Origin of the sequence: Thermithiobacillus tepidarius DSM 3134 (assembly GCF_000423825.1) — a bacterium.
GTDB lineage: Bacteria > Pseudomonadota > Gammaproteobacteria > Acidithiobacillales > Thermithiobacillaceae > Thermithiobacillus > Thermithiobacillus tepidarius.
In genome coordinates this window covers 168,436-224,580 of the sequence record NZ_KE384096.1, presented here as the reverse complement: position 1 = coordinate 224,580, position 56,145 = coordinate 168,436, and the positions used below count along the sequence as shown (strand labels likewise).

Below are 56,145 nucleotides of genomic sequence, written 5' to 3'. Positions count from 1 at the left end.
GACACCAGCTTCATGAGATTGCGGTAGCCGCTGTTGTCCTGGCACAGGAGCACCAGCTGGTAGGGCTTCTGCGGCTCCTCCGGATTCTGGAGCCACAGCTCGGTGCCGGCGATGGGCTTGACGCCGGCGGCCCGCGCCGCCTTGTAGAATTTGACGAAGCCGAAGAGATTGCCGTGATCGGTGAGCGCCACCGCCGGCATCCGCTGCTCGCGGCAACGCTTCACCAGCTCCGGAATCCGGACGATGCCGTCCTCCAGAGAGTATTCGGAATGCACGTGCAGATGGACGAAGGGAACACTCATGCCGAATAGCCGAATCCAATGGGTTTCATGTGTCCGCCGCGCCCGCGCGCAGCGCGGCGCGCACCGGCGCGAAGCTCAGGCGGTGGGCGGGGCAGCCGCCCCGCTGCTGCAGGGCGGCCTTGTGCAGCGGGGTGGGATAGCCCATGTGCTGCTCGAAGCCGTAGCCCGGATAGTGGGCGGCCAGCGCCAGCATCTGCCGGTCGCGGGCCACCTTGGCCAGGATGCTGGCGGCGGCGATGGCATCCACGCGCCCGTCGCCGCCGACGATCATCTCCGTAGTATAGTCCCAGGCCGGCTGCCGGTTGCCATCGACCAACACCCGCCGCGGCCGCAGCGGCAGAGCGCGCACCGCCCGCTGCATGGCCAACAGGGAGGCCTGCAGCACGTTGTAGGCATCGATCTCCCAGGCGCTGGCATAAGCCACCGCCCAGGCTTGCGCCCGCTGGCGGATCAGCGGCACCAGGGCCTCGCGCTGGCGGGCGCTCAGGCGCTTGGAATCGTCGAGTTCGGGGATGGGCCGCGCCGGGTCCAGGATGACCGCCGCCGCCACCACCGGTCCGGCCAGCGGCCCGCGGCCGACCTCGTCCACGCCGGCCGTACCCGGCCCGGCCGTTTCCAGACGCGCCACCCTACGCCTCCCCCAAGACCTGGCGCAGCACCCCGGCCACCCGCTCCGGTCCCTCCCCCTGCAGAAGCTGCCGCAGCGACTGCAACGCCTGGCGCTGCGCCGCTCCGCCGCCGTCGAGAATGGCCTGCACCGCCTCGGCCACCGCTTCGGGCCGCAGGGCCGACTGGATCAGCTCCGGGTAGACGAGGCGCTGCAGCAGGAGGTTGGGCAAGGCGATGAAGGGCACCTTCACCAACCGCCGGGCGATGGCGTAGGTGATCGGGTTGACGGCATAGACCACCACCGCCGGCCGCTCCAGCAGCGCGGTTTCCAGGGTGGCCGTGCCCGAGGCCACGACCACGGCGTCGGCGGCCCGGATGGCCCGCTGCGCCTGGCCCTCCAGCATCAGCGGCGGGGGGAAATCCGGCGTCGCCTCGCGCCACAGGCGCTCGAAGAGCTCCCGCTGTCCCGGCCGCGCCAGCGGCGCCAGGAAGCGCAAGCCGGACCGGCGCGCCTGCAGCAGCCGGGCGCTGCGCGCCAACCGGGGCGCGAGCCGCTGGATCTCGCCATTGCGGCTGCCGGGCAGCAGAGCCACGTATTCGCCTTCGACCGGCAGGCCGAGCCGTCGCCGCGCCTCGGCCTGCTCCTCGGCCCCGGCGGTCTTGGCCAGCAGCGGATGGCTGACCACCGTCACCGGCACGCCGGCCGCCTCGTAGAGCGGCGCCTCGAAGGGAAAGAGCACCATCATGTGGTCCACCAGCTGGGCGATCTTGTGAATGCGTCCGGCGCGCCAGGCCCATACCTGCGGGCTCACGTAGTAAAGCACTGGAATGCCGTAGGCCTTGGCCCGCGCCGCCACCCGCAGGTTGAAGTCGGGATGGTCGATGAGCACCACGAGATCGGGCCGCTCGCGCCGCAGGTAGTCGTCGATGTCGTGCAGCAGGGCCCGGATGCGGCGGAAGCTGTCCAGCACCTCCACCAGCCCCACCACCGCCAGCACGTGGCCGTCGAAGAGACTGCGCACGCCCAGGTCCTGCAGGCGCGGTCCCACCACCCCGGCGAAGTCGAGCGCAAGACCCGCCGCCCTGCTCGCCTCGATCAGCGCGGCCCCGAGCTGTTCCCCGGAGGCCTCGCTGGCCACCATGAAAACCCGCCTGCTCACCCGCGAATGCTGGCGCTCAGCGCTTCCGCAATGCGCGCGACCTGCGCCTCCTGCAGCTCGGGATACATGGGCAGGGACAGGACCCGGCCGGCCAGCTGATCCGCCGCCGGGCAGTCCGCCGCGGGCGCGGGCGCGAACATGCGCTGGCGGTGGCACGGCACCGGATAGTAGACGGCGCTGGCGATGCCCTGGGCGGCCAGCTCGGCGCGCACACGGTCGCGCTCCTCCAGCTGGATGGTGAACTGGTGATAGACGTGATAGAAGCCGCTGCGCTCCTGCGGCAGGACCAGATCCAGGTTGCCCAGATAGCGCCGGTACAGGGCGGCGGCGTTGCGGCGGCCGGCGGTGTAGTCGTTGATGCGGGCCAGCTTCAGCCGCAGGACCAGCGCCTGGATTTCATCCAGCCGGCTGTTGTAGCCCAGCTCGTCGTGGTAGTACTGCTGGCTGGAGCCGTGGTTGCGCAGCACGCGCAGGCGCGCGGCCAGCTTTTCGTCGTTGGTGACCACCATGCCGCCGTCGCCGGCGCCACCCAGGTTCTTGCTGGGAAAGAAGGAAAAGGCGCCGATGCGGCCGAAGCTGCCGGCCATGCGGCCGTCGATGTGGGCGCCGAAAGCCTGGGCGCAATCCTCGATGATCGGCACGCCATGCTGGTCCGCCAGGGCCATGAGCGGCAGCATGTCCGCCGGCTGGCCATAGAGATGCACGGGGATGATGGCCTTGGTGCGCGGCGTGATGGCGGCCGCGACGGCGGCGACATCGATGTTGAAGCTGTGCGGGTTGACGTCCACGAAGACCGGAGTGGCGCCCACGTACAGCACCGCCTCGGCGGTGGCGATGAAGGTGAAGGTGGGCACGATCACCTCGTCGCCCGGGCCGATGTCCAGGGCTCGCAGGGCCAGCAGCAGGGCATCCGTGCCGGAAGCGCAACCGATGGCGTGGTTGACGCCGAGCTGGGCGGCGGCGGACTCTTCGAGGGCCCGACCATGGGGCCCCAGGATGAATTGGCCGGTGTCCAGGATCTCCGCCACGCCGGCGAGGATCTCCTCGCGCAGCGGGGCGAAGTTGGCCCGAAGATCGACCATGGGAATCGGCTCGTGAGCGGCCATGCAAAAAACTCCTTGGGAAGAGGCGTGAAACTCGGGTCCAGACCTCGATGACGGGTCCGCGGTCAAAGCGCAGGCGGCGCGACACCCCGCTGGATCGCCGCGCGCACGTCCTGCGCCAGCGCCAGCGCCCGCCGTCCGGCCTGGGCATCGCAAAAGACCGGGGCGCCCCGGACGGCTTGCAGGAAGGCGTCCACCTCGCGCGCCAGCACGTCGGTATCGGACAATTCGACTTGCTCGGCCAGCACCCCGGGGATGGGACCGGCCGCCGCTTGGCCGTGGCGCTGGTAGATGCTCAGGTTGTTGCCCAGGAAGTCGATGGAGGCATAACGGTCGGTCCAAAAAAGACGCATCTTGCGCACCGGCTCGCGCACCACCCGCGAAGCCGCGATGCGGGCCACGGTACCGTTGGCGAAGGTGAGCCAGGCGTTGGCCATGTCGAGCTTGTCGGTCACCACCGCCACGCCCACCGCCCGCACCTCCTGCCAATCCGCCTGGGTGACGTGCAGGGCCAGGTCGAGATCGTGGATCATCAGGTCCATGATCACATCCACGTCCAGCGAGCGCGGCTTGAAGGGCGCCAGCCGCTCGGCTTCGATGTAGCGCGGCGCCCCCAGCCCCAGGCCCACGACGTGCTGCACCGCCGGATGCAGGCGCTTCAGGTGCCCGACGGCCAGCACCAGGCCCTTGGCCTGCTGCAGCGCGATCAGGGCATCCGCCTGGGCCACCGTGTCGGTGAACGGCTTCTCCACCAGCACGTGCACGCCCGCTTCCAGGCATTGGCGCACCACCTCGAAGTGGGTGATGGTGGGCGTGGCCACCGTCACCGCGCGCACCTCCCGCAGGAGCGCGGCCAAATCATCGAAGGCCCGGGTGCCCAGCTCGGCGGCCACCTGGCGGGCGCGCTCGGGATCGGCATCGAAGACCCCCACCAGGCGGGCCTGGGGATGATCCCGGTACTTCATGGCATGGAAGCGGCCCAGATGGCCCACGCCGACTACGCCAACGGGCAGGATCTCGTCGCTCATCAGCGGGTCACTCCGCGCTTGGATTGCTTCATGAAGTCGATAAGGTACTGCACGTGCGGGGAATCCAATCCTTGGGCGCGCACCTCCTCAATCGCGGTGTCCAGCTTGCGGCTGCCGCGAAAGAGCAGCTTGTAGGCGCGCTTGAGCTGGCGGATGTCCTCCGCCGAGAAGCCGCGCCGCTCCAGGCCGCGCACGTTGACGCCGTGCAGCTCGGCATGATTGCCGGCGGCCATCACGAAGGGCGGAATGTCCTGGGGCGCCATGGTGCCGCCGCCCAGGATGGCGTGCGCGCCTACGCGGGCGAACTGGTGCACGGCGCAGAGGCCGCCCAGGATGGCGTGGTCCTCCACCACCACGTGGCCGGCCAGGGTAGCGGCATTGGCCATCACCACGTGATCGCCGATGACGCAGTCGTGGGCCACGTGGGCATAGGCCATGAACAGGCAGTGGCTGCCGATCCGCGTGACGCCCGCCTCCTTGGTGGTGCCGCGGTTGATGGTCACGAACTCGCGGATGGTGTTGCCGTCGCCGATCTCGAGCCGGGTCGGCTCGCCGGCGTACTTGAGATCCTGCGGCGCCGAGCCGACGGAGGCGAACTGGAAGATGCGGTTGCCGCGCCCGATGGTCGTCGGTCCTTCGAGCACTGCGTGCGCGCCGATCTCGCAGTCGGGGCCAATTTCCACCTCCGGGCCGATCACCGCGTACGGACCGATCACCACGTTGTCGGCAATGCGCGCGGAGGAATCCACCAAGGCGCTGGGATGAATGCGTTGGGTGCTCTTCATTGGCCGGTCGCCTTCAGGGTGGCCATCAGGGTGGCGCTGGCGACCAGTTGGTCCTCGACGCGCGCCTCGGCCAGCATCTGCCAGATGCCGGGCCGGCGCCGATCCACGGCCACCCGCAGATGCAGCTGGTCGCCCGGCGTCACCGGCTTGCGAAAGCGCGCCTTGTCGATGCCGGCGAAATAAACCAGGGCATCGTCCTTGTACTTGTCCTCGGACAGAAAAGCCAGAATGCCGGCGGCCTGCGCCAAGGCCTCGATGATCAGCACGCCGGGCATCACCGGCGCGCCGGGGAAATGGCCGGGAAAGAAGGGCTCGTTAATGGTCACGTTCTTCAGGGCGGTCAGCGACTGGCCGATTTCGTAGTCGAGCACCCGGTCCACCAGCAGGAAGGGATAGCGGTGCGGCAAACGCTTGAGAATTTCAATCACATCCAAAGACTTCAAGACTCTGTTTCCTTGTTGTTCGAAGTTCGCTCGAAAGATGGTCCTGCCTCGCGCCCGGCGCCGCTCCGGACGGCCGCCTCCAGGGCGTCGACGCGCCGATAGAGCTGCTCCAGCCGATGCAGCCGCGCCACGCTGCGGCGCCAGGCGCTGTTGGGCTCGATGGGCATGCCCGAGGAATAGACGCCGGGCTCGGGGATGCTGTTGGTCACCATGCTCTTGCCTGACAGCACCACGCCATCGGCCAGCTCGATGTGCCCGGCGATGCCGACCTGGCCGCCGATCACGCAGTTGCGCCCGATGCGGGTACTGCCGGCGATGCCGGTCTGGCCGGCAATGACCGTGTGGGCGCCGATCCGCACGTTGTGCCCCACCTGCACCAGGTTGTCGAGCTTCACGCCGTCCTCGATCACGGTATCCCCCAGGGCACCGCGATCAATGGTGGTGTTGGCGCCCACCTCCACGTCGTCGCCCAAGCACACGGCCCCGATCTGCGGAATCTTCTCGTAACGCCCCTGGTCCGGCGCGAAGCCGAAGCCGTCGCCGCCGATCACCACGCCGGCATGGATGATGCAGCGGGCACCCACCCGCGTGCCGGCATAGAGCACCACATTGGCGTAGATGCGGGTATGGGGACCGATCCGGCAATTATCTCCGACAACCGCGCCAGGGCCAAGCCATACGCCCTCTTCCAGGATGGTGTCGCGGCCGACCACCGCATGGGCGTCGATGCGCACGCTCGGGTGCACGCGCGCGTCACGCTCGAGCTGGGCCGTGTGGTGGACTCCCGGCGCCGGCACGGGGGCCGGATGCAGCAGCTGGGCGGCGCGGGCGTAGGCCGCATAGGGGTTGGCGCTCACCAGCACGTTGCCGGCGAAGGCGTCGGTGTCCCGCGGCGCCAGGATCAGCGCCCCGGCCCGGCTCTGACCCAGGAGGCGGCGATACTTGCTGCTGGCCAGAAAGCTGAGCTGCCCGGGGCCGGCCTGCTCCAGGGAGGCCACCCGCTGCACCTCATAATCGGGATCGCCGCGCAGCTGCGCGCCGATGGCTTCGGCAAGCTGTCCAAGCTTCATCGGCGCTTACCTTCGCGGGCCCCGGAGCTCGGCGGCCTTGAGCTCGGCCAGGACCTGATCGGTGATATCGATCCGCCGGTTGGCATAGAGCACCGACTTGTCGTGCACGATCAGGGTATAGCCGCCGCGCTGGCCGATGCTGCCGACCACCCGCAGCAAGCGGTCCTGCAGCTCCTTCAGGGCTTGATTGCGTTTGACGTTCAGCTCCTCCTGGGCAGACTGCTGCATGCGCTGCAAATTCAGGATCATATTCTGCAACTGGCGTTCGCGTTCACGCCGCTGTGCCTCGGACAGGGTAGCGGCCTGGCGCTCCAGCTCGGCCTGCTGCTGCTGGATCTTTTCGCGCCGCTGGTCGATCTCCCGCTGACGCGCCTCCAGGTCGCGGTTCAGGCTGTCGGCGGCGGCCTTGGCCTGCGGCATCTGCTGCAGAGCGCGATCCAGGTCGACATAGCCGATCTTGATGTCGGCGAGCGCGCTGGGCTGCCAGCCCAGCATCACCGCCCAGAGCGTCACAATCAAGCCAAGCCGGCGCATGGTGTCTCCGCTAAGCCGTTAAAAGTTGGTGCCGATGGTGAACTGGAAGGGCTCCTTGCGGTCGCCCGGCTTGACCCCGATCGGGTAGGCCAGGCTGAAGCGCAGCGGCCCGAGCGGGCTGATCCAGTGGAAGCCGATGCCGGTCGACTTGCGCAGCTCGCTGAAGCTGGGCAGGTACTTGTCGTCATAGACCCAGCCGGCATCGAAGAAAATCGAGCCGCGGAAGGACTTGCTGTCGGCCATGCCCGGCACCGGGAAGAGTAGTTCGGTGTTCAGCTGCACCTTGCGCGTGCCGCCGAGGGACACGTTGTCGACCGGATCCAGCGGCCCCAGCGAGAAGGTGCGATAGCCGCGCACCGAGTTGGGGCCGCCCAGGTAGAAATTCTGGAAGAAGGGCACGCCCTTGCCCGAATAACCATTCACGAAGCCGTACTCGGCGTTGATGAAGCCGGTCAGGCTGCGGGTGATGGGCCGGTAGTACTGGCCCTGCAGTTCCACCCGGTAGTAGCGCAAGTCGCCGCCGGGCAGCGTGCCCTCAGTGATCAGCCGGTTGTTCCAGCCCTTGGTCGGATAGATGATGGAGTCGCGCGAGTCATAGACCAGGGTGTTGCTGGCCTTGACGCTTGAAACGTTGTCGCCGAAGGTGGCTACGAAATCCTTGTAACGTTGCGGACTCTCCTCGACCAACGACAGCGAAGTGTTCTCGTAGCCCAAACGCACGATGTCATTGACGTGCTCGGTGATCGGCAGGCCGACGCGCACCGCCGCGCCGGAGGTGACCTGCCGGTACTGGGCGATGATCAGGCGCTGGGTGTTGGTGTCTGTGCGATAGATGTCGCCGCCCAGGCTGATGCCGTCGGGAGTGAAATAGGGCTCGGTGAAGGACAGGTTGAAGCTCTTGACGAGGTCGCTCACGTCCACGCTGGCACTGAGGATCTGGCCCTTGCCCATGAAGTTGCGCTGGGTCACGGAGCCGTTGAAGAGCACGCCCTGAGCGTTGGAGTAGCCCACGCCGAGCATGAACTGGCCGGTGGAGCGCTCGGTCACGTTGACGTTGATGTCCACTTGATCGGACGCATCGGGCACCGCCGGCGTTTCCAGGTTCACCTCGTCGAAGTAACCCAGGCGGTTGACGCGTTCCTTGGAACGGCGGATTTTGCTGGCGTCGTACCAGGCGCCTTCCATCTGCCGGAACTCACGGCGGATCACGTAGTCCCGGGTACGGTTGTTGCCGCTGACGTTGATGCGGCGCACGTAGACCCGGCGCCCCTGGCTGACCTGGAAGTCGAAAGACACCTCATGCTTGTCCTTGTCCACCGCCGGCACCGGATTGACGTTGGCGAAGGCATAGCCCACGTCCCCCAGGCGATCGGCGATGGCATTGGCGGATTCGGTCACCTCGCGCCGGGAAAAGAGCGCACCGGGCTGCACGGTGATGAGCTTGCGCAGTTCCGTCGCCGGCACGTCGGTCTGGCCGCTCAGGCTGACCGACTTGACCCGGTAGCGGGCCCCTTCCTTAACGTTGACCGTGATGAAAACGTGGCGCCGGTCGGGCGTCACCGTCACCTGGGTGGATTCGATATCGAAGTCCAGATAGCCGCGATCCATGTAGTAGGAGCGCAGCTTCTCCAGATCACCCAGCAACTTCTGACGGGAGTACTGGTCGTTCTTGGTGAAAGTGGAAAAAGCACCGGTCTTGCCCAGGGAAAAGAGGCCGATCAGGGTCTGGCGCGGGAAGGCGCGATTGCCCACCACGTTCACCTGCTGGATCTTGGCCGGCTGGCCCTCGTCGACGTCGATGCGGATGCGCACCCGGTTGCGCTCCAGACGCTCCACCTCGACCTTGATCTTGGCCGCGTAATAACCCATGCCGTAATACTGGCGCTCCAACTCGGTCACGATCTGGTCCAGGGTGGCCGGATCGAAGACGCGCCGCTCCACCAGGCCGATGTCCTTGAGGCTCTCCTTCAGCTTGTCCTGTGGAAAGGCTTTGACGCCGTTCAGGCTGATCTCGGCGATGGTGGGCCGCTCGCGCACGGTCACCACCAGCCGATCTCCTTCCCGTCCGAGCTGTACGTCCTCGAAGAAGCCGGTGTCGTAGAGGGCCTTGATGGCGGCGCGTGCGCCCTCCTCGGTCAGCAGCGTGCCAGTCTTGATGGGCAGATAGTTGTAGACGGTGCCGGGATCCGTCTGCTCCAGCCCCCGGATCTGGATATCCGATACGGTGAAAGGTTCGAAGGCCCAGGCGGAAAGGGCCGGAAGCCCCAGGGCTGCTGCCAGAATCGCTGCGCGTAACGCGTGTTTCCGACGGGAGGACGAGGTGGTTCTTTTTATCACTGGTTCAAAAGTCTCGTTATGTCGTTATAAAAGGCAAAACTCATCAACAGCAGCAGCAGGAAGATGCCCACCTGCTGGGCGCGGGCCATCACCGCCTCGGAAACGGGCGAACCCTTGACGATCTCTATGAGATAGAAGAACAAATGCCCGCCGTCCAGCACGGGAATGGGCAAGAGATTCAGAATGCCCAGGCTGATGCTGATCATGGCCAGAAAGGCCAGAAAGGGTACCAGCCCGCCATGGGCCGACTGCCCAGCGAATTGGGCGATGGCGATGGGCCCGCCCAGGTTCTCGGCGGAGACCAGGCCCTTGGCCATCTTCCATAGCATGTCCAATGTCATGGCGGACAGGTTGATGGTCTCCTTCACGCCCTTGCCGATGGCTGCCAGCGGCCCATAGCGGTCCAGCACCTGCAGGTGCTCCGGCAGCGGTGCCGGCACCATGCCGATGCGCCCTACGGCCTTGCCGTCCTTCGACACATGGGCGGCTGGCACCACCGTGAGCGCGAGCTGCCGCTCGCCGCGTTGCACCCGGAACTCCAGCGGCTTGTTGGGACTCTGCTGGATCTGATCGATGAAGGTGGACCAGGTGTTGATGGGCTTGCCGCCGACGGCCAGGATGCGGTCGCCGGGCTGCAAGCCGGCTTTGGCCGCGGCGCTGCCGTCCTGCAACTCGCCCACCACAACCGGCATGTAGGGAGCCAACCCCACTGCCTCTTCCACCAGATTCGCATTCAGCACGTCCTTGCTCAGCCGGGCGAAGGACAGCACGTGGGTTTGCACCTGCCCGCCCTGCTCCGTACGTAGCGATACCGTCTCCCGGCCCATGGCCCGATCGACCAGCGCCATGCGCAAGTCCTGCCAGGAGCGCACCGGATTGCCGTCCACCGCCACGATACGCTCACCGGGCTGCAAGCCGGCCTGCGCCGCCAGCGACTGCGAAGCGACTTCGCCGACCACGGGCGCGAGCCCCGGTACGCCGATGCCGTACACCACCGCGTAGGCAAGCACCGCGAAAAGCAGATTGAAGATCGGGCCTGCCGCGACAATGGCGAAACGGTGGGCCACTGGCTTGCCGTCGAAGGCCCGGTGCCGCTCCTCCGGGGGGATGTCGTCGTCGCCCCGCTCGCCCAGCATCTTGACGTAGCCGCCCAGCGGAATCGCCGAAATGGCGTATTCCGTGTCGTCCCGTCCCCGCCGCCAGCTGTAGAGACTGGGGCCGAAGCCAATGCTGAATTTCAGCACCTTGACGCCCAGGCGCCGCGCCACCCAGTAGTGGCCGAACTCGTGCACCGCCACCAGGATGCCGATGGCGAGGACGAACATGAAAATGGTATAGAGAAGATCCATAGAGGTTCACCTGCTCCGCAAACAGTCAGTTCCCGGCTCATCCACCGGGCCTAAACGACGCGCTTTTCCCCTTTGAAGGCGGCTACCTCGTAAATCTTGTTCGTATCCGGACAGAACGCGGCGGCGTGCTAGGTGGCTGCCGCCCGAGACTTCCCGCCCGGCCGCGCGCGATGGCGCGCCACCCACTCGCGACCGAAGGCCCGGGCCAGGGTATCCACGGCCAGGATCTCCTCCACGGTGGCGCAAGCCGGGGCGCTGACGACACCCAGGGCATCCTCGATCAGCCGGGCGATCTGCAAAAAGGCGATTTCCCGGTCCAGGAAGGCTTGCACCGCCACCTCGTTGGCGGCATTCAATACAGTAGCCGCGGAACCGCCCGCACGCAAGGCGGCATAGGCCAGCGGGAGACACGGGAAACGCTGCGGATCCGGTGCTTCGAAGGTCAATTCGCCCTGGCGCGCCAGATCCAGATAGGACACGCCGCTGTGGATGCGTTCGGGGTAAGCCAGGGCATGAGCGATGGGTGTGCGCATGTCGGGATTGCCCAACTGGGCCAGCACCGAACCGTCCACGTACTCCACCAGGGAATGCACGATGCTCTGCGGGTGAATGAGCACCTCCACCGCATCCACGGGCAGGCCGAAGAGCCAGTAGGCCTCGATGACCTCCAGCCCCTTGTTCATCATGGTGGCCGAATCCACCGAAATCTTGCGCCCCATCTTCCACTTGGGGTGGGCGCAGGCCTCGACCGGGGTGATGGCGGCGAAGCCGTCCAGCGGCGTCTGCCGGAACGGGCCACCGGAGGCGGTCAGCAGGATGCGGCGCACGCCCTGGCGGCCGAGCATGCACTGGAAGACGGCGTTGTGCTCGCTGTCGATGGGCAGCAGAGTCACGCCATGCTGGCGCACCCGGTCCATGAACAGGGCTCCGGCCATGACCAGACATTCCTTGTTGGCCAGCAGGATGCGCTTGCCCGCCTGCACCGCGGCCAAGGTCGGCAACAGGCCGGCGGCGCCCACGATGGCGGCCATGACGTCGTCCACCTCTGGCAGGCTGGCGATCTGCGCCAACGCCGCCGGGCCGGCCAGCACGCGGATGCCGTCCAGGTCCGCCTGGCGCAGGCGTTGTTCCAACCGCGCCGCCGCGTCGTCGTGGCTCATCACCGCATAGGCGGGCCGAAAGCGCTGACAGAGACTGAACATCTCCTCGTCGCGCACATGGCCGCTCAGGGCCACCACCCGATAGCGGTCCGGATGCCGGGCAACGACATCCAGGGTGTTCTGGCCGATGGAGCCGGTCGCCCCCAGGATACAGATGCCGCGTTGCTTCACACCCATGCCATCACCATCAGCCCCAAAGTGAAGAAGGAGACCGCCGCGCTTAGACTGTCGATGCGGTCCAGGACGCCGCCGTGGCCGGGCAGCAGACTGCCGCTGTCCTTGGCGCCGGAGCGCCGCTTGAGCATGCTCTCGTTCAGGTCGCCGATGGTGGCCAGGAAGCCGGTGCCCACGCCCAACACGAAACCCGGCGCGATCACTTCGAGCTGGCCCGGCGCATAGGTCAAAGCGCCCAGTGTGCCAACAAGTCCGCTGGCAAGCAAGCCGCCCCAGAGTCCGGCCCAGGTCTTGCCTGGACTGACGTTGGGCACCAGCTTGCTGTGGCCGAAGGCGCGACCGGCGAAGTAGGCGCCCATGTCGCTGGCCGCCACCACCAGCAGGCACAGGAGCACCCATAGGCGATGCCACTCGTAGATGCTCAGGGCGAGGACGGCGAAGGGCAGTAGCGTGGGCAGGCCGGCCAGCAGGGAGGGAAGATCCAGGTGCTGCTGCGGCGTCCCGGCCCGGAAGCTCGGAATGCGGACAAGTACCAGCAGCCACCACAGGAGTGCCAGGACCGCCCACCACATCGGGCTGACGGGGAGCAGCCAGTGGGCCGCTGCCAGCGCCGCTGTCAGCAGCAGGGCGTAGGCGACGCGCAGCGGCAGGCGAATCAGGCCGGCCAGACGCCCCCATTCCCAGGCGCCCAGGAAGAGCACCAGAAAGATGAAGCCCGTGTACGCCCACGCTGGCGTCGCGAGCAGTATCCACAGGGTGCCCAGGCTCAGGACCAGGGCGGTCAGGGTTCTCGATTTCAGCACTCTTCCTTCGCTATCTGATCCCCGGTGCGGCCGAAGCGCCGCTGCCGCTTGGCGTAGGACTGCAAGGCCAGCTCAAAGGCGGCGGCATCGAAGTCCGGCCACAGGGTTTCGGTGAAGTACAGTTCGGTATAAGCCAGCTGCCACAAGAGGAAATTGCTGATGCGCTGCTCGCCGCCAGTGCGGATGAATAGATCAGGCTCTGCCATATCCGCCAGGCTCAGCGCCTGCGCCAGATCATGCTCCTCGATCTGGTCGGGCCGCAGCGCCCCGTCCGCCACCGCTGCGGCCAGGCGGCGGGTCGCCTGGACCAGATCCCAGCGCCCGCCGTAATTGGCGGCGATGGTGAGCGTGAGGGCCCCATTGCCGGCGGTCAGCGTCTCCGCGCGGCTGATCAGATCCTGCAGCTTGGGCTCGAAGGCGGCGCGGTCGCCGATGATGCGCAGACGGATGTTGTTGGCGTGGAGGCGCCGGACCTCGCGTTCCAGCATCTGCCGAAACAGCGCCATGAGCAGGCTGACTTCCGTTTCCGGACGGCGCCAGTTCTCGCTGCTGAAGGCGAACAGCGTCAGGTAGGGAATCTGGTGGTAAACGCAGGCCTCGACGATGGTGCGAACCACCTCGGCACCGCGCCGGTGGCCGGCGATGCGCGGCAGATGGCGCTGCTTTGCCCAGCGGCCGTTGCCATCCATGATGATGGCGACGTGCTGCGGTCGCTTCGCGGCTGCCGACTGCCCATTGCCGCTCACGGGCCTCAGACTTCCATCAGGTCGGATTCTTTGGCTTCCACCACCGCGTCCACCTCGTCGATGTAGCGGTTGGTCAGGATCTGGATGTCCTCTTGCACCCGGCGCTCTTCGTCCTCGGAGATGACTTTGTTTTTCTGCAGCTCCTTGAGGGAATTGTTGGCATCGCGGCGCACGTTGCGGATCGCCACCCGCGCCCCCTCGCCCTCTTGGCGCACCAGTTTGACCATTTCCTTGCGCCGCTCCTCGGACAGGGGCGGCAGGGGCACACGCAGCGAGTCGCTGGTGGACACCGGATTGAGGCCCAAGTCCGACTCGCGAATGGCCTTGTCGATCTTGCTGAGCATGTTGCGCTCCCAAGGAGTCACCTGCAACGTGCGCGCGTCCTGCACGGCGACGTTGGCCACCTGGGTCAGCGGCGTGGGCGAGCCGTAGTACTCGACCATGATATGCTCCAACAGGCTGGTGCTGGCCCGGCCGGTGCGCAAGCGGGTCAGTTCCGACTTCAGCGCCTCGATGCTTTTCTTCATGCGGGTTTCCGCATCACGCTTGATGGCATTCACGTCGTTCAACATAGGATTCACTCCCCTTTGACCAGGGTTCCTTCGTCCTCGCCGCTCACCACCCGCAACAGGGCGCCGGGCTTATTGATGGAGAACACGATGAGCGGCATCTGGTTGTCGCGGCACAGGGTGATGGCCGTGGCGTCCATGACCTTGAGATTTTTCTCCAACACTTCAGTATAGGTCAGACTGCTGTAGCGCATGGCCTGCGGGTTGGTAACGGGGTCGTCGGTATAGACCCCATCCACCTTGGTACCCTTGAGCATCACGTCGGCATTGATTTCCATGGCCCGCAGACTGGCGGCGGTATCCGTGGTGAAGAACGGATTGCCGGTGCCGGCGCCGAAGATCACCAGGCGCCCCCGTTCCAGGTGGCGGATGGCGCGGCGGCGGATATAAGGCTCGGCCACTTGGCTGATATGCAGAGCAGACTGCACGCGGGAGGCGAGCCCAAGGCTCTCCACCGCGTCCTGCAGGGCCAGGGCGTTCATGACCGTGGCCAGCATGCCCATGTAGTCGGCGGTGGCGCGATCCATGCCTTCGGCGGCCTTGGCCATGCCGCGGAAGATATTGCCGCCGCCAATGACCACTGCCACCTGCACACCGGCGTCGGCGACCTCCTTGATCTCCCCGGCCATGCGTTCGATCACGGCGCGGTCGACGCCGTAGTGGCCGTCGCCCATCAGGGCTTCGCCGCTCAACTTCAGCAGAATGCGTTGGTAGGCCGGGCGCGCCAAGTTACTGCCCTCGCACCTGGGCCATCACCTCTTCGGCGAAGCTGGCCGCTTCCGCCTTCTCGATGCCCTCGCCCACCTCGAAGCGGGCGAAACGCTCCACCCGGACGTCGCCGACCGACTTCTGAAGATCGGCCACGGTCAGGTCGGGGTTTTTGACGAAAGGCTGGCTCAGCAGGGAAATCTCCGCCAGCATCTTGTTCAGGCGGCCGCCGATCATCTTCTCGATGATGTCGGCCGGCTTGCCGCTGTCCGCCGCCTGGGCGGCGAGGATTTCCTTCTCCTTGGCCACACGCTCGGCCGGCACGTCCTCGGCGCGCACGTACTCGGGCTTGCTGGCGGCTACGTGCATGGCCACGTCGCGGGCGAACTCGGCCAAGCCGGCCGCATTGCCGGCCACCTCCACCAGCACGCCGATGCGGCCGCCGTGGATATAGGAGGCGATCACGCCCGGCTCGCTGCGGGCATAGCGGATGAAGCGGCGCACGCTGATGTTCTCGCCCAGCTTGGCCACCAGGGTCTTGCGCACCTCTTCCACCGAAGCGGCGCCCAGGGGTTGGGCGAGCAGCTCATCCAGGGTGCCCACCGCCTGGGTGGCGGCCAGTTGGGCCACGTCCTTGGCGAACTGGCGGAAATCCTCGTTCTTGGCCACGAAGTCCGTTTCGCAATTGACTTCCACCATGGCGCCGCTGCGGCCGTCGGCGGCGATCTCGATACTGATGGTGCCCTCGGCCGCCACGCGACCCGCCTTCTTGTCCGCCTTGGCCAAGCCCTTCTTGCGCAGCAGCTCGATGGCCTTGTCCATGTCGCCGCCGACCTCCGCCAGCACGCTCTTGCACTCCATCATGCCGGCGCCGGTACGTTCTCTCAGTTCCTTGACCTGTTGGGCAGTTACGCTCATAAAAGCTCCGTTAGTAGAGAGGGTTTGCAGGGGGCACCGTCATCCGGGGTCCCCTGGCTCACAAATCCGGTGGCGCGGCCATTACCGCGCCCGGCGTTCAGGCGTGGGTGTTCTCCAGCTCGATGACCTCGTCCTCGGTCACTTCCACGAACTCGTCCAGCAGGGCCTGCTCGCCGCCCTGGCGCCCGGCCAGGATCGCGTCGGCCATGGCGCCGGCGTAGAGCCGGATGGCGCGGATGGCGTCGTCATTGCCGGGAATCACGTAATCGATGCCACTGGGGTCGCAGTTGGTGTCGACCACGCCGATCACCGGGATGCCCAGCTTGTTGGCCTCGGCCACGGCGATCTTCTCGTGGCCGACGTCGATGACGAAGAGCGCGTCGGGCAGGCTCTTCATGTCCTTGATGCCGCCCAGACTGCGCTCCAGCTTTTCGAGCTCGCGCTGCAGGTTCAGGGCTTCTTTCTTGGTGATCTTGTCGAAGGTGCCGTCCGTCGCCATGGTCTGGATTTCTTCCAGGCGCCGGATGGACTGCTTGATGGTCTGGAAGTTGGTCAGCATGCCGCCCAGCCAGCGGTGATTCACGTAGTAGGTGCCGGCACGCTGCGCCTCTTCGCGGATGGCCTCGCGGGCTTGGCGTTTGGTGCCCACGAACAGGATCTTGCCATTGCGACGGGACAGATCCTCGGCAAAGCGCAGAGCCTCGCGGAACATGGGTAGGGTCTTTTCCAGATTGACGATGTGGATCTTGTTGCGCTCGCCGAAGATGTACGGCGCCATCTTGGGATGCCAGTAACGGGTCTGGTGGCCGAAGTGCGCGCCGGCCTCCAGCAACTGGCGCATGGTGATGTTGTTGCTCATGACGTTCTCCTGACTTGGGTTGAGCCGCCATATATCCCAGCCCGCCATCCGCGCCCGATCGGGCCTTGCGGTCCCGCGGCAACGGACACCCAGCGGGCTGCGCCGATATATGTGTGAATTGAAAAAACGACTGTTAGACAACAGCCAGCGCGCTTTATACCACTTTGCGGCAAACGGGGCAATTCACCCGGCGCGGCGTTTGCATCGCGCCGTCCGGGCCCGCTAACATAGTGTCTGATTCAGTCCGGATTTGAACTCAAGCCAACCGGTTGCCCAAGCGCGAGGCCCGCATGGAATTTCCCGCCCCCCTGATCGCCGGTCGCCTGCTGCGCCGTTATCAACGCTTCCTGGCCGACGTGCAGCTGGATTCGGGGGAAACGGTGACGGTCCACTGTCCCAACTCCGGCTCCATGGCCACCTGCAAGACCCCCGGCCAACGCGTCCTGCTGTCCCATCGACCGGATCCGAAGCGCAAGCTGGCCTACACCTGGGAGCTGTACGACAGTGGCAGCGGCTGGGTCTGCGTCAACACCCAGCATCCCAACGCCGTGGTGGCGGAGGGCATCGCGGCCGACCGCATCCCGGAGCTGGCCGGCTACACACAGTTGCGGCGCGAGGTGAAGTATGGAGGCGACAGCCGCATCGATATCCTACTGAAAGCCCCGGACCGCCCGGCCTGCTACGTGGAAGTGAAGAACTGTACGCTGCTGGCCGCCGACGGGCGCATCCGCTTTCCCGATGCGGTGACCGCGCGCGGACTGAAGCATCTGCACGCCCTCATGGAGGTGGTGCGCCAAGGCCAGCGGGCGGTCATGTGCTTTTTCATCGGCCGGCCCGACGGCCGCGGCTTCGGCCCCGCAGACCAGGTGGACCCGGCCTACGGCGAGGGACTGCGCACCGCCGCGGCGGCCGGCGTGGAGATCCTGGCCTACCGCGCCCATATCAGCCCTGGTAAAATCGAACTCATTGACGCCGTCGACGTGGATCTGCGTCGACCCGACGAGGTGTAAGCACTCATGGGAATCACCATCAAGACCCCGGAAGAGATCGAAAAGATGCGCATCGCCGGCCGCCTGGCCGCCGAGGTGCTGCAAATGATCGCTCCGCACGTAAAACCGGGCGTGACCACGGGCGAATTGGACCGCATTTGCCACGACTACATCGTCAACGTGCAGCAGGCCATCCCCGCGCCGCTCAACTACCAGCCGGGCCCCGGCTACCCACCCTTCCCCAAATCCATCTGCACCTCGGTGAACCACCAGGTCTGCCACGGCATTCCCGGCGACCGGGTGCTGAAGGAGGGCGACATCGTCAACATCGACGTGACCGTCATCAAGGACGGCTACCACGGCGACACCAGCAAGATGTTCTTCGTCGGCGAGCCCCCCCTGAAAGCGCGCCGGGTCAGCGAGGTGGCCCACGAAGCCATGAAGCGGGGCATCGCGGTGGTGCGGCCCGGCGCCACCCTGGGCGACATCGGCCATGCCATCCAGACCTACGCCGAGGCCCAGCACTGCTCGGTGGTGCGCGAATTCTGCGGCCATGGCATTGGCCGCCGCTTCCACGAGGAGCCGCAGGTGCTGCACTACGGCAAGCCGGGCACGGGCGTGAAGCTGGTGCCGGGCATGACCTTCACCATCGAGCCGATGATCAATGCCGGCGGCCGCGCCATCCGGCAGATGAACGACGGCTGGACCATCGTGACCAAGGACCACAGCCCGTCCGCCCAATGGGAGCACACCGTGCTGGTGACGGAAGACGGCGTGGAAGTACTGACCCAGCTGCCCGGAGACCCCCTCTAGGCCATGCGACCGACCGTGCACATGTCGGACCTGCTCCAGCGGCAGATGCTGCGGGAGCAGACCCATGCCATCTTCGCGGGGCACGCCCCCGACGCAGCGCTGCCGGCCTTTCGGCAGGTCTGCAAGGATTACCTGCAGCAAGGCCGCCTTCAGCTCCAGGACGCCTACCGGCGCGGCGCCGGCGGCCCGCAACTGGTCCACGGCCAGTGCCGCCTGGCCGATTACCTGCTCACCCAGATCTGGCGGTACCTGCCCCGCCTGCTGCAGCGCCCTGCTCCGCAGGACCTCGCCTTGGTGGCCGTGGGCGGCTACGGCCGCGGCGAGCTGCATCCCCACTCGGACGTGGACCTGCTTTTCCTGTTCGGCAGCGAGGCGCCCTCCGCCGAGGACCTGTCCTTCGTGGAAACCTTGGTCACCTTTCTGTGGGACATCCGATTGGAGGTGGGACACAGTGCCCGCACGGTAAGCGAATGCCTGGCCGAGACGGCGGGCGACATCACCATCGCCACCAGTCTCCTGGAAGCCCGCTGGCTGGCGGGCAGCAAGGACAGCTTCGCGCGCCTGCAACACAGCTTGAAGGTGGACAACCCCTGGACCAGCGCCGCCTTCTTCGAAGCCAAGGTCGCCGAGCAGCGGGCACGGCATGCCCGCTTCGGCGACACCGCCTACAACCTGGAGCCGAACGTCAAGGACGGCCCCGGCGCCCTGCGCGACCTGCAGGTCATCGAGTGGGTCGCCAAGCGCCACTCCGGCTGCCTGGACCTGCGCTGCCTGAGCATCGCGGGCATCATCACCCGCGAGGAGTACCGCACCCTCATCCGCGCCCGCAACTTCCTGTGGCGGCTGCGTGCCGGCCTGCATTACGCCGCCGGGCGCAAGGAAGAGCGCCTGCTCTTCGATTACCAGTATCGCCTGGCCGAGGAGCTGGGCTATCAGGACACGCGCGAGAGCCTGGCCGTGGAAAAGCTGATGAAGCGCTACTTCCGCACCCTGAAGGAAGTCTCGATCCTGACCGAGATGCTGCTGCAGACCCTGCGCGAGGACATCATCCCGGTACAGCACGGCGAGCCGCGCGTCCTGGATGCCGATTTCGAGGTGCGCGACGGCCGCCTGCGCGCCATCGACCTGGGCATCTTCGCCAAGCAGCCGCACAGCATCCTCACCCTCTTCCAGCACCTGCAGCGCCAGCCGGCGCACATCAGCGTCGGCGCCCGCACCATGCGGGCCCTGCGCGCCAACCTGGGCCGCATCGACCGGCGCTTTCGCGAGGACCCGCGCAACCAGGCGGCCTTCATGGCCATCCTGCGCCACGGCAGCGGCCTGACCCGCGTGCTGCGGCACATGAACGCCTATGGGGTGCTCGGGGCCTACATTCCGCCCTTCGGCCGCATCGTCGGCCAGATGCAGCACGACCTCTTCCACGTCTATACGGTGGACCAGCACACCCTCTTCCTGGTGCGCAACCTGCGCCGCTTCGCCGTGCCGGATTTCGCCGGGGAATTGCCCCTGTGCTCGCAGATCTACGGCCAGATCGACAAGCCCGAACTGCTCATCATCGCCGGACTGTTCCACGACATCGCCAAGGGCCGGGGCGGCGATCACTCCCAATTGGGCGCCGAGGACGTGCAGCGCTTCTGCCAGCGCCACGGCCTCCCCGCCGAGGACACGGCCCTGGTGACCTGGCTGGTGCGCCAGCACCTGGTCATGTCCAGCACCAGCCAGCGCCGCGACATCGAAGACCCGGAAGTGATCGGCGAATTTGCCCGCCTAATGGGCGACCAGCGGCATCTGGATTACCTGCTGCTGCTGACCGTCGCCGACATCCGCGCCACCAATCCGGGCCTGTGGAACAGCTGGAAGGGCCAACTGCTGTGGGATCTCTATCACGCCACCAGCGCCGCTCTGCGCCGGGATACGCTCGCGCCGGTCGACAGCGATGCCCTGATCCGCCACAAGCAGAGCGACGTGCTGAACCTCCTGCCCTCGCAGGCGGAAGGCTTGGCCCAACGGCATTGGGAGCGGCTCAGCTCCGCCTATTTCTTCCGCTACGACCCCCAGGAAATCGCCTGGCATACCCAGGCCATCGTGGAGAGCCACAGTCTGGATCTGCCCCTGGTGCGGGCGCGCCTGCATCCCCAGCACGCGGGCACCGAGATCCTGGTCTACGCGCCCAACGTGGAGGGGCTTTTCACGCATCTGACCGGCGCGCTGGACCGCCTGGGCCTGAACGTGGTGGATGCCCGCCTGGACGTGACCCCGGACGGCTTCGCCCTGGACACCTTCCGGGTGCTGGACGGCGACAACGGCAACATCAGCGATCCGCGCATCCTGCGCGAACTGGAGCAGCGGCTGCAGGAAGGCCTGCGCGGGCAGGCGCTCAGGAGCGCCCCCGCCTGGCGGGTGCGGCGCCGGCGCCGGCAGGCCAGCCTCTTCAACGTGCCGACCGAGGTCAGCTTCAACAACCAGGCCCTGGAGCCCTACACCCTCATGGAAGTGATCGCGCCGGATCGCCCAGGCCTGCTCTACCGGATCGCCCAGGCGCTGCAGTCCCTCGGCATCCAGGTGCACGGCGCCAAGGTGGCCACCTTCGGCGAACGGGCCGAGGACACCTTCTTCCTCGTGGACAAGCATGGAGCCAAGCTGGATGAGGCGGTGCTGCCGGAGGTGGAGACGCGGCTCATCACTGCGCTGACAGCCGCCTCTGCCGTGAACGCCTGAGCCGCGGGCCCGCCGCCGATGGAGACTCGCAGCGCCTACGCCCATTGCCGCCGCCTGGCAGCCAGCCACTACGAAAATTTCCCGGTTGCGTCGCTGCTGCTGCCGCGCCGCTTGCGTGATCCGATAGCTGCCATCTACGCCTTCGCGCGCACGGCGGACGACCTGGCCGACGAGGGCGAGGCCAGCCCGGCGCAGCGGCTGGCGGCCCTGGCAGACTGGGAAAGCCGGCTGCATGCCGCTGCCCGCGGCGAGGCCGATCACCCCATCTTCATCGCGCTGGCCGACAGCATCGCGCGCTTCCGGCTGCCGCTGGCGCCGCTGACGGACCTGCTGTCGGCCTTTCGCCAGGATGTGACCCGCACCCGCTACGGCACCTTCGCCGAACTCATCGACTACTGCCGCCGCTCCGCCAACCCCATCGGCCGCCTGCTGCTGCACCTCTACGGGGCGGACACGCCGCAGAACATCGGCCGCGCCGACGCCATCTGCAGCGCCCTGCAGCTCACCAACTTCTGGCAGGACGTCGCAGTGGACTGCCGCAAGGGCCGCATCTATCTCCCCGCCGAGGACCTGCGCCGCTTCCAGGTCGCGGAAGCGGATCTGGCGGCGGGCCGGTTGACGCCGCAATTTCAGGCGCTCATGCGCTTCCAGGTGGAGCGCACCCGTCGGCTGCTGCAGTCGGGCGCACCCCTCGGGCGGACGCTGACCGGCCGGCTGGGCTTCAACATGCGCCTGACCATTCTCGGCGGGGCGGCCATTCTGGAGGCCATCGGCAAAAACGGCTATGATGTCTTCCACCAGCGCCCGGTAATCCAGTGGACCACCTGGCTCAGCCTTCTGAAGCGCGCCGCTTTGGCCAAATAGACGCCCGTGAATCCCCAAGAATATTGCCAGGAGAAAGCCGCCAAAAGCGGCTCCAGCTTCTACTACAGCTTCCGCCTGCTGGAACCCGACCGGCGTGCCGCCATCACGGCCCTCTACGCATTTTGCCGCGAGGTGGACGACGTGGTGGATGAATGCTTGGAGCCGCAACTGGCCCGCATCAAGCTGGGCTGGTGGCGCACGGAGCTGGACGCCCTCTACGCCGGTCAGCCCAGCCATCCGGTGACCCGCGCCCTGGCACCGGCGGTGCAGCGCTACGATCTGCCGCGCGAGCAGCTGCTGGAGATCATCGACGGCATGGAGATGGACGTGGACATCAACCGCTACGCCACCTTCAAGGAGCTGTCCCTGTACTGCTACCGGGTGGCCGGCGTGGTGGGTCTGCTTTCCGCCCAGATCTTCGGCTACCAGGACCGCGCCACGCAGAAATACGCCCACGATCTCGGCATCGCCTTCCAGCTCACCAACATCATCCGCGACGTGCGCGAGGATGCCGAGCGCAACCGCATCTATCTGCCGCAGGAAGACCTGCGCCGCTTCCACGTGGACGAGGAAGAGATCCTGCATTTCCACGAGACCGACAAGTTCCGCCAGCTCATGGCCTTTCAGGCCCGGCGGGCGGAGGAATACTACGACCGCGCCCTGGCGCAGCTGCCCGAATCCGATCGCTATGCGCAGTTGCCCGGGCTGGTCATGGCCCGCATCTACCGCGAATTGCTGCGCGAGATCGGCGCCGACGGCTGGCCCGTTCTGCATCAGCGTACCGCCCTCACGCCGTTGCGCAAGCTCATGATCGCCTGGCGCACCGCCCGCGAGGAAAAGCGCCGCTACAAGGCGTGGCGCCGCTCGGAAGCCTGAGCGGCGCATGAACAGGGACGCCCCGGTCGCCGTGCTGGGAGCCGGCTGGGCCGGGCTGAGCGCGGCCTTGGCGCTGGCGGAAGCCGGGGTGGCCGTCCGTCTCTTCGAAGCCGCCGCGCAGCCCGGCGGGCGCGCTCGCGGCGTGAGTCTCCACGGCCAGCGGCTGGACAACGGCCAGCACGTGCTGATCGGCGCCTACACCGAGACCCTGGCCCTGCTCGAGCGCTTGGGCACGCGCCACCTCCTGCGGGAGCAGTCGCGCCTGCGCCTCCACTACCGCACCCTGGACGGCGAAGGTTTCGAGCTGGCGGCGCCCGCCCTGCCCGCGCCCTTGCATCTGGCCTTCGGCATTGCCACCAGCACCCTGCTGCCGGCTCGCGACCGCTGGCCGGCGCTGGCCCTGGCCCGACGCCTGCAGCAGCAGGACTTTGGCATCGATCAGGACAGGCCGCTTCTCGATTTCCTGCAGGCCGAGCGGCAAACGGATTTGGCCATCGGACGCCTGTGGACCCCGCTGTGCCTGGCTGCCCTCAACACCGCCGTCGATCAGGCCAGCACGCGCGTCTTCCTGCGCGTGCTGCGCGACAGTTTCGCCGGCAAAGCCGCCCATAGCCGCATCCTGGTGCCGCAAGCGGACTTGTCGCGCCTCTTTGCTGCCCCGGCCAGCGAGCGCATCGCCCGGGCCGGCGGGCAGTTGCACTACGGCGAACGGGTACATGAAATCCGCCTGGATCAGCCGCCGTTTGAAGTGCGTACCGTGCGCGGCCGCTATGCCGCCAGCCAGATCATCTGCGCCCTGCCGCATCAGGCCGCCGCGCGCCTGCTGGCCGGCGATGCGCGCCTGCAGGCGCTGGTCGGCCGTTTGCGGTCTCTGCGCGACAGTCCCATCACCACCGTCTATCTCGACTACCCGGCAGCCACCCGCCTGCCGCAGGACTTCTTCGCCATCCTGGACGGGGTGGGCCAGTGGGCCTTCGACCGCGGCCGGCTGCTGGGCGAGCTCGGCCGCATCGCGGTGGTGCTCAGCGCCGACGAGGCGCACCTGGGCTGGGAACAGGAGCGGCTGGGCCAAGTGCTGGCGGCGGAGCTGCACCAGTGCAGCAATGGCTTGGTTCCCGCCCAGCCGTCAAGCATCCGCGTGATCCGCGAGAAGCGCGCCACTTTCCTGGCCACCCCGGCCGTCGAGGCCGCCCGGCCCGCCACGGCCACCGCGGTGCCCGGATTCTGGCTGGCGGGGGACTACGTCGCCACCGGCCTGCCCGGCACCCTGGAAGGCGCGGTGCGCAGCGGCCGGCAAGCCGCGGCCATAGCCCGAAGCCGCGCCGCAGGTGCATAATATCCACTTTACAACAAGAGCCACGCCGAGGAACGCCTGACATGCCCAGCTACACCGCCCCCGCCGATCTCCTCTCCGGCCGCGTCGTTCTCGTCACCGGCGCCGGCGACGGCATCGGCCGCGCCGCCAGCCTCGCCTACGCCCGCGCCGGCGCCCAAGTGATCCTGCTCGGCCGGCGCACCGGCAAGCTGGAGGGCGTCTACGACGAAATCGAGAACGCCGGCGGTCCGACGCCCGCGATCTACCCTTTGGACCTGGAAGGCGCCAATGCCGACCACTACGCCGAGCTGGCGCGGCGCGTCGAGCAGGAAATGGGCCGCCTCGACGGCATCCTCCACAACGCCGCGGAGCTGGGCGTGCTCTGTCCGTTGGAGCTCTACCCGCCGCACATCTGGGCACAGGCGATGATGGTGAATCTCAACGCGCCCTTCCTGCTGACCCAGGCCTGCCTGCCGCTGCTCAAGAAAAGCCCCGACGCCGCGCTGATCTTCACCGGCGACGACGTGGGCCGGCATGGCAAGGCTTACTGGGGCGCCTACGGCATCGGCAAGGCCGCCATCGAGAACATGGCCCAGATCCTGGCCGACGAACTGGAGAACACGCCGGTGCGGGTCAACGTCATCAATCCCGGGCCAACCCGCACCAGCATGCGCGTGAAGGCCTATCCCGGCCTGAACCCGCTGGAGGTGCCCACGGCCGACCAGATCATGCCGCTGTATCTGTACCTGATGGGACCGGACAGCCGGGAGCTGCGCGGCCAATCGCTGAACGCCCGGGACTGGATGCGTCCCTGAGGACGGCCATGTTCCGGATCACCGAACTGCTGCATGTCTCCCTGCTGGTTTCCGACCTCGAGCAGGCGCGCGTCTTCTACGAGGAGGTGCTGGGTTTGGCTCCTCTCCCCGAGCGCCCGCCGCTGCCCTTCCCGGGGGTCTGGTACGCGGCGGGCCGGCAGCAGATCCACCTCATCGCCCTGCCCAATCCGGACAAGGACGTGCCGCGCCCCGAGCACGGCGGCCGCGACCGGCACGCCGCTTTTGCCGTGACCGGCCTCGACCGCCTGCGCCAGGCGCTGGAGGCGGCGCAGGTGCCCTACACCCTGAGCCGTTCGGGTCGCCGGGCCCTGTTCTGCCGTGACCCGGAGGGCAACGCCCTCGAGTTCGTGGAGGCCGGCTAAGCGGCCGCGACAAGCACCATGAGCAACGCTTTGCGAGATCGGACGCTGGCCCTGGCGGGCATTTTTCAGGCTGCCTACCAAGTGCAGCAACTCGCCCGGCATGGGACGCTCGACAACGAGCAACTGGAAATCGCCGTGCACAGCATCCTGAACCTGACGCCGACGAGCACCGAGGCGGTTTATGGCGGGGCCGACCGGCTGCGGACCGGGCTCGAGCAGCTGCAGCGGGTGTTGGTGAAGCAACAGGGACCGGCGGAGCAGGAACTGATGCGCTACGTGGTCGCCCTCCTCACCCTGGAACGGCAGTCGGCCAAGCGGCCGGCGATGCTGGAGGAGATGGGTCGGGGGATCAGGCGGGCGCAGGCGCAGGCCGAACATTTCTCGGCCACGCACGGCAATGTCATTGCCAACTTGGCCGGCATCTACAGCGACACCATCAGCACCCTCACGCCCCGCATCATGGTGAGCGGCGATCCGGCCTATCTGGGCAACCCGGACAATGCCAACCGCATCCGCGCCCTGCTGCTGGCCGGCATCCGCTCGGCGGTGCTGTGGCGCCAGCGCGGCGGCAATCACTGGCGGCTGCTCTTCGGACGCGGCACCCTCGCGCGCGAGGCGCAGCACATCCTGGACGGCGTCAGGCCTCGGCCATCTTGAACATCACCAGTTCCCAGCGCAACGCCTCGATGTCATGACGCAGGATGTACATGCCTTGATCGTCGCCCAGCACCTTGAAGTAATTGCGATCGGACGCCGGCCAGCGGTCCACCACCTCCATGACCTCGACCGGGCGCTCCCCGAGGAAAAAGCGCTGCGGGCTTTCCTCTCCCCGGTAGTCCACCTTGCACTCGACCTGGATCCGCATGCCCACCTCCCCTGGCCGGGAGAGCGCCGACATTCCGCACTGCTCACGCCACGCAACCGGATGCCGCACCCACGGCTGTGATCCGATCCATATCGGATCAGCCGTCCAATCCGTTTACAGGAAGCGCAAATCCGGTGCCCCGCACTCGGGGCACTGCAGCTCGGTCAATCGGACCCAGCCGAGGATGTCCCGGTGCTCGGGTCCGGCCGGCCACGGCCCCTGCCAGCCGGCGTAGAGCTCGCCGAAGCGATCCAGCACCAGCACGGCGGGCGTACGCTCGACGTAGCGGGCGCTAACGGCGCCAGCATGGTCCACCAGCACCGGGAAGGGCCACTCCCCCGCTGGCGGCCGCTCGCCGCCCACCGCCAGCACCTCGGCACCCAGCGCCTGATACGCCGGATAATGGCGGGCGAAGTCGTGCAGCAGAGATTCGTCGCCGTCCCAGAACAGCAGCACCACCGGCTGTCGTTGCCGGTAATCGCCCAAGGCGGTCTGGTGCTCGTGGATGTCAGGCAGGGTGAAGCTGGGAATGACGCTGCGCAGGGACGGGAAAATCATGGGCTGACCCTCCTTCCTGCCCGTTCCGGAGCGGCGCGGGCGGCAGGCGGATCCATCCGCCCAGGCGGGCTCGGCGTGCAGGGGCAACTTCTATTTTAGCCGATCCACGGCGAAAAAGGATCACGGACGCCCTGCTGCCCGTCGCGCCTCAGCCACCCCGCAGCCAGGCATCCCGCAGCGCCCGCGCTGCCGGCCCGGCGTCCTCCACCAGGGCAAAGGCGCAGGTGTCGACAGGCGGCGCCTGCAGAGTCAGGTCGAACTCCAGCAGTTCGTCGCGGCGGAAGGCGTGCACATGCACCCGGCTGCCCGGTGGGTAGCCGCCGATGAGGGCGGCCAGATTGGCGCGAGTGGCGCGCAGGCCGTCCACGGCGACGACCACGTCCTCCGCTGACAGCCCCGCCCGCTGGGCCGCGCCGCCGTCGTAGACGTGGGTCAGGCGCGCCTCCTCGCCCCGGCCGCCGATGCGCGCGCCCAGCACGGCGCGGGCGGCGAGCTCCGCCGCGCTGCGCTTAGCGGGCTTGCCGCCGCTGTCCTTGTCCGACTCGGCGGGACGCAAGGTGAACTCAATGCCGAAAGGTGCGAGGATTTCCCGAAGCGGCAGGTCAGCGGTGCCGTACACGGCCTGGGCGAAGAAATCGCTCAGGTCGAGGCCGGTCATCTCCGTCACGGTCCGTTCGATGCCGTCCTCGGGCACGCCAACGAGCTTCTTGCCATAACGCGTCCACAGGGCGCGCATGACCGCGTCCAGGGAATGGGCGCCGGCGCTGCGGCTGCGGATGAGCAGGTCCAGGGCCAGGGCCACCACGCTGCCCTTGGCGTAGTAGCTGACCACGGCATTGGGGGCGTTTTCGTCCTGCCGGTAGAACTTGATCCAGGCATCGAAACTCGACTCCGCCACCGACTGCTTGTGGCGCCCGTTGCCGCGCCAGACACGGGTGGCGGTCTCGCCGAGCATTTCAAGGTAGGTCGCGGGCGTGATGAGCCCGCTGCGCAGCAGGGCGAGATCGTCGTAATAAGAGGTGATGCCCTCGAAGGCCCAGAGCTGGCGGGTGTAGGCCTCGCGGCTCAAGTCGTAGGGCAGGAAGGCGGCGGGCTTGATGCGCTTGACGTTCCAGGTATGGAAATACTCGTGGCTGCACAGCCCGAGGAAACTGCGATAGCCCTCGTTGCAATTGGGATCGTTGGGGTCGCTGTCCAGACCGGCCGGCACCGGCCGGGGCAGGTGATCGCGCTTGCAGATGAGACTGGTGGAGGCGCGGTGCTCGAGGCCGCCGTAGCCGTCGCCCACCGCCAACACCAGAAAGACGTAGCGATCCATCGGCGCCTCGCCGAAGAGGCCGATGTGATACTCGCAGATTCGCTGCAGGTCGCGGCAGAGGCGCTCGGTGTCGGCGCGGTGCCGGCCGCTGATGACGAGATCGTGGGGCACGCCGCCGGCTTCGAAGCGCGCCAGGGTGAAATCGGCCAGCTCGACCGGATGGTCGATGAGCTCGTCGTAGTCGGCCGCCCCGTAGGTACCGAAGTCGTAGGGCTCGGCATCGATGCGCGGCATGGCGGTGCCCACCCGCCAGCCGCGATAGCCCTCGCCGTCCGGGCGCCGGATCTCCAGCCGGCAGGGCCGCGACTCGCGACCGTGGGGCATGAGGAACACGCTGGTGCCGTTGAAGTAGCCGCGGGTCTGGTCCAGGTAGGCGGCCCGCACCGACAGATCGTAGGCGTAAATCTCGCAGGTGACGGTGACCGGACCGGCGGCGGGAGCGCAGCGCCAGGTGTGCTTGTCGATCTTCTCCACCGCTAGGGGCGTGCCCGCGCTGCTGGCGGACAAGCGCACGATGTGGCGGGCGAATTCGCGGATCAGGTAGCTGCCCGGCACCCAGGCAGGCAGGGAAAACACTTGGCCCGCCGGGTCAGGGTCGGCCACGGTGCAGCTCACCTCGAAGAGGTGGGCGGCCGGGTCCTTGGGATGGATGCGGTAGCGGATCGGCGGCAGATCGGACATGGGCTTCACTCGCAGGTCGGAATCATGGGCGGACGAAGGCGGGATCAGGGTGCGACCGGCATCGGCATCGGCAGCGGACGGCGGACACTCACCGTCTGCACCAGGCTCATGCCCTCCCCGCGCGGATCGCTCGCCGCATCCAGCCGGCCGCTGCGCTTGTCCAAGTAAGCCGCCTGCATGTCGCCCCAACGGCGCGAGACCGCGTGGATGGTGTGGCCGCGCAGCTCGAGGGCCTGCAGGAGCGCCGGCGGGAAGGCGTCGGGCTCCACCTCCACGCGGTCGGGCAGATACTGATGATGGTAGCGCGGGAGCGCCACCAGACGCCTCAGATCCGGGCTCGGGCCATGCAGGTGGTCGAGGATGCCCAGCAGCACCATGCTGATGATGCGCGAGCCGCCAGGAGTGCCGAGCACCAGCACGCCGCGGGCGTCCTCCACGAAGGTCGGCGACATGCTCGACAGCGGGCGCTTGCCGGGCTGGATGGCATTGGCGGCGTTGCCCACCAAGCCGTAGGCGTTGGGCACCCCGGGCTTGATGACGAAATCATCCATCTCGTTGTTGAGCAGCACGCCGCTGCGGCCCGCCACGAAACCCGAGCCGAACATGGTGTTGAGGCTCAGGGTACCGGCCACGCGGTTGCCTTCGCCGTCGATGATGGAAAAATGGGTAGTGTGGGTGCCCTGGCGCAGCTCGGCCGCGGGCTCGCCGTCGAGCGCCAGGCTCGGGGTGGCATTGTCGGGATCGACGCCGGCAGCGCGCCGGGCCGCATAATCCCGGCTCAAGAGCCGCTGCAACGGCATGGCCACATGATCCGGATCGCCCAGATGGCGCGCGCGGTCCTGATAGGCGCGGCGCATGGCTTCGATGACGAAGTGCATGCGCTGGACCTCTTCGGCCTGCTGCAACGGCAAGCGTTCCAGGATCTGCAGGCTTTCCGCCAGGACCACGCCGCCCGAGGATGGGGGCGGCGCGGCGATGATGGTCGCGCCGCGGTAGCTGAAGCGGATGGGCTTGCGCTCCACCACCCGATAGGCGCGCAGGTCCTGCAGCGTCCAGATGCCGCCCGCCTGGCGCACGGCGGCCACCAGCTCGCGCGCCACCGGGCCGCTGTAGAAGCCGGGCCGGCCATGACGGGCGATGGCCACCAGGGTCCTGGCCAGATCGGGCTGTACCAGCCGGAAGCCGGGCCCTGGCGCCTTGCCGTCCTGCAGGAAGATGGCGGCGGCCGCCGGGCTGGCGGCCAGGGCCGCCTCGCGCTCGCGCGCCATCAAGGCATAGCGCTGCCCCACCGCAAAGCCATCGCGCGCATAGCCGATGGCCGGCGCTAGACTGGCGGCGAGCGGCAGGCGGCCGTAGCGCTGGGCCAAGTGCACCAGGCCCGCCGGCAGTCCCGGGACGCCCGCAGCCAGCGGACCGTCCAGGGAGGCGCGCGGCCGCGGCCGCCCTTGAGCGTCCAGATACATGTCGCGGGTGGCCGCGCCTGGGGCCCGCTCCCGCCCGTCCACCATCACTTCAAAGCCGTCCGCCGCGCGGTGCAGCAGCCAGAACCCGCCTCCGCCCAAGCCCGAGCCGTAGGGTTCCACCACCGCCAGGGCGGCGCTGACCGCCACGGCGGCGTCGAAGGCATTGCCGCCCATACTGAGCACCCGCAGGCCGGCCTCGGTCGCCAGCGGCTGGGCGGCGGCGACGGCCGCTGCCCGGGGGATGCCCTGCGCGTCCGCTCCCCACGGCATGAACACCAGCAGCATGGCCAGGACATACCCGGCCAGGTGCGCGTCCCGTCGCGGCACCGGCGCGCGCCACGCAAAGAGGGCTTTCAGCAACATGTGGATTCTTCCTTATTCGTCTTCGCTGTGCGGGTCGGCGCCCATGGCCCGCTTCGCCTCCCCGGCCAGGCGGTCGGCCCAGCGGGTCGGCTCGGGCAGCCGAAGCCCCTTGCCGCAGGCCAGCACCCAGTAGGCCGCGCCGGAGATGTCACAGCGGTGGCCCGGCGAGACGTAGAGCGGTTTCACGCCGTCACGGGTGCGCAGAATGCAGCCCACCAGCTCGCCGCGGTCCACCAGCGGCGCGCTCTCCCCGCGCAGGGGGCCGGGCTGGACATCCTTGCCGCACAGGCGCGACTTGGCCGCGCCGACGCTGGGCAGGTCCAGCAGCACGCCCAAGTGGGCGGCGATGCCCAGCCGGCGCGGGTGGGCGATGCCGGCGCCGTCCACCATCAAGAGATCCGGCGTCTCGGGCAGTGCGCGAATGGCGGCCAGCAGAGCCGGTCCCTCGCGGAAGGACAGCAGGCCCGGCACGTAGGGCATCTCGAGCCGGGCCCGGCGCACCTCGTGATGCAGCACCGTCAGGTCGGGGAAATCCAGCAGCACGGCCACGCCGACCACCTCCTGCCCGTCGGGCGAGAGTGCCGCGTCGCAGCCGGCAATCCGGCGCACGCGCTTGGGACAGGGTTCCAGACGCACCTGCTGTGCCAATCGGCGCTGCAGCGCGAAAGCCTTAGCCGGGTCGGTCGGAAACTCGGGTGTCAGCATGATGGCACATGCTCCGCAAGGGACAATCGCGACAGCGCGGCTGCGGGCGGCAGAACGCTTTGCCCAGTGCCACGATCAACGCGTGATATTCATTGAAGAGCGCGGCGTCCGCCGGCAAATGCGCGTGGAATTGCGCTTGAATCGCCTCGTAGGCGGCGGCGCCCGACAGCAGGCCGAGCCGCTCGAAAATCCGCCGGGTGTAGGCATCCACCACGAAGCTGGGCAGCTCCAGTCCATAGACTAGTATAGCATCGGCCGTCTCCCCGCCCACCCCGTGCACGCCGAGGAGGGCGCGGCGCAGGGCCGGCAGGCTGCCCCGCTCGCGCAAGCGCCGCGGCTCGGCCAGTGCGTCATGGGCGGCGAGGAATTCGCAGAGGGCCAGCAGACGCCGGGTCTTGACCTGATGGTAGCCGGCCGGGCGGATCAATTCGGCCAGCCGCTCCGGCGGGGTAGCCAGCAGGGTCGGCCCGTGGAGCAGGCTCGCCGCGCGCAAGCGCGCGATGGCCTGCTCCACGTTGCGCCAGGCGGTATTCTGGGTGAGCACGGCGCCCACCAGCACCTCGAAGGACGTCTGCGCCGGCCACCAGCGCTGCGGGCCGAAGACGTCGAAGAGCGCCCTATAGACCGCCAGAAAGGGGGTGCTGCTCACCGCTCACGGGCGTCCGCGCCGCCCGACGCCGAGCCGGCCCTTGCTGGCGGAACGGCGGCCGGAGGCCAGGTCGCGGCTGCCCTTGTCGCGCGGGCGGGCCGGTTGGGCCTCGCGCAGGGTCAGAACGGCGCGCTCCGGCTGCGCCTCGCGCTTGCCGCGGACTGCGGGCTTGCGGCCGTTGCTTGCCGGAGCCTGGCTGTCCGCCGCTTCGCGATGCCGCCGGAACAGCCCGCGCCGGGGACCGCGCGCTTTGGCGGCGGTCGAGGCATCCCGCTCCGGCGCACGACGCGGACCGGTACCGCGCCCGGACCGGCCGGCCTGCTCCGCCGGCGCCTCCGGCGGCAGGCCGGCCGCCTCCAGCAGGGCATCCAACTCCTCAGGAGTCAGGTCTTCCCAGCGGCCGGCGCGCACCGCCCGCGGCAACTGGATCGGGCCGTAGCGGGTGCGAATCAGGCGGCTCACGGTCAGGCCGACTGCCTCCCACAGTCGCCGCACCTCGCGGTTGCGGCCCTCCTTCAGGACTACCCGATACCAGCTGTTGGCGCCTTCGCCGCCTTCGTATTCGATGCTGTCGAAATGGGCCATGCCGTCCTCCAGCATGACGCCCTCGCGCAGCTGCTGCAGATTCTCGTCGGTGGGCCGGCCCAGCACGCGCACCGCATACTCGCGCTCGATCTCGCGGCTGGGATGCATGAGAGCATTGGCCAGCTCGCCGTCGGTGGTCAGCAGCAGCAGGCCGTCCGTGTTCAGGTCCAGGCGCCCCACGGAGATCCAGCGCCCCTGGCGCAGGCGTGGCAGACGGTCGAAGACGGTCGGCCGGCCCTCCGGGTCCTTGCGCGTGGTCACCTCGCCCACCGGCTTGTGATACATGATGACGCGCCGGCGCGGTCCCTGCCGCCGCCAGTCTGGCAGGCGCTCGCCGTCGATGCTGATCTCGTCCCGGTCCGTGATGCGATCGCCCAGCTTGGCCGGCTGGCCGTTCACGCGCACGCGCCCAGCGGTGATCCACTCCTCCATCTCCCGGCGCGAACCGAGCCCGATCCGGGCCAATACCTTTTGCAGCTTCTCATCGTGACCGTCCGCACGTCCCTCCGGCAGGGGCGGCGTCGAACGGGGTGGCCTGGGTGTTCTCGTCATGGGATTTCCCTTTGCGCGGACCGGCGACAGCGCCGGCGCCGTTTATGAGTTAGGGCAGATTTGCCGCGATTTGTTCCAGATCCTGCAGCTCGTCCAGAGGCGGCAACTGCTCCAGGCTCTCCAGGCCGAAATGGGCGAGGAAAGCCGGGGTCGTGCCCAGCAGGGCGGGCCGACCCGGCGTTTCGCGGTGGCCCAGCACGCGGATCCAGCCATAGGCCTGCAGGGTCTTGACGATGCCTTGGCTCACCGCCACGCCGCGGATGTCCTCGATCTCGGCGCGGGTGATGGGCTGGCGGTAGGCGATGATGGCCAGGGTTTCCATGAGCGCCCGCGACGGCCGCGGCGCCTGGCCGGCGTACAGGCGCGCCAGCCAGGGCGTCAGGCGCGGATTGCTCTGGAAGCGGTAACCGCCCGCCGTGCGCACCAGCACCACCGGCGCGTCGGCATAATCCTGGCGCAACTCGTCCAGCAGCTTGCGCAAGGTCTCGCTGCTGGGGCACTGCTCCGGCTCGAAAAGGCCGCGCAGGCGCTCCAGGCTCAGGGGCTCGCCGGCGCTGAGCAGCGCCGCGGCCAGGATCTCCTTGACCAGGGCCGGCGTCATGCGGCGCGCACGTAAATGGGGCCGAAGGGGGTGTCCTGGCGGAAGCGCAAGTCCTGGGAGCGGGACAGCTCCAGCACGGCCATCAGGGTCACCACCAAGCCGGCACGCCCCTCGGGCGCCCGCAGCAGTTCGATGAAAGGCCAGAAGCGCCCGGCGCGCTCCGGGGCACCGAGCCAGACCAGCACCTCGCCCATGCGGGCCCGCACCGACAGTCCTTCCTGACGCACGTGGTGCTCGGTGAAGAGCACGGCGCGCCGGCTCAAGCTTTGCAAGGCCGCCAGGAGGTCGGCGAGCGCCAACTCCGGCAGCCGGGTGAGCGGCTGCACCTCGCTGCGCTCGGCCAGCGCCGGCCAGAAATCGCGGCCGGCCTGCGGCAGATCGCCAAGGCGCTCGGCCGCCGCCTGGAATTGGGCGTAGACCTGCAAGCGGCGCACCAGCTCGGCACGCGGGTCCTCCGTCTCCTCGCTCTCGCTGCCCGCCGGGCGCGGCAACAGCATGCGCGACTTGATCTCGGCGAGGTAGGCGGCCATGACCAGGTAGTCCGCCGCCAGTTCCAGCCGCACCTCGCGCATCAGCTCCACGTAGGCCATGTACTGCCGCGTCACCTCGGCGATGGGGATGTCCAGGATGTCCATCTCGCTGCGCTTGATGAGGTAGAGCAGCAGGTCCAGGGGCCCGGCGAAGGACTCCAGGAACACCTCCAGGGCATCGGGCGGAATGTAGAGGTCCTTGGGCAGGGCGGTCAGCGGCGCCCCGCGCACGTGGGCCAGGGCCTCGGTGCCGTGGCTGTCCGTCTCCGGCTGCGCGGCGGCGCTCATGGCTGCAAACGGCTCCGCTGGCGCTCAGGCAAAATCGAGGCCCATGGACCGGCGCACCTCGGCCAGGGTTTCCTGCGCCACGATCCGTGCCCGCTGCTGGCCCGCGGCCACCACTTCCCGCAGGTATTGCGGCCGGGCGGCCAGGCTCTCGGCGCGCTCGCGCATGGGGGCCAACTCCGCCAGCACCGCGTCGATGATCGGCTGCTTGCACTCCAGGCAGCCGATGCCGGCGCTGGTGCAGCCCTGGTGCGCCCAGGCCTGGGTGGGCTCGTCCGAGTACACCTGATGGAAGGCCCAGACCGGGCATTTTTCCGGCGTGCCCGGATCGCTGCGCCGCACGCGGGCGGGATCGGTGGGCATGGTGCGCATCTTCTGGGTGACCGCGGCGGGAGCCTCGCGCAGGAAGATGGTGTTGCCGTAGGACTTGCTCATCTTGCGGCCGTCCAGGCCGGGCATCTTGGACGCCGGGGTCAGCAGCGCTTGCGGCTCGGGCAGGATCTCCTTGCCGGTACCCTCCAGGTAGCCCAACAGGCGCTCCTTTTCCTCGGCATTGACGTTGGCCTGCGCGGCCAGCAGCGCGCGCGCCGCCTCCAGGGCCGCGGCATCGCCCTGCTCCTGGTAGCGGGTGCGCAGATTGGCGTATTCCTTGGCCGCCTTCTTGCCCATGCGCTGCAGGCTCTTCTCCACCTTGTCCGCCTGATCCGGCTCGCGGCCATAGATGTGATTGAAGCGCCGCGCGATCTCGCGGGTGATCTCCACGTGCGCCACCTGATCGGCACCCACCGGCACGTGGCCGGCGCGGTAGATCAGGATGTCCGCGCTCTGCAGCAGCGGATAGCCGAGAAAGCCGTAGGTGGAGAGGTCCTTGTCCTTGAGGTTCTCGATCTGGTCCTTGTAGGTGGGCACCCGCTCCAGCCAGGACAGGGGCGTGATCATGGACAGCAGCAGGTGCAGCTCGGCGTGCTCGGGCATCTGCGACTGGAAGAACAGGGTCGCCCGCTCCGGGTCGATGCCGGCCGCCAGCCAGTCCGCCAGCATGTCCCAGGCCGCCGGGCCGATGCCGCGCGGGTCCTCGTAATGGGTTGTGAGGGCGTGCCAGTCGGCCACGAAGAAGAAGCAGTCGTAGTCCCGCTGCAGTTGCAGCCAATTCTTCAGGACTCCGTGGTAATGGCCCAGATGCAGGCGCCCCGTGGGGCGCATGCCGGACAGGATCCGGCGGTTGCCGGCGGCAAAGGCGTCGGTCATGGCAGCGGCGCTCCTCCCAGCGCAAAAAAGAAGTGACGCAGGGACAGGACGATGGGACCCATCACCTGGCCCAGGATGCCCGTGAACAAGAGCAGAATGAGAATGATGAAGCCGTAGGGCTCGAGCCGACTGAGCTGATAAGAGGCACGCCCCGGCAGCAGGCCCACCGCCACCCGGCCGCCGTCCAGCGGCGGGATGGGAATCAGGTTCAATACCATCAGCACCAGGTTGATGGTGATGCCGGCCATGCCCATCAGCTGCATCGGCTCGCTGAAATAGGCCAGGCTGGCCGGCAGGCGCGCGCCGAGCCAGAGCACCACGGTCCAGAAGAGCGCCATGGCCAGGTTGGCCGCCGGCCCGGACAGGGCCACCCACACCGAATCCCGCTTGGGATTGCGCAGGCCCTCGAAGTTCACCGGCACCGGCTTGGCCCAGCCGAAGACGAAGGGCGAGCCGATGGCGACCAGGCCGGCCGGCAGCAGCACGGTGCCGATGGGATCAATGTGCTTGAGGGGATTCAGGCTCAGGCGCCCCATCAGCATGGCCGTCGGATCGCCCAGGCGCCACGCGGTCCAGCCGTGGGCGACCTCGTGCAGGGTGATGGCGAAAAGGACCGGCAAGGCCCAGATGGAGATGATCTGAATGATTTGCGCGGGATCGGTCATGCCGGCAGTATAGCAAGCTTCGCCTAGTCGTGCAGGCCCAGGCTGGCCGGATCCCCCACGCCGCCACGCAGCACCCGCGGCGGCCACTGGGTCAGGTCGATGATGGTGGACGGCTCCAGGCCGCCGGCACCGCCATCCAGAATCAAGTCCACCCGCCGGTCGAGGCGCTCGCGGATCTCCTCCGGATCGCCCAGCGGATGCGCGTCGCCGGGCAGGATCAGGGTCGAGCTCATGAGCGGCTCGCCCAGCGCCTGCAAGAGAGCGCTGCAGATGGGATTGTCCGGGATACGCATGCCGATGGTCTTCTTCTTCGGGTCCGCCAGCTTGCGCGGCACGTCCCGGCTCGCCTGCAGGATGAAGGTGAAGGGCCCCGGCGTGGCCTGTTTCAGCAGCCGGAAGGCGGCATTGTCCACCTTGGCATACTCGGACAGACGTGAAATGTCGGGAAAAAGCAGGCTCAGATCATGCTGGACATCCAGCTGCCGGATCACGCGCAAGCGCTCCTGGGCGGCGCTGGCGTGGATCGCGCAGCCCAGGGCATAGGTGCTGTCCGTGGGATAAACCACCAGCGCCCCGTCGCGAATGGCGGATGCCGCCTGCTGGATCAGGCGCGGCTGCGGGTTTTGCGGATGGACCTGGAAGGTTTGCGTCATATCTCCGATTGATGCGCCGAGTGGCTCAACCTTCATCCGCGAGATCCCAGTCATGCCAGATGGGCGTGGTGTCCGGCGGCAGCAGGGGCAGACGGCCCAGAGACAGATAGACCTGCTCCGGGCCATGGTAGTCGGAGCCGGCGGAGGCGAGCAGCCCCAGGGTACGGGCCAGACGCGCGAAGTACGGGGCATCGCTCACCGCCTGGCTGCCGGAAATCACCTCGATGCCGTCGCCGCCCGCCGCCTTGAACTCGCGCAGCAACTGGCACAGCTTGCTGGCACTCAGCTTGTAGCGGCCGGGATGGGCGACGATGGCCTGGCCGCCGGCCCCACGGATCCAGCCGACCGCCTCTTCCAGTCCCGCCCACTGTCCCGGCACGTGGCCCGGACGGCCGCGCACCAGGAACCGCTCGAAGACGCGCCGCACATCGGGCGCGTGGCCTTCCTGCACCAGCCAGCGGGCGAAATGGGTGCGGCCGACGATCTCGCCCTTGGCGAAACGGCGCGCCCCGTCCAGGGCGCCGTGAATGCCGTGCCCGGCCAGCCGGCGGTCCATCTCCTCGGCCCGCCACTCGCGGAACTCGCGCAGGCGGGCGAGCCCCTGCTGCAGATCCGCGTTGGCGGGATCGATGTTCACGCCCACCACGTGGATCACCTGGCTGTTCCAGGTGACCGACACCTCCACCCCCGGAATGAGGCGAAGGCCGTGCCGGATCGCCGCCGTGCCCGCCTCGGCCAGGCCGGCGGTATTGTCATGGTCGGTCAGGGCCAAGCCCCGCAGTCCTGCGGCGGCGGCCATCTCGACGAGTGCGGTCGGGCTCAGGCTGCCGTCGGACGCCGTGGAGTGGCTGTGCAAATCGATGGCCAGCCGCTGCCCGACTGCCATCTGTGCGCTGGCTGCCATATCTTCCCTTTGATTGCGAAAAGCGGAGTGCGACGAATTTTACTTATCTCATTTTACCAGAGCGAAGGTACAATAGGCGAAAGCTTTTGCCCATCCCAAGAAAGGAGGATTCGCCCGTGGCGTCAACAGATCCCTTGAATGTCAGCCTGGAAGGCAGCCTGGCCCGCTTCGAGCAGGCCACGCGCAGCGTGCTCGCCGCCTTCGCCCAGGCCCAGATCCCGACGGGCAACCAGGTGACGCCGGTCATGCTGATGGACGGGGTGCGACAGATGTTCGCGGTGATGCAGAAGCTGGATGCCGCGGAAAGCTGGGATCCGGCCCTGCCCGAGGACGATCCGGAACAGCTCGGCGACTACGCGATCGGCTTTCTCATGGATCTGAGCACCTGGGCCGACCGGCTGCACGAACGCCAATCCAAGAAGGCCTTCGACGTCGCCGCCGTGGGCGCGGCGGCCTGGGTGATCCGCCACGGCGGCAGGCTGCGCACCCTGGAACCGGTGGTCAACGGCCTGGCGGCGCTGGCCAACGCCAACCAGGAGCCGGAAACCCTGTTGCGCGTGGCGCAGCTCATGGAGCAGGTGATCCGGGCGGCCCAGGACAATTTCGCCGCCGATCTGGATCAGGCGGACCCAGGTCGCCCCTGGCGCATCCTGCTGCTGAACCACGGCATCAGCGCCACCCGGGCCCAGAACCCGGCCCAGATGGAAAAGGCCTTTCAGCTCATCCTGGAGCACCTGCCCCAGGACGCTCCCACCTTCTTCGACGAGGGCTTGCGCCAAGTCAGCCAAGGCGGCTTCCCGCCGGCGCTGGTGGAGATCATGCGCACCTACCAGCAAAAGGCGGCCGGCGCCATGCACTGAGCCTGGCCGGCACCCGCGGCGGTCCGTCCCGGGCCGCCCGGCTGCGGCTCATTTCATCGGCAGGCAGTCGGCGCGCCACAGGCAATTCGCCTGGTCGCAATAGGCGGTGGTCGCCGTCGCGAAGCAGGGGAAATTGCCCTCGCGGCTCTGGATGGTCCGGATGAGCGTGGTCTTGTTCATGCGGCCGGGTTTGATGCCGAGAGCCGCGGCCATGGTCCTGATGTCAGCCATTTTCATCGTGCACTCCTCCTGCTTCACCGAGTTTCAGGCGTCCCACGTAGTCATTGACGAAATGCCGGGCCACGCGGCCGCTGCGCGAGCCGCGCGCCAAAGCCCAGCGCAGGGCTTCCGCCCGCGCCGCCTCCCAATCAACCGCCATGGCGCCGGCCTGGCGCAGGTGGCGCGCCACGATGGCCAGGTAAGTGTCCTGGTCGAAGGGGTAAAAGCCGATCCACAGGCCGAAGCGGTCCGACAGACTGAGCTTCTCCTCGGCCGTCTCGCCGGGCACGATCTCGTCCCCGGCCCGCTGGTATTCGTCGTTCTCGGCGAAGTGGCGCGGCATCAGGTGGCGGCGGTTGCTGGTGGCGTAGATGAGCACATTGGCCGGGCGCGCCTCCACGCCGCCGTCCAGCACCGACTTGAGCGCCTTGTAGGCCGGCTCGTTGTCCTCGAAGGACAGATCGTCGCAGAACAGCACGAAGCGGAAGCGCGCGTCCGGATCCGCCCGGCGCAGGGCGGCAAGCACGTCGGGCAGATGCAGCAGGCCGTCCCTGTCCAACTCGACGAGACGCAGGCCCTCGGGGCCGTAGCGAGTCAGCATGGCCTTGACCAGAGAGGATTTGCCGGTGCCGCGGCCGCCCCAGAGCAACACGTCGTTGGCGGGCAGTCCATGCACGAATTGCCGGGTGTTGCGGTCCAGGAGTTGGCCGGCGCGATCGATGCCGAGCAGATCCTCGGCGCGCACCGTCTGCACCTGCTCGATGCCCTGCAGATAAGCGCCGCCCGGCCCGGCGCGCCAGCGGGCGGCCAGGCAGCGGCCGAAGTCGACCGAGCCGCTGTCCGCCGGCGACTGGAGCGAAGCGAGCAATTGCTGCAGATGGGCGAGAAACTCGACGTGCTGCATGGGCTGTACTAACCTTCAGAATGCGACCTAGCGCGTGACTTTATGGTATTTTCCCCGGATCGTGACGTCAAAGCATGCGCTCCGTCCCTGACCGGCGCCGGGCGTGATTCCCGTATTCAGCAAAGTGATTGCCCATGAAACAGCTCGCAGATTTTCTGCCCGTACTGATTTTCTTCATCGTCTACAAAGCGCAAGGCATTTACGAGGCCACCGCCGTCGCCATCGTCGCCTCTGTGCTGCTCATCTTCGGCCAGTATCTCTGGTACCGGCGGGTGGAACCGATGGCGCTGGTCTCCGCGGCGCTGGTGGTGGTTTTCGGCGGCGCCACCATCTGGCTGCACGACGAGCTTTTCATCAAGCTCAAGCCGAGCCTGCTCTACGCCCTTTTCGCCGGCGTCTTCCTGGTGGCCCAGCTGCGCGGCACCTTGATCGTGGAAAAACTGGTGGGCAAGCAACTGGACCGCGAGATCCCGCGCCCCTTCTGGCAGCGCCTGAACAGCTACTGGGTGATCTTCTTCGCCTTTCTGGCCGTGCTCAACCTCTACGTGGCCTTTTACTTTCCCACGGATATCTGGGTCAATTTCAAGCTCTTCGGCCTCCTGGGCATCACGCTCGCCTTCATGCTCTTCCAGGGCGTGCTGATCGCCCGCGCGGCGGAAGCCCACGAGCACGTCAAGCTCGGCGCCGACGCCGACCACCAGACCAAGCAGAGGGAGCCCTGACATGTACTATGCCATCATCGCCAAGGACAATGCCGATTCCCTGCCCTTGCGCCAGGCGGCGCGACCCGATCACCTGGCGCGCCTGCATCAGCTGAACGAAGCCGGCCGTCTGCTGCTGGCCGGCCCCCTGCCGGCCGTCGACGCCGAGGACCCCGGCAGCGCCGGCTTCCGCGGCAGCCTGATCGTGGCGGAGTTCGACAGCCTGGATGACGCCCAGGCCTGGGCCGCCGCCGATCCCTACCTGGCCCGCGGCGTCTACGCCGAGGTCAGCGTGCAGCCCTTCAAGAAGGTGCTGCCATGAGCAGCGCCGGTCTGTCGGCCACGGCGCGCATGGAACAACTGCTCCGTGAGACGCTGCAGCCGCTGGAGCTGAGCATCGTGGACGAGAGCCACAAGCATGCCGGCCATGCCGGCGTGCGTGAACGCGGCGGCGGCCACTATCAGCTGCACCTCGTCTCCGCCCGCTTCGAAGGGCTCAACCCGGTGGCGCGCCACCGGCTGGTCTACCAGGCCCTGGCGCCCATGCAGCAGGAGATCCATGCCCTGGCCATGACCACCCTGACCCCCGCCGAGGCGGAGGCGCGGCGTGGCGACTAGCCTGCCTGCCCTGTCCGTGGGCGAGATGCTGGCGGCCCTGGTCGCCAGCCCTTCGGTCAGCAGTCCGGAGCCCCACTGGGACCAGTCCAACGCCGGGGTCATCGAGCTGCTGGCCGCCTGGTTCGAGGATCTGGGCTTCGCCGTGGAGCAGGTGCCCTGCACCGGACAGCCGGACAAGCTCAACCTGATCGCCACCCTGGGCAGCGGGCCCGGCGGCCTCGTGCTGGCCGGACACACGGACACGGTGCCCTTTGACGTGGATCGCTGGCGCACGGACCCGCTGCGCCTGACCGAGGCCGACGGCCGCTGGTACGGCATGGGCGTGGCCGACATGAAGGGTTTTTTTCCCCTGGTGATCGAGGCGGTCCGCGACCTGCGCGCCGCCGACCTGCGTCAGCCCCTCATCGTCCTGGCCACCGCCGACGAGGAATCCAGCATGGCTGGCGCCCGCACCCTGCAGGCCCTGGGCCGGCCCCGGGCACGCCATGCGGTGATCGGCGAGCCCACCGGCTTGCGGCCGGTGCGCCTGCACAAGGGCATCATGATGGAATCCCTGCGCCTGATCGGCCGCAGCGGCCATTCCAGCAATCCGGCGCTCGGCAACAATGCCCTGGACGGCATGCAGCGGCTGATGGGCGCCCTGATGGCATGGCGCGCGGAGCTGGCTCAGCGCCACCGGAATCCGCTTTTCGAAGTGGCCCACCCCACCCTGAACCTGGGCCACATCCACGGCGGCGACAGCCCCAACCGCATCTGCGGCGAGTGCGAGCTGCACATCGACCTGCGCCCGTTGCCGGGCATGGACATGGACGCCCTGCGCGAGGAGCTCTACGCCACGGCGCGCCAAGCCGTGGCGGACAGCGGCCTGACCCTGCTCTGCCAGCCGCTCTTCGCCGGCAATCCGCCGCTGGATACCCCGGCCGCCGCGCCCATCGTGCAGGCGGCGGAGCGCCTCACGGGCCACGCCGCCGAGGCGGTGGCCTTCGGCACCGAAGGGCCCTATCTGCAGCGATTGGGCATGGACACCGTGATCCTGGGGCCGGGCGACATCGCCTGCGCCCATCAGCCCGACGAGTATCTGGAGCTGGCGCGGGTGCGGCCCACCGTCGCGCTGCTGCAGGCGCTGATTCGCCGCTTTTGCCTGAACAACGACAACGACACAGGTGAGACCCGCTAGATGCCCACCAAGGATCTTCACAACTTCGTTCACTGGTTCCGGGAATCCTCTCCCTACATCCACCGCTTCCGCCGCCAGACCTTCGTCATCGCCTTCGGCGGCGAGGTAGTGGCGGACGGCCACATGCACCGGCTGGCCCACGACCTGGCTCTGCTGAACAGCCTGGGCATCAACGTGGTGCTGGTGCACGGCGCCGCCGGCCAGATCGATGCCCTGCTGGCCCAGGCGGGGCTGAGCAGCCAGCGCGTGGGCGGTCGCCGGATCACGGAATTGGCCGTCCTGCCGCACGTCAAGGCGGCGGTGGGCCAAGTGCGCCTGGAGGTGGAGGCGGCCCTGTCCCAGGGCCTGGCTAACTCGCCCATGGAAGGCGCACGGGTGCGCATCAGCGGCGGCAACTTCGTGCTCGCTCAGCCGCTGGGCGTGCTGGACGGCGTGGATTTCCAGCACACCGGCAGGGTGCGGCGCGTGGACGCGCCGGCGGTGCAGCATCACCTGGACCTGGACGAGATCGTGCTGCTCTCTCCCATCGGCTACTCTCCGACCGGCGAGATCTTCAACATCAACGCCGAGGAGCTGGCGACCGAGGCGGCGCTGGCGCTGAACGCGGCCAAGCTCATCTTCCTCACCGAGCACAGCGGCCTGCCCGACGATGCCGGCGGCATCCTGCGCCAGCTCACCATCTCCGAAACCCAGGGCTATCTCGACCGGCACCCGGCATTGCCGGACGATCTGAAGCAGCACCTGCACAGCGCCCTGCGCGCCTGTGCCGGGGGCGTGCCGCGGGTGCACCTCATCAGCCGCCTGCTGGACGGCGCCCTGCTGCTGGAACTCTTCAGCCGCGACGGTTGCGGCACCCTCATCTCCAGCGACCCCTTCGAGAACATCCGCCCGGCCACCATCCACGACGTGGGCGGCATCATCGAGCTGATCGAGCCGCTGGAGGCGGCCGGCGTGCTGGTCAAGCGCAGCCGCGAACTGCTGGAGATGGAGATCGGGCACTTCGTGGTGGTGGAGCGCGACGGCCAGGTGATCGCCTGCGCCGCCCTCTTCCCCTATGCGGCGGACGGCTTGGGCGAGCTGGCCTGTCTGGCGGTCCACCCCGACTACCGCCGCCAGGGACGCGGCGACCAGGTATTGCAGTACATCGTGCAGAAGGCCCGCCAGCAGGGCCTGCGCGGGCTCTTCGTCCTCACCACCCAGACCGCGCACTGGTTCGCGGAACGGGGCTTCCAGCCCGCCGACATCGATGCCCTGCCCATGCCGCGCCAGCAACTGTACAACTTCCAGCGGCGCAGCAAGGTTTTCGTCAAGCCGCTGGCCTGAGCCTTGCGGCAGGAGGCATCCGCATGAACGACACCCGGAGTCCGCGTGCCTGATCTGGCCCTATTCGATTTCCTGCCGGCCTGGGTTTTTCCCTTCCTGGTGGCGCTCGCCATCGGGCTTTTGATCGGCCTCGAGCGCGAAGCCAGTCCGCATCCCGCGAACGAGCGCCCCATCGGGGTACGCACCTTTCCGCTCATCACCGTACTCGGCTTCGTCAGCGCCTACTGGTTTCCGTTGCCGGTCTTCCTGACTACCCTGGCGCTTTTCGGGTTTCTGCTCCTGGGCAGCTACCTGCTCGCCAACTTCGGCAAGCCCTCTCTCGGCCTGACCACCGAGTACTCCGCCCTGGCGGCTTTCCTGCTGGGCGGGCTCACGGCTTTCGGCTACCTGCTGGCCGCCATGATCATCGCCGTCATCGTCACCCTGCTGCTGGCCAGCAAGGAGCCGCTGCACGGCTTCATCGCCCGCAACATCGGCCGGGAGGAGCTGGCCGCCATCATCCGCTTCGCCCTGGTGGCCCTGGTGGTCTTTCCCCTGTTGCCGGACCAGAACTACACCGCTCTGCAGTTCAATCCGCGCAAGATCTGGCTGATGGTGGTGCTGGTCTCCGGATTGTCTTTTCTGGGCTATTTCGGCGCCAAGCTCCTCGGCGCGCGCAAGGGCGTGCTGATCAGCGCCCTCTTCGGCGGCCTGGTCAGCTCCACCGCGGTGACCATGAGCTTTGCCCGGCTCAGCAAGAGCAACCCGCAGTTTTCGGCCGGCCTGGCCAGCGGCATCATTCTCGCCTCCGCCATGATGTTCCTGCGCCAGGCGGCGGTGGCCTGGGCCATCAATCCGCGCATGGGGCAGGTGCTGGCCCTCTTCGTGCTGCCCGCCGCTCTGCTGGGTGCGCTGTTTTTCTGGCGCACCCAGCATCAGGTGCAGGAAAGCGCGGACGTGCCCCTGCGCAATCCCTTCGAGCTCACCCAGGCGCTCAGCTTCGCGGCGATCTACGCGATCACCCTGGCCGCGGCGCAACTGGCGCTCGACTACTACGGACAGGCGGGCGTCTATGCCCTGTCCCTGGCCTCCGGCATCGCCGACGTGGATGCCATCACCTTGTCCATGGCCGATCTGAGCATCAATGGGCGTCTGGTGCTGGGCGTCGCGGTGGGCGGCGCCCTGCTGGCGGGACTCAGCAATACGCTGGTGAAGGCGGGGCTGGGAGTGGGGCTCGGCGACCGGCGGCTGCGGCCCTATCTCCTGTGGGGCATGGGCAGCATGGCCCTGAGCGCCGGCGCGGGCGTGCTCCTGCTGGCGCTCTGGTATTGAGGCAGGGCCGCTAGACGGCGGTCGGCTTGCCCGCGTTCTCCTGGCCGCGCTCCGCGGCATCCGTGCCGTTGCGCTCGCCGCGGCTGTCGCCTTTGCCGTCGTAGCGGTGCACCACGGCGCAGCGCCGGGCGACGAAGCCGCCCTTCTCCCGCTCGCTCGGCTCCAGATCGAACTCGAAAATTATGTCGCGGCTGGGCAGGTCCGCCGGGTCCAGATGGCCGGGCAGATCGGAATGATGCAGGAAAGCGGTCTGGTAGGGCGATTCCGGGTTGCGGCTGTCGGTGATCCACATCTCCGCGGTAATGTCCTTCAGGAAGCGCAGAAAGCCGAAGCCGCGGCTGCCCTCCCAGCTGGTGCAGACACCGCGCACCCGGGAGCCGAGCTCGCCCCACGGGATGCGCGCGTCGCGCATGGGCAGGAGCCCGGGAATCAGATAGCCGGAATAAAAAGCGTCCACTTCATGCTGCAGGGCGCGGGACACGTTCTTGAAAGCCAGCAGTTCCACCCGGCAGCCTTTGTTCTGCAGCGCCTTGACCACCTGCAGGAAATCGCCGTCGCCAGTGACCAGCAGAACCTGGTCCAGGCGATCCGACTGCAGCATGGCGTCGACCGCCAGATCGAGATCGGCGTTGGCCTTCGAGATCCAGGTGCCGTCCTCGTTCTGGTACCAGCGCACGGGCTTTTCGATGATCTTCCACCCGGAATCGCGCACCGCCTGCTGGTAGCCGCGGATGCGCTCGCCATACTCGGGGTCCTCGCGTCCGCGCTGCTGATCCACGGCCAGGTAGGTGTTCAGGCGCAGCAGCTTGGCCTGCTCCCGTGCCGCGAAGCGCCGCAGCACGTCGTAGCGCAGGGAGAAACCACCGTTGCACTTGATGTTCTCGGCATCCACATAGACGCCCAGCCGAGTGGGGCCGCTGCTGTTCGGCATTCAGCTCTCCAGCACCGCGCCCTTGGAGGCGTTGGTCACCAGCTTGCGGTAGCGGCGCAGCCATGAGGAGCTGAGCGGCTTTTCCACCGGCTGCCAGGTCTCGCGCCGAGCGGCGAGCTCGGCGTCGGAGAGCCGCACGTTCAGGCTGCCGCCATCGATGTCGATCTCGATGATGTCGCCGTCCCGGAGCAGGCCGATGGGACCGCCCTCGGCCGCCTCCGGCGAGACGTGGCCGATGCAGGCGCCGCGGGTGGCGCCGCTGAAGCGGCCGTCGGTGATGAGCGCCACGCTCTCGCCCAAGCCCATGCCCATGATGTTGGCGGTCGGCGCCAGCTGCTCGGGCATGCCGGGGCCGCCCTTGGGGCCCTCATAGCGGATCACCACCACATCCCCGGCATTGACCTCGCCGTCCAGGATGCCCTCGCTGGCCGACTCCATGCTGTCGTAGATCTTCGCCGGCCCGGCGAACTTGCGCATGTTGGGCGCCACCGCGCCGGCCTTGATAATGGAGCCCTCGGGCGCCAGGTTGCCGAAGAGCACCCGCAGGCCGCCGGTGGCGGAGATGGGATTCTCCGCGCGCCGGATGATCTGCTCGTCCTTGACCTCGGCGCGCTCGACGATGGCGCGCAGGGTCTCGCCGCTCACCGTCATCTTGTCGAGATGCAGCACCTCGGGGTTGCGGCGATGCACCTCGTGCATGATGGCGCTGATGCCGCCGGCCCGGCCGATGTCCTCGATGTGCACGGTGGACAGCGCCGGCGACACCTTGGCCAGGTAGGCCACCTGCTCGGACAACTGGTTCAGGCGCTCCAGGGGATAGTCGATGCCCGCCTCGCGGGCGATGGCCAGCGTGTGCAGCACGGTATTGGTGGAGCCGCCCATGGCCATGTCCAGCACGAAGGCGTTGTCGATGGCCTCGAAGTCCACCAACTGGCGCATGGTGGGGCCGCCGGCCTTGGCCAGCGCCACGATGCGCTGAGCGGCCTGGCGCACCAGATCGCGGCGGCGCGGGCTGGTGGCCAGGATGGTGCCGTTTTCTGGCAATGCGACGCCCAAGGCCTCCATCAGGCAGTTCATGGAGTTGGCCGTGAACATGCCGGAGCAGGAGCCGCAGGTGGGACAGGCCTTGTCTTCGATCTCCTTCAGGCGCAGGTCGGTAATCTTGCCGAGCTTGTACTGGCCCACGGCTTCGAAGGCGGTCACGAGGTCGACCGGCGTGCCGTCGGACAGATGCCCGGCCTCCATCGGCCCGCCCGACACGAAGACGGTCGGCACGTCGCAGCGGATGGCGCCCATGAGCATGCCGGGCACGATCTTGTCGCAATTGGGAATGCAGATCAGGGCGTCCAGGTGATGGGCGCGCACCACCGTTTCCAGGGAGTCGGCGATGATCTCGCGGCTGGGCAGCGAGTAGCGCATGCCGTCGTGGCCCATGACGATGCCGTCGTCCACGCCGATGGTGTTGAACTCGAAGGGCACGCCGCCGGCCTTGCGGATCTCTTCCTTGACGATGCGCCCGAACTCCTGCAGGTGCACGTGGCCGGGGATGATGTCGATGTAGGAGTTGCAGACGCCGATGAAGGGCTTGTCCATATCGGCATCGGTGAGGCCGCAGGCCTTCAGGAGGGCGCGGTGCGGGGTACGTTCAAAGCCCTTCTTGATCGTGTCGGAACGCATGGAAACACCTTTGTGGGTTGCGGTTCGGGAGCGAGACAGTCGACCCCGGTCGGGAAAAGAGGATAAACTAAATCCTTGTCATTCTCATCGCCTCGGGCAAACGAAACGCTGAACGCCGGCAGTGGCATCTTCAGCGGCGTGCCCGGACGGCCCATGACAGAAAATGACAATTATAGGGCTTGATCGGAGCTTGCGAAAGGCTTAGCTTTGCCTCATCCTGCGCGGGGCGCCGCCTGTCGCAGCATTCACACCCTGTTTTTGGAGGATCTCATGACGTACGTGGTCACCGAAGCCTGTATCAAGTGCAAGTACACCGATTGCGTGGACGTGTGCCCGGTGGATTGTTTCCGTGAGGGCCCCAATTTCCTGGTGATCGATCCCGACGAGTGCATCGACTGCACCCTGTGCGAGCCCGAGTGCCCCATCAACGCCATTTACCGCGACGACGACCTGCCCGAAGGCCAGGAAGTCTTCCTCGGCATCAACGCGGAGCTGGCCAAGCAGTGGAAGCCCATCATCCAAAAGAAGGACGCCCTGCCGGATGCCGACGAGTGGGCCCAGGTCAAGGACAAGATCGACCTGCTGGAACGCTGATCGGGCCAGGCTGATCGGAACGTCCCGGACCAGCCCGCGACGCCGCCTTCCCAGACCGCCTCCTTGAACCCTTTCCGCTCCCCCGTCTTCCGGCGCCTGCTCGGCTACCTGCGGCCGTACCGCGGGCGACTGGTGCTGGCCGTGCTGCTGATGGCCGTCTCCGGCGGCTTTGCGGCACTGGGCGCCTACATGATCAAGCCCGTGCTGGACCAGATTTTCATCGCCCGCGACGCGCGCATGCTGGTCTATCTGCCGCTGGGCGTGCTGGGCATCTACCTGGTCAAGGGACTGGCCGACTACGCCCAGAACATGATCATGGCGGGCATCGAGGAGCGCATCCTGCTGCAGCTCAAGGAAGCCCTCTACAGCCATACCCTGCGCCTGCCCTTGGAGACGCACCTGCGCGTCAAGCGCGGCGAGGTGCTGTCGCGCATGAGCCTGGACCTGACATTGCTGCAAAGCGGCCTCAGCGTGCTGGCCAGCTTCTTTTTGTCGGGCTTCACCATCATCGCTCTCATGGGCGTGGTCCTGTACCAGAACTGGCAGTTGGCGCTGGTGAGCTTCCTGACCCTGCCGCTCGCCCTCTATCCGCTGATCCGCTTCGGCGAGAGCCTGCGGCGGCGCGGCGGCAGCCAGCAGCAGCACATGGGCCAGCTGCTCGACCACTTCGCCCAGACCCTAGACGGCATCGAAGTGATCAAGGTCCACCGCGTGGAGGATTTCGAGCAGCGGCGCTTCGCTGGACATGCCCAGCGCTACTTCACCACCATGATGCACATCTGGCGGGTGCAGAAGGCGACCCTGCCCTTCATGGAGTTCGTGGGCGCTCTCGGCATCGCCATCATCATCTTCCTGGGCGGGCGCTCGGTCATCCAGGGCGAGATGAGCACCGGCGCCTTCTTCAGCTTTCTGACCGCGCTCATCATGGTCTACGAGCCCCTGCGCCGTCTCTCCGCCGCCAACAACCAACTGCAGCAGGGCCTGAGCGCCGCCGACCGCCTCTTCGCCTGGATCGACCAGCCGGCGGAAGCGCTCGCGTCCGGCGGTCCGGCGCTCCAGTGGCAGGACTGGCATTGCGAGCACTTGTCCCTGCGCTACCCTGGCGCGGCGGAATGGAGTCTCGTCGATCTGAACCTGAGCTTCATGCCGGGCGAGACGGTGGCCATCACCGGCGCTTCGGGCAGCGGCAAGACCAGCTTCGCCCGCGTGCTGCTCGGCCTGGTGCCGCCCAGCAGCGGCCATATCCGCCTGGGCCGGGCCACGCTCGATCCCGCCACCCTGCCCCGCTACCGGCAGCTCTTCGCCTTCGTGGGCCAGGACCCGGTGCTTTTCGAGGGCAGCGCCCTCTTCAATATCGCCTACGGCGATGCCGCGCCCGACCGCGAGCGGGCCCGCCGGGCGGCGGAGCAGGCGCATGCCTGGGAATTCCTGGAACCCCTCGGCGGCTTGGAGGCGCCGGTCGGACCGCGCGGCGGCAGCCTGTCAGGCGGCCAGAAGCAGCGCCTCGCCATCGCCCGCGCCCTGTACCGCGACGCACCCGTGCTGGTGCTGGACGAGGCCACCAGCGCCCTGGACGCCGACAGCGAGGAAAAGATCGCCCAGACCATCGCCGCCCTGCACGGCCAGAAGAGCATCTTCATCATCGCCCACCGCCCACGCACCGTCCGCCTGGCTGACCGGGTGCTGCGCTTCGACGGCGGCAGGGCTTTGGAGGAAGGAGCGGCAAAGGGCCTGAGCGCCGAAGGCTGAGGCACCCGCCTGGCCACTGCGCCAGCGCTGCCCCGGCAACGCGCTGGACCGCGCGGGCTCACGGGAGGGTAGGAGCGAGTTGGCTCCTACGGCCTTTGGCCCAGCCGCGGACACCCCAAGACCTGTTGAGCTGAGCCCAACTCAGCCCCACTTCCCCCGCTCAATCCTCCTCCCCCACCGCCCGCTTCCATGACACCGGCAAGGTCTCGGGCAGCGGCGGCCGCTGCCAGTCCGGCCGGACCCGCTGCGGCTGGCCGGCGCCCGCCATGGCCCCGCCGCCCGCCGCATGGCCGATGCGCCGCATGGGCAGGTCGTCGCACCAGACGTATTTGAAGAGTTCGCCTTGCGGCTCCGGCACCCCGTTCTTGTCCGCCGCCACGCCGCACAGCACGAGCTTGCGCTCGGCACGGGTGACGGCCACGTAGAAGAGGCGCTTGCGCTCCTCGTGCAGACGCTGGCGCTCCCGGCGCAGCAACCATTGGTAAAACCGGTCGTCCTCGTGGCTGCGCCCGCGCGCCGGACGCGGCGCGATGAGAATGCTGCCGTCGAGCATCTCCTCCAGCAGCAGCAACGGCAGGTCGTCCTGGCCGCGCTTGCGGCTGAGCTGTGGCAGGATCACGGTATTGAACTGCAGGCCCTTGGCCTTGTGCATGGTCATGATCTCGACCCGCAGCGCCGGATCGGCGTTCGCCGCCGCATAGAGCCGCTCCAGCGCCTGGTCCAGGTTTTCCAGGGTCAGGCGCTGCTCCCCTTCCAGGCGTGCCAGCTGGGCGAAAAAGCGCTCCGCGTCCTGCCAGCCGGTGGCGTCGGTGCACAAAGGTCCACCCAGGCTGAGCCAGAGGGAGCGCACCAACCTCTCCACGGGGCTGCGTCCCAGGCGCGCCAGCGCCGCCCGCCATACGGGCAGGAAGCGCTGCAGGCAAAGCTGGCCATCCGCGCTCAAAGGCCCGGCATCCTCCAGCAGGCGCTCGATCACGGCGGGCGGGCGGCCCTGTTCCGTCTCCAGCGATTCGTGCTCGGTCAGGGCCAGCAGATCCGCCAGGGACAGGCCCACCATAGGGCTGCGCAGTACCGCCAGCATGTGCAGGCGGTCGGCCGGGTGCAGCAGGGCGCGCGTGAGCGCCAGCAGGTCGCCTACCACCGGCCGGCTCAGCAGCGGATCCATGTCCTGCGCCCGGTACGGCACGCCGACATCGCGCAGGGCGGCCATGATGGGCTGGGCATGGCTGCGGCTGGCCACCAGAATGGCCACCTTGCCGGCGGATTCGGCCAAGGCGGTCTGCACCTCCGCCGCCACCACCCGCGCCTCGTCCACGGGATCCGGCGCCGACCAATAGTGCAGCGTCACGTGCGCGTCATGGCTGTCGCCGCGATGCGCTTCGCTCTCGAAATGGGCCGCGGCGCCCCGCTCCAGATCGTGGGCATCCGGAAAAGCTTCCCGGAACACGGCGTTGCACCAGTCCACCAGACTGCATTCGGAGCGGAAATTCACCGCCAGATTGAGCGTGGTGACCGGCACGTGCTTGATGCGGCCGCTCTCCCAGGCCTGCAGAAAGAGATTCAGCTCGGCCTTGCGGAAGCGATAGATGGACTGCATGGGATCGCCCACGGCAAACAGGGTACGGCCGTCGCCCGGCTGCCAGCCGGCGGTGAGCAGGCCCAGCAGGTTGCCCTGCAGGATGGAGGTGTCCTGGAACTCGTCCACCAGCAGATGCTGGATCTGGGCATCCAGAGCCAGCAGCCGCTCCGACGGCTCCTCGGCCGTGCCCAGCGCCTGCACGGCGGCCAGCGCTACCCCCGTGTAGTCGATCTGCCGGGCCTGCTGGAACACGAGCCAGAGCTGGCCGAGCGACAGGCGCAGGATCTGCAGCATGGCTTCCAGCACCTCCCAGGTGGACTCGGCCAGCTGCGGCGGCGGCAGGGAGCGGCAGGCGTGCAGGCGTTCCGCCAAGGCCGGATCATCGGCGAGCCCGGCGATGAGTGCCTTGAGCGCCAGTTGACCGGGGCTTTTGGCGGGCAGCCCCATGGCCTCGCCGATCTGCTTGCGCCAAGTGCCCTGGCTGGTCAGCAGCAGCTCCGCCGCCGCCTGCCAGTAGGCCAGGGCATGGGGCCCCGTCGTGCAAACGGCCTCCCACGGGCAGGTTTTGTCCCGGGCCAGCAGCTGCTCGCGGCTGCAGGCGGCCACCTGGACCAGGGTGTCCAGCAGGCGCCCGTCGAGACGCTGCCTGAGCGGCGCCAGCGCGCGTTCGACGGCGGCACTCAGTCCCGCTTCCAGCAGGAGGCGCAGGTCCGCCGTCCGGGCGGCGCCGGCCACCACCCAGTCCTGCCATTGCTCCCTGCGGGCCAGCATGACGGCGATCACCTGCTCCAGCGCGTCGCGCCGGCCGTCCACCTGCAACAGCAGCACGTAGAGGGCCTTTTGCAGATCCGGGTCGTCGGCGGCCAGCGCCAGGGTGGCCTGCGCCGCCTGGGTGTACAAGGGCGCAGCATCATCGATGGTTTCGGGCTGCGCACCGAACTGGGCCAGCAGGGGCATGGCACGGGTGATGGTGCTGCAGAAGCTGTCGATGGTCATCACGTTCAGGCGCCCGGGATTGTCCAGCAGCCGCCAGCCGAGCTGGGCATCCCGCTGCAGCACCGTCTGGCCCAGCCGGTGGGTGACGAGGGCGTGGGCCTCCGCCGGCGGCGCCCCCGCCGCGCTTCGCAGCGCCTGGATGATGCGCTCGCGCATCTCCCCGGCCGCCTTGCGGGTGAAGGTCATGGCGAGCACCTGCTCGGGCCGTTCGACGCGGGCGAGAAGCGCGAGAAAGCGCTGGATCAGCAGGCTGGTCTTGCCCGAGCCGGCCGGCGCCTGCACCAGGAAGGAACGGCTGCAGTCCAGCACTTCGCTGCGCGTCGTCTGATCCGCGATCATGCACTAGTCCTCGTCCATCGCCGGCTCGGCCAGGCCGCGCTCCTGGACCCGGCAGAAAACCTGGCTGCCGCAGCGGACGCAGGTCTTGGCGCCATGCCGCGGCAGCATCCGCACCGGCCCGTCCACGAAGGCGGCCGCCAGCGCCTCCAGCTCCCGGCGCCACTGGGTGCGCTGTGCCTCCCAGTCCGCCAGGCTGGCCAATCCGGGCCAGAAGGCATCCTGTCCCCAGCCGTCCCAGGCCAGGGTCCGCTCCCGGTTCAGCTTGCCGTACACTCCCGCCGCCGCATCCACGGCCCAGATGTAGAGCGGCATCTGCGGGTCTCCCATTGGCCCGAGCCAATCCTTGCTGCTGGCCTGCGCGCCGGTCTTGTAGTCCACTACGATGCGGGCGGCGTCGGATATTTGGCGGTCCACCCGATCCAGCCGCATGCGCAGGCGCAGTCTTCCCACCTGCAGTTCCACCGTCTGCTCCAGCGCCTCCACCACGAAGGCCGGCCGCTCGCTCTCCAGCGCCATCCAGCGCGCCAGGAGCTGCTGCAGGCTGTCGGCCAAGGCTCGCCGGTGCACCGCGTCGATGTCGAATCCGGCCTCGTCCAGCGCCTTGCGGATGCACTGGACCAGCGCATCGTCCAGGGTGCCGCCGGCCATCATGGCCAGCAGGGTCTGCTGGCTCTTGGTCGCCTTCCAGAAGTGCTGCAGGGCGCGGTGGACGAGCGTGCCCAGATCGCGGGCAGTGGGCGGCGTCTGGAAGTCCTCCAGCGGGAAAGCCGCCAGCCGGTGGCGGATCAGCGCCTGGAACGCACAGTTCGCCTGGGCCTGCAGCAGGGCCGGCCCACCCTCGCGCCGGCGGGCGGGCAGCACCGCGTCGTCCGGCGACGCGGCCAGGGCGCCGGCGGGGCTCCAGCCCTGCCAGAAGGACCGCTGCGGCGCCTCCACGCGGGTGATCTCCCGGCCGGCGAGCAAGGGACTGGGGCCCAGCTCCACATCGCCGTCCATACGGGGATAGCTGCACACCACTTGCGGAGCCGCCCGCAGGAGGCGCTGCCACAGCGCACCCACGAAGTGCAACTCCTGCTCGGGGCTGGCGTGGGGCAGGCCCCGCTGACGCTGCCAAGACGCCGGCAGCAGCGGATGGGGCCGCACCGCCGCCGGCATCGCCTGATCCGTCATGCCCAGCACGAAAAGCCGGTCGAAGCGCAGGCCCGCCGCTTCCAGCAAGCCCATGACCTGCACGTCGTCCGAATCGGCGGGGACCTGGTGGACGATGTGCCGGCAGACCCGCCGCAGCCAGCTCAGCGCCTGGCGCCGGGACAGGGAGCCCGCCAGCGGGGCCAAGCCCTCGAAATGCGCCAGCGCTTCTTGCCAGCGCGCCAAAGCCAGTTCCTCGCCGCGGTCCAGGCCGTCGCCGGGCCAGCCCATCGCCTCCAGGCAGGCGGAGAAATGGATGGACCAGGCTTGGCAGCTCGCCCGCGCCGGCGCCTGCCGCAATATGTGGTGCAGCTGCAGCAGGCGCTGGGCGAAGCCGGGCGCCATCAGCAGGCAGTGCTGGGCCAACGCGAAGAGATCCAGGCGCGCCGCGCCGCCGCGCAGCCGCGCTTCCGCTTGCGCCCGTCCGCAACGCTCGCCGTCACCACGGGGGAAAGGCGCCAGCAGCAGTTCCGCCGCCATCCGCGCTTCCAGCCCCCGCAGGGACAGCTCGAGAATGCGGAAGGCCTGCAGCATGAGCGGCGCCCGCTCCAGGGGGCGTCCCTGGGTGATGTCGAAGGGCACGGGACGCGGCTGCCCGCCGTTTTCCGCGGTCAGGAACAGCGCCTCGGGATCGAAGGTCTCCAGGAAGATGTGCTCGATGAGAGGGCGATACGCCGCCGGGTCGGGCACGACCACGCCGACCCGCTGTCCAGCAGCGAAGCCCTCGCGAATGCGCGCCGCCACACCGCGCACCTCCTGCTCGCGATCGGCAAAAGCCAGCAGCGTGGGCACGGCCGGCGCGGCCTCCTCCCGCCAAGTGCCGACCGACACGCCCGCATCGGCGAGCGACTGCAGCAGCATTTCCAGCGCCGGCGACAGCTCATCCAACCCGGCCAGGAGGATGCGCCCGGGCAGCGGCAGGCGTCGCGCCGCCACGGCGAGCCGCAGGCGTCCGGGAATCTGGGCGGGGTGGCGCCAGCCGCCGTCGCGCAAGCGGACTTGAAAGCGGGCGGCCCAGCGCTGAAATGCTTGGCATTCGGGCGTCCCGAGCAAGGCGGCGGGGGGCGCTCCAAAGGCGCACTGAAGCTGAAAAGCCTCTTCGGCCAGGTAGGCGAGGCTGGCGCGGTCCAGCAGATCCGTGCCCGCCAGCTGCGCATCCGCGGCAATGATGTCTTCCCACAGGAAAAGCCCCTGGACCGGTGTCAGGAGGGACTCCCCCTCCGCCAACGGCAGCCAGCTCTGCCGCAGCCACTCCTCCAGCGGCAGCACGGCGGCCTTGCCGCCCTCGGGCGCGGCCTGCCGGCCCCGGGCGCGCAAATGCCGGGCCAAGCGGGCCGTGCCCGTCAGGATCAGGGTGTGCGTGTGGGAGATCATGCCCGCGGGTCGGCAGCCGAGCGCGGCTTATTCGTCCACGGCCGGCGAAACCTGCAGGATGCGCTCCAACTGGGGCGCCGAGGCAAAGCCGGAGAGCATCATGCCATTGTCCAGCACGGTGGTCGGCAGGCCGCGCACGTTCAGCTTGCGGGCGGTATTCAGGAAGAGGCTGACGGGCACGGCGCACTGGCGCCGGGGCAACTGCCCGCCGGCCATGGCCTTGTCCAGGGCCAGCAGCCGGTTCGGCGCGCACAGCACGGACAGCGTCTTGGCATAGGTGCCCGAGTCGGCGCGGCCTTCGGGCAGGAGCACGTAGCGCACCTGCACCCCGCCGCCGGCCGCGAGTGTCTTCAGCTCCTTGTGCATGTTGCGGCAGAACTGGCAGTCCACGTTGGTGAAGACGGTCAGGTGGCGGCCCGCCCCCGCGGGCCCCATCACCACCATCTGCGACGGGTCGATGCTGTCGAGAATGTCGCGGCGCAGCGCCATGCGTTTGAGCTCGGACAGGTTGGCGTCCTGCTGCAGATCGATCAGGTCGCCGACGATGAGA

At 68.1% G+C, this 56,145-nt stretch carries 56 protein-coding genes (2 of these 56 cut by a window edge); 18 read left to right on the top strand and 38 right to left on the bottom strand.

Annotated features, from left to right (window positions below; translation table 11 throughout):
* The 18 genes from dnaE to rpsB form a co-directional block, all read right to left on the bottom strand.
* Positions 1-302, bottom strand: the 5' end (the start) of a protein-coding gene (dnaE, locus tag G579_RS17845; protein ID WP_081662825.1) for a DNA polymerase III subunit alpha. Its footprint begins 3,211 nt before the window's first position; 302 of the gene's 3,513 nt are visible here — the first part of the coding sequence; its start codon is at positions 300-302; its stop codon lies beyond the left edge, outside the window.
* Positions 303-327: 25 nt separating this feature from the next.
* A complete protein-coding gene (gene rnhB, locus G579_RS0114265) occupies positions 328-930 on the bottom strand; it encodes a ribonuclease HII (protein ID WP_028990709.1) in 603 nt (200 codons plus the stop codon).
* 1 nt (position 931) lies between these two features.
* Positions 932-2,053 (bottom strand): lipid-A-disaccharide synthase, encoded by a 1,122-nt coding sequence (gene lpxB, locus G579_RS0114260; RefSeq protein WP_038020164.1) that lies wholly within the window; start codon positions 2,051-2,053, stop codon positions 932-934.
* A 14-nt stretch (positions 2,054-2,067) separates the two neighbouring features.
* Positions 2,068-3,177 (bottom strand): DegT/DnrJ/EryC1/StrS family aminotransferase, encoded by a 1,110-nt coding sequence (locus tag G579_RS0114255; protein WP_028990707.1) that lies wholly within the window; start codon positions 3,175-3,177, stop codon positions 2,068-2,070.
* Positions 3,178-3,239: 62 nt separating this feature from the next.
* Positions 3,240-4,202: a Gfo/Idh/MocA family protein gene (locus G579_RS0114250; RefSeq protein ID WP_028990706.1), complete on the bottom strand. Its 963-nt coding sequence runs from the start codon at positions 4,200-4,202 to the stop codon at positions 3,240-3,242.
* A complete protein-coding gene (gene lpxA / locus G579_RS0114245) occupies positions 4,202-4,987 on the bottom strand; it encodes an acyl-ACP--UDP-N-acetylglucosamine O-acyltransferase (protein ID WP_028990705.1) in 786 nt (261 codons plus the stop codon). The genes G579_RS0114250 and lpxA overlap by 1 nt, the downstream gene beginning before the upstream one ends.
* Positions 4,984-5,430 (bottom strand): 3-hydroxyacyl-ACP dehydratase FabZ, encoded by a 447-nt coding sequence (gene fabZ, locus G579_RS0114240; RefSeq protein ID WP_038020161.1) that lies wholly within the window; start codon positions 5,428-5,430, stop codon positions 4,984-4,986. The genes lpxA and fabZ overlap by 4 nt, the downstream gene beginning before the upstream one ends.
* Positions 5,427-6,500 (bottom strand): UDP-3-O-(3-hydroxymyristoyl)glucosamine N-acyltransferase, encoded by a 1,074-nt coding sequence (gene lpxD / locus G579_RS17840; protein WP_051181730.1) that lies wholly within the window; start codon positions 6,498-6,500, stop codon positions 5,427-5,429. The genes fabZ and lpxD overlap by 4 nt, the downstream gene beginning before the upstream one ends.
* 6 nt (positions 6,501-6,506) lie before the next feature.
* A complete protein-coding gene (locus G579_RS0114230) occupies positions 6,507-7,034 on the bottom strand; it encodes an OmpH family outer membrane protein (RefSeq protein ID WP_028990703.1) in 528 nt (175 codons plus the stop codon).
* An 18-nt stretch (positions 7,035-7,052) separates the two neighbouring features.
* The gene (bamA, locus tag G579_RS0114225) at positions 7,053-9,371 is read right to left on the bottom strand and encodes an outer membrane protein assembly factor BamA (RefSeq protein WP_051181728.1); all 2,319 of its coding nucleotides are present in this window, start codon (positions 9,369-9,371) and stop codon (positions 7,053-7,055) included.
* Positions 9,368-10,720, bottom strand: a complete 1,353-nt coding sequence (gene rseP / locus G579_RS0114220) for an RIP metalloprotease RseP (RefSeq protein WP_028990701.1) — start codon at positions 10,718-10,720, stop codon at positions 9,368-9,370. Before rseP ends, bamA begins: the two co-directional genes overlap by 4 nt.
* Positions 10,721-10,848: 128 nt before the next feature.
* Positions 10,849-12,057 carry a 1-deoxy-D-xylulose-5-phosphate reductoisomerase gene (ispC, locus tag G579_RS0114215; protein WP_028990700.1) on the bottom strand — a complete coding sequence of 403 codons (1,209 nt, stop codon included), beginning with the start codon at positions 12,055-12,057 and terminating at the stop codon, positions 10,849-10,851.
* Positions 12,048-12,857 (bottom strand): phosphatidate cytidylyltransferase, encoded by an 810-nt coding sequence (locus G579_RS0114210; protein WP_028990699.1) that lies wholly within the window; start codon positions 12,855-12,857, stop codon positions 12,048-12,050. The genes ispC and G579_RS0114210 overlap by 10 nt, the downstream gene beginning before the upstream one ends.
* A complete protein-coding gene (locus tag G579_RS0114205; protein WP_038020158.1) occupies positions 12,851-13,603 on the bottom strand; it encodes an isoprenyl transferase in 753 nt (250 codons plus the stop codon). The genes G579_RS0114210 and G579_RS0114205 overlap by 7 nt, the downstream gene beginning before the upstream one ends.
* 5 nt (positions 13,604-13,608) lie before the next feature.
* Entirely contained in the window at positions 13,609-14,175 is a 567-nt protein-coding gene (gene frr / locus G579_RS0114200; RefSeq protein WP_028990698.1) for a ribosome recycling factor, read from the bottom strand.
* A 5-nt stretch (positions 14,176-14,180) separates the two neighbouring features.
* A complete protein-coding gene (gene pyrH, locus G579_RS0114195; protein ID WP_028990697.1) occupies positions 14,181-14,900 on the bottom strand; it encodes a UMP kinase in 720 nt (239 codons plus the stop codon).
* Between the two features lies 1 nt (position 14,901).
* Positions 14,902-15,798: a translation elongation factor Ts gene (gene tsf, locus G579_RS0114190; RefSeq protein ID WP_028990696.1), complete on the bottom strand. Its 897-nt coding sequence runs from the start codon at positions 15,796-15,798 to the stop codon at positions 14,902-14,904.
* A 97-nt stretch (positions 15,799-15,895) separates the two neighbouring features.
* The gene (gene rpsB / locus G579_RS0114185; RefSeq protein ID WP_028990695.1) at positions 15,896-16,657 is read right to left on the bottom strand and encodes a 30S ribosomal protein S2; all 762 of its coding nucleotides are present in this window, start codon (positions 16,655-16,657) and stop codon (positions 15,896-15,898) included.
* A gap of 290 nt (positions 16,658-16,947) precedes the next feature.
* Between rpsB and sfsA the strand changes: the two genes are divergently transcribed.
* The 9 genes from sfsA to hflD are packed head-to-tail and all read left to right on the top strand — an operon-like array spanning position 16,948 to position 26,087.
* Complete coding sequence (gene sfsA / locus G579_RS0114180) at positions 16,948-17,667, top strand: DNA/RNA nuclease SfsA (RefSeq protein WP_028990694.1); 720 nt, start codon at positions 16,948-16,950, stop codon at positions 17,665-17,667.
* Positions 17,668-17,673: 6 nt separating this feature from the next.
* Positions 17,674-18,459: a type I methionyl aminopeptidase gene (map, locus tag G579_RS0114175; RefSeq protein ID WP_028990693.1), complete on the top strand. Its 786-nt coding sequence runs from the start codon at positions 17,674-17,676 to the stop codon at positions 18,457-18,459.
* A 3-nt stretch (positions 18,460-18,462) separates the two neighbouring features.
* Positions 18,463-21,177: a [protein-PII] uridylyltransferase gene (gene glnD, locus G579_RS17835; protein WP_081662824.1), complete on the top strand. Its 2,715-nt coding sequence runs from the start codon at positions 18,463-18,465 to the stop codon at positions 21,175-21,177.
* 18 nt (positions 21,178-21,195) lie between these two features.
* Positions 21,196-22,041 carry a squalene synthase HpnC gene (gene hpnC / locus G579_RS0114165; RefSeq protein WP_211218759.1) on the top strand — a complete coding sequence of 282 codons (846 nt, stop codon included), beginning with the start codon at positions 21,196-21,198 and terminating at the stop codon, positions 22,039-22,041.
* Positions 22,042-22,047: 6 nt separating this feature from the next.
* Complete coding sequence (gene hpnD / locus G579_RS0114160) at positions 22,048-22,917, top strand: presqualene diphosphate synthase HpnD (protein ID WP_028990691.1); 870 nt, start codon at positions 22,048-22,050, stop codon at positions 22,915-22,917.
* 7 nt (positions 22,918-22,924) lie between these two features.
* A complete protein-coding gene (gene hpnE, locus G579_RS0114155; protein ID WP_028990690.1) occupies positions 22,925-24,253 on the top strand; it encodes a hydroxysqualene dehydroxylase HpnE in 1,329 nt (442 codons plus the stop codon).
* 41 nt (positions 24,254-24,294) lie between these two features.
* Positions 24,295-25,047 (top strand): YciK family oxidoreductase, encoded by a 753-nt coding sequence (locus G579_RS0114150; RefSeq protein ID WP_028990689.1) that lies wholly within the window; start codon positions 24,295-24,297, stop codon positions 25,045-25,047.
* 8 nt (positions 25,048-25,055) lie between these two features.
* Complete coding sequence (locus tag G579_RS0114145; protein ID WP_211218758.1) at positions 25,056-25,430, top strand: VOC family protein; 375 nt, start codon at positions 25,056-25,058, stop codon at positions 25,428-25,430.
* A gap of 18 nt (positions 25,431-25,448) precedes the next feature.
* Positions 25,449-26,087 carry a high frequency lysogenization protein HflD gene (gene hflD / locus G579_RS0114140; protein ID WP_028990687.1) on the top strand — a complete coding sequence of 213 codons (639 nt, stop codon included), beginning with the start codon at positions 25,449-25,451 and terminating at the stop codon, positions 26,085-26,087.
* Here hflD and G579_RS0114135 read toward each other — a convergent pair.
* From G579_RS0114135 to G579_RS0114075, 13 genes are all read right to left on the bottom strand, one after another.
* Positions 26,068-26,295 (bottom strand): hypothetical protein, encoded by a 228-nt coding sequence (locus G579_RS0114135; protein WP_028990686.1) that lies wholly within the window; start codon positions 26,293-26,295, stop codon positions 26,068-26,070. The genes hflD and G579_RS0114135 overlap by 20 nt on opposite strands.
* Before the next feature lie 114 nt (positions 26,296-26,409).
* Entirely contained in the window at positions 26,410-26,853 is a 444-nt protein-coding gene (locus G579_RS0114130; RefSeq protein WP_028990685.1) for a peroxiredoxin family protein, read from the bottom strand.
* A gap of 148 nt (positions 26,854-27,001) precedes the next feature.
* Positions 27,002-28,852 (bottom strand): M61 family metallopeptidase, encoded by a 1,851-nt coding sequence (locus G579_RS0114125; RefSeq protein ID WP_038020155.1) that lies wholly within the window; start codon positions 28,850-28,852, stop codon positions 27,002-27,004.
* Between the two features lie 44 nt (positions 28,853-28,896).
* Complete coding sequence (gene ggt, locus G579_RS17830) at positions 28,897-30,678, bottom strand: gamma-glutamyltransferase (RefSeq protein ID WP_081662823.1); 1,782 nt, start codon at positions 30,676-30,678, stop codon at positions 28,897-28,899.
* 12 nt (positions 30,679-30,690) lie between these two features.
* The gene (nfi, locus tag G579_RS17825; protein ID WP_038020152.1) at positions 30,691-31,383 is read right to left on the bottom strand and encodes a deoxyribonuclease V; all 693 of its coding nucleotides are present in this window, start codon (positions 31,381-31,383) and stop codon (positions 30,691-30,693) included.
* On the bottom strand, positions 31,349-32,032 hold the full coding sequence (locus G579_RS0114110; protein WP_051181724.1) for an endonuclease III domain-containing protein: 684 nt from the start codon (positions 32,030-32,032) through the stop codon (positions 31,349-31,351). The genes nfi and G579_RS0114110 overlap by 35 nt, the downstream gene beginning before the upstream one ends.
* A 3-nt stretch (positions 32,033-32,035) precedes the next feature.
* Positions 32,036-33,169: a 23S rRNA pseudouridine(2605) synthase RluB gene (gene rluB / locus G579_RS17820; RefSeq protein WP_081662822.1), complete on the bottom strand. Its 1,134-nt coding sequence runs from the start codon at positions 33,167-33,169 to the stop codon at positions 32,036-32,038.
* A 49-nt stretch (positions 33,170-33,218) separates the two neighbouring features.
* Positions 33,219-33,770: an SMC-Scp complex subunit ScpB gene (scpB, locus tag G579_RS17815; RefSeq protein WP_038020150.1), complete on the bottom strand. Its 552-nt coding sequence runs from the start codon at positions 33,768-33,770 to the stop codon at positions 33,219-33,221.
* Positions 33,767-34,588, bottom strand: coding sequence for a segregation and condensation protein A (locus G579_RS0114095; RefSeq protein WP_028990682.1), 822 nt, complete (start codon positions 34,586-34,588; stop codon positions 33,767-33,769). The genes scpB and G579_RS0114095 overlap by 4 nt, the downstream gene beginning before the upstream one ends.
* 24 nt (positions 34,589-34,612) lie before the next feature.
* Positions 34,613-35,833, bottom strand: a complete 1,221-nt coding sequence (locus G579_RS0114090; protein WP_028990681.1) for a tryptophan--tRNA ligase — start codon at positions 35,831-35,833, stop codon at positions 34,613-34,615.
* Positions 35,830-36,498 carry a site-2 protease family protein gene (locus G579_RS0114085; RefSeq protein ID WP_028990680.1) on the bottom strand — a complete coding sequence of 223 codons (669 nt, stop codon included), beginning with the start codon at positions 36,496-36,498 and terminating at the stop codon, positions 35,830-35,832. The genes G579_RS0114090 and G579_RS0114085 overlap by 4 nt, the downstream gene beginning before the upstream one ends.
* A 23-nt stretch (positions 36,499-36,521) precedes the next feature.
* Complete coding sequence (locus tag G579_RS0114080; protein WP_028990679.1) at positions 36,522-37,151, bottom strand: L-threonylcarbamoyladenylate synthase; 630 nt, start codon at positions 37,149-37,151, stop codon at positions 36,522-36,524.
* 25 nt (positions 37,152-37,176) lie between these two features.
* Positions 37,177-38,055: a PHP domain-containing protein gene (locus G579_RS0114075; protein ID WP_230973857.1), complete on the bottom strand. Its 879-nt coding sequence runs from the start codon at positions 38,053-38,055 to the stop codon at positions 37,177-37,179.
* Between the two features lie 116 nt (positions 38,056-38,171).
* Between G579_RS0114075 and G579_RS0114070 the strand changes: the two genes are divergently transcribed.
* Complete coding sequence (locus G579_RS0114070) at positions 38,172-38,915, top strand: hypothetical protein (protein WP_028990677.1); 744 nt, start codon at positions 38,172-38,174, stop codon at positions 38,913-38,915.
* Between the two features lie 48 nt (positions 38,916-38,963).
* Here the strand turns inward: G579_RS0114070 and G579_RS0114065 are convergent, their stop codons facing one another.
* Both G579_RS0114065 and G579_RS17810 read right to left on the bottom strand, forming a co-directional pair.
* Positions 38,964-39,146 carry a hypothetical protein gene (locus G579_RS0114065; protein ID WP_211218757.1) on the bottom strand — a complete coding sequence of 61 codons (183 nt, stop codon included), beginning with the start codon at positions 39,144-39,146 and terminating at the stop codon, positions 38,964-38,966.
* Positions 39,139-40,038, bottom strand: a complete 900-nt coding sequence (locus G579_RS17810) for an ATP-binding protein (protein ID WP_038020143.1) — start codon at positions 40,036-40,038, stop codon at positions 39,139-39,141. The genes G579_RS0114065 and G579_RS17810 overlap by 8 nt, the downstream gene beginning before the upstream one ends.
* A gap of 134 nt (positions 40,039-40,172) precedes the next feature.
* On the opposite strand from G579_RS17810, the gene G579_RS0114055 reads away from it, so the two are divergent.
* Genes G579_RS0114055 through G579_RS0114030 form a run of 6 tightly spaced genes read left to right on the top strand, consistent with a single transcriptional unit; the run spans position 40,173 to position 45,168 of the window.
* Complete coding sequence (locus tag G579_RS0114055; RefSeq protein WP_028990675.1) at positions 40,173-40,760, top strand: septation protein A; 588 nt, start codon at positions 40,173-40,175, stop codon at positions 40,758-40,760.
* Between the two features lies 1 nt (position 40,761).
* Positions 40,762-41,061, top strand: a complete 300-nt coding sequence (locus G579_RS0114050) for a YciI family protein (RefSeq protein ID WP_028990674.1) — start codon at positions 40,762-40,764, stop codon at positions 41,059-41,061.
* Positions 41,058-41,357, top strand: a complete 300-nt coding sequence (locus tag G579_RS0114045) for a BolA family protein (protein ID WP_028990673.1) — start codon at positions 41,058-41,060, stop codon at positions 41,355-41,357. Before G579_RS0114050 ends, G579_RS0114045 begins: the two co-directional genes overlap by 4 nt.
* Positions 41,347-42,534, top strand: coding sequence for an acetylornithine deacetylase (argE, locus tag G579_RS0114040; RefSeq protein ID WP_038020139.1), 1,188 nt, complete (start codon positions 41,347-41,349; stop codon positions 42,532-42,534). The genes G579_RS0114045 and argE overlap by 11 nt, the downstream gene beginning before the upstream one ends.
* Positions 42,535-43,857: an amino-acid N-acetyltransferase gene (gene argA, locus G579_RS0114035; RefSeq protein WP_028990671.1), complete on the top strand. Its 1,323-nt coding sequence runs from the start codon at positions 42,535-42,537 to the stop codon at positions 43,855-43,857.
* A gap of 45 nt (positions 43,858-43,902) precedes the next feature.
* Complete coding sequence (locus G579_RS0114030) at positions 43,903-45,168, top strand: MgtC/SapB family protein (protein WP_051181722.1); 1,266 nt, start codon at positions 43,903-43,905, stop codon at positions 45,166-45,168.
* Between the two features lie 10 nt (positions 45,169-45,178).
* Here G579_RS0114030 and G579_RS17805 read toward each other — a convergent pair whose 3' ends face one another.
* Together G579_RS17805 and ilvD are read right to left on the bottom strand one after the other, a co-directional pair.
* On the bottom strand, positions 45,179-46,099 hold the full coding sequence (locus G579_RS17805; RefSeq protein WP_051181719.1) for a LabA-like NYN domain-containing protein: 921 nt from the start codon (positions 46,097-46,099) through the stop codon (positions 45,179-45,181).
* On the bottom strand, positions 46,100-47,776 hold the full coding sequence (gene ilvD, locus G579_RS0114020; RefSeq protein ID WP_028990669.1) for a dihydroxy-acid dehydratase: 1,677 nt from the start codon (positions 47,774-47,776) through the stop codon (positions 46,100-46,102). It lies immediately after the preceding gene.
* Positions 47,777-48,046: 270 nt separating this feature from the next.
* On the opposite strand from ilvD, the gene fdxA reads away from it, so the two are divergent.
* Positions 48,047-48,370 carry a ferredoxin FdxA gene (gene fdxA / locus G579_RS0114015; RefSeq protein WP_028990668.1) on the top strand — a complete coding sequence of 108 codons (324 nt, stop codon included), beginning with the start codon at positions 48,047-48,049 and terminating at the stop codon, positions 48,368-48,370.
* 63 nt (positions 48,371-48,433) lie between these two features.
* Positions 48,434-50,119, top strand: coding sequence for an ABC transporter ATP-binding protein (locus tag G579_RS0114010; protein WP_028990667.1), 1,686 nt, complete (start codon positions 48,434-48,436; stop codon positions 50,117-50,119).
* A gap of 160 nt (positions 50,120-50,279) precedes the next feature.
* On the opposite strand, the gene G579_RS17800 is transcribed toward G579_RS0114010, so the two are convergent.
* The 3 genes in view from G579_RS17800 to G579_RS0113995 are tightly spaced (at most 27 nt apart) and all read right to left on the bottom strand, a layout consistent with a single transcriptional unit that may run on beyond the window.
* The gene (locus tag G579_RS17800) at positions 50,280-53,033 is read right to left on the bottom strand and encodes a UvrD-helicase domain-containing protein (protein ID WP_051181717.1); all 2,754 of its coding nucleotides are present in this window, start codon (positions 53,031-53,033) and stop codon (positions 50,280-50,282) included.
* A 3-nt stretch (positions 53,034-53,036) separates the two neighbouring features.
* Positions 53,037-55,595, bottom strand: a complete 2,559-nt coding sequence (locus G579_RS0114000) for a PD-(D/E)XK nuclease family protein (RefSeq protein WP_028990666.1) — start codon at positions 55,593-55,595, stop codon at positions 53,037-53,039.
* Positions 55,596-55,622: 27 nt separating this feature from the next.
* A protein-coding gene (locus tag G579_RS0113995) for a DsbC family protein (RefSeq protein WP_028990665.1) crosses the window boundary here: on the bottom strand, positions 55,623-56,145 show its 3' portion. It continues 221 nt past the right edge of the window; the window shows 523 of its 744 coding nt (coding positions 222-744); the start codon falls outside the window, past its right edge — the gene reads right to left on this strand; its stop codon occupies positions 55,623-55,625.

Excerpts from the sequence above, each read along its gene's own strand:
- lpxB (WP_038020164.1), bottom strand. The coding sequence starts at position 2,053 with ATGGTGGCCAGCGAGGCCTCCGGGGAACAGCTCGGGGCCGCGCTGATC.
- G579_RS0114255 (WP_028990707.1), bottom strand. The coding sequence starts at position 3,177 with ATGGCCGCTCACGAGCCGATTCCCATGGTCGATCTTCGGGCCAACTTC.
- G579_RS0114250 (WP_028990706.1), bottom strand. The coding sequence starts at position 4,202 with ATGAGCGACGAGATCCTGCCCGTTGGCGTAGTCGGCGTGGGCCATCTG.
- lpxA (WP_028990705.1), bottom strand. The coding sequence starts at position 4,987 with ATGAAGAGCACCCAACGCATTCATCCCAGCGCCTTGGTGGATTCCTCC.
- lpxD (WP_051181730.1), bottom strand. The coding sequence starts at position 6,500 with ATGAAGCTTGGACAGCTTGCCGAAGCCATCGGCGCGCAGCTGCGCGGC.
- G579_RS0114230 (WP_028990703.1), bottom strand. The coding sequence starts at position 7,034 with ATGCGCCGGCTTGGCTTGATTGTGACGCTCTGGGCGGTGATGCTGGGC.
- rseP (WP_028990701.1), bottom strand. The coding sequence starts at position 10,720 with ATGGATCTTCTCTATACCATTTTCATGTTCGTCCTCGCCATCGGCATC.
- ispC (WP_028990700.1), bottom strand. The coding sequence starts at position 12,057 with ATGGGTGTGAAGCAACGCGGCATCTGTATCCTGGGGGCGACCGGCTCC.
- frr (WP_028990698.1), bottom strand. The coding sequence starts at position 14,175 with ATGTTGAACGACGTGAATGCCATCAAGCGTGATGCGGAAACCCGCATG.
- tsf (WP_028990696.1), bottom strand. The coding sequence starts at position 15,798 with ATGAGCGTAACTGCCCAACAGGTCAAGGAACTGAGAGAACGTACCGGC.
- rpsB (WP_028990695.1), bottom strand. The coding sequence starts at position 16,657 with ATGAGCAACAACATCACCATGCGCCAGTTGCTGGAGGCCGGCGCGCAC.
- sfsA (WP_028990694.1), top strand. The coding sequence starts at position 16,948 with ATGGAATTTCCCGCCCCCCTGATCGCCGGTCGCCTGCTGCGCCGTTAT.
- map (WP_028990693.1), top strand. The coding sequence starts at position 17,674 with ATGGGAATCACCATCAAGACCCCGGAAGAGATCGAAAAGATGCGCATC.
- glnD (WP_081662824.1), top strand. The coding sequence starts at position 18,463 with ATGCGACCGACCGTGCACATGTCGGACCTGCTCCAGCGGCAGATGCTG.
- hpnC (WP_211218759.1), top strand. The coding sequence starts at position 21,196 with ATGGAGACTCGCAGCGCCTACGCCCATTGCCGCCGCCTGGCAGCCAGC.
- hpnE (WP_028990690.1), top strand. The coding sequence starts at position 22,925 with ATGAACAGGGACGCCCCGGTCGCCGTGCTGGGAGCCGGCTGGGCCGGG.
- G579_RS0114150 (WP_028990689.1), top strand. The coding sequence starts at position 24,295 with ATGCCCAGCTACACCGCCCCCGCCGATCTCCTCTCCGGCCGCGTCGTT.
- G579_RS0114145 (WP_211218758.1), top strand. The coding sequence starts at position 25,056 with ATGTTCCGGATCACCGAACTGCTGCATGTCTCCCTGCTGGTTTCCGAC.
- hflD (WP_028990687.1), top strand. The coding sequence starts at position 25,449 with ATGAGCAACGCTTTGCGAGATCGGACGCTGGCCCTGGCGGGCATTTTT.
- G579_RS0114135 (WP_028990686.1), bottom strand. The coding sequence starts at position 26,295 with ATGCGGATCCAGGTCGAGTGCAAGGTGGACTACCGGGGAGAGGAAAGC.
- G579_RS0114130 (WP_028990685.1), bottom strand. The coding sequence starts at position 26,853 with ATGATTTTCCCGTCCCTGCGCAGCGTCATTCCCAGCTTCACCCTGCCT.
- G579_RS0114125 (WP_038020155.1), bottom strand. The coding sequence starts at position 28,852 with ATGTCCGATCTGCCGCCGATCCGCTACCGCATCCATCCCAAGGACCCG.
- ggt (WP_081662823.1), bottom strand. The coding sequence starts at position 30,678 with ATGTTGCTGAAAGCCCTCTTTGCGTGGCGCGCGCCGGTGCCGCGACGG.
- nfi (WP_038020152.1), bottom strand. The coding sequence starts at position 31,383 with ATGCTGACACCCGAGTTTCCGACCGACCCGGCTAAGGCTTTCGCGCTG.
- rluB (WP_081662822.1), bottom strand. The coding sequence starts at position 33,169 with ATGACGAGAACACCCAGGCCACCCCGTTCGACGCCGCCCCTGCCGGAG.
- scpB (WP_038020150.1), bottom strand. The coding sequence starts at position 33,770 with ATGACGCCGGCCCTGGTCAAGGAGATCCTGGCCGCGGCGCTGCTCAGC.
- G579_RS0114095 (WP_028990682.1), bottom strand. The coding sequence starts at position 34,588 with ATGAGCGCCGCCGCGCAGCCGGAGACGGACAGCCACGGCACCGAGGCC.
- G579_RS0114090 (WP_028990681.1), bottom strand. The coding sequence starts at position 35,833 with ATGACCGACGCCTTTGCCGCCGGCAACCGCCGGATCCTGTCCGGCATG.
- G579_RS0114085 (WP_028990680.1), bottom strand. The coding sequence starts at position 36,498 with ATGACCGATCCCGCGCAAATCATTCAGATCATCTCCATCTGGGCCTTG.
- G579_RS0114080 (WP_028990679.1), bottom strand. The coding sequence starts at position 37,151 with ATGACGCAAACCTTCCAGGTCCATCCGCAAAACCCGCAGCCGCGCCTG.
- G579_RS0114075 (WP_230973857.1), bottom strand. The coding sequence starts at position 38,055 with ATGGCAGCCAGCGCACAGATGGCAGTCGGGCAGCGGCTGGCCATCGAT.
- G579_RS0114065 (WP_211218757.1), bottom strand. The coding sequence starts at position 39,146 with ATGGCTGACATCAGGACCATGGCCGCGGCTCTCGGCATCAAACCCGGC.
- G579_RS17810 (WP_038020143.1), bottom strand. The coding sequence starts at position 40,038 with ATGCAGCACGTCGAGTTTCTCGCCCATCTGCAGCAATTGCTCGCTTCG.
- G579_RS0114055 (WP_028990675.1), top strand. The coding sequence starts at position 40,173 with ATGAAACAGCTCGCAGATTTTCTGCCCGTACTGATTTTCTTCATCGTC.
- G579_RS0114050 (WP_028990674.1), top strand. The coding sequence starts at position 40,762 with ATGTACTATGCCATCATCGCCAAGGACAATGCCGATTCCCTGCCCTTG.
- G579_RS0114045 (WP_028990673.1), top strand. The coding sequence starts at position 41,058 with ATGAGCAGCGCCGGTCTGTCGGCCACGGCGCGCATGGAACAACTGCTC.
- argA (WP_028990671.1), top strand. The coding sequence starts at position 42,535 with ATGCCCACCAAGGATCTTCACAACTTCGTTCACTGGTTCCGGGAATCC.
- G579_RS17805 (WP_051181719.1), bottom strand. The coding sequence starts at position 46,099 with ATGCCGAACAGCAGCGGCCCCACTCGGCTGGGCGTCTATGTGGATGCC.
- ilvD (WP_028990669.1), bottom strand. The coding sequence starts at position 47,776 with ATGCGTTCCGACACGATCAAGAAGGGCTTTGAACGTACCCCGCACCGC.
- fdxA (WP_028990668.1), top strand. The coding sequence starts at position 48,047 with ATGACGTACGTGGTCACCGAAGCCTGTATCAAGTGCAAGTACACCGAT.
- G579_RS17800 (WP_051181717.1), bottom strand. The coding sequence starts at position 53,033 with ATGATCGCGGATCAGACGACGCGCAGCGAAGTGCTGGACTGCAGCCGT.
- G579_RS0114000 (WP_028990666.1), bottom strand. The coding sequence starts at position 55,595 with ATGATCTCCCACACGCACACCCTGATCCTGACGGGCACGGCCCGCTTG.